The 56,330-nt window shown below is 70.2% G+C and carries 50 protein-coding genes and 1 riboswitch (1 of these 51 running past the window's edge); of the genes, 25 read left to right on the plus strand and 25 right to left on the minus strand.

What is annotated here, in order from left to right; genetic code table 11:
* Positions 1-30: 30 nt before the first annotated feature.
* Both AB0I38_RS16405 and AB0I38_RS16410 read right to left on the minus strand, forming a co-directional pair.
* Positions 31-663, minus strand: coding sequence for a hypothetical protein (locus AB0I38_RS16405; protein WP_358467731.1), 633 nt, complete (start codon positions 661-663; stop codon positions 31-33).
* A 208-nt stretch (positions 664-871) separates the two neighbouring features.
* Positions 872-1,636 carry a PhzF family phenazine biosynthesis protein gene (locus AB0I38_RS16410; RefSeq protein ID WP_358467734.1) on the minus strand — a complete coding sequence of 255 codons (765 nt, stop codon included), beginning with the start codon at positions 1,634-1,636 and terminating at the stop codon, positions 872-874.
* Positions 1,637-1,802: 166 nt separating this feature from the next.
* Between AB0I38_RS16410 and AB0I38_RS16415 the strand changes: the two genes are divergently transcribed.
* The gene (locus AB0I38_RS16415; protein WP_189129115.1) at positions 1,803-2,183 is read left to right on the plus strand and encodes a cell division protein SepF; all 381 of its coding nucleotides are present in this window, start codon (positions 1,803-1,805) and stop codon (positions 2,181-2,183) included.
* Here AB0I38_RS16415 and AB0I38_RS16420 read toward each other — a convergent pair.
* The 4 genes from AB0I38_RS16420 to AB0I38_RS16435 all read right to left on the minus strand — a co-directional run bounded on the left by AB0I38_RS16420 (position 2,180) and on the right by AB0I38_RS16435 (position 7,112).
* The gene (locus tag AB0I38_RS16420) at positions 2,180-3,418 is read right to left on the minus strand and encodes a hypothetical protein (RefSeq protein WP_358467737.1); all 1,239 of its coding nucleotides are present in this window, start codon (positions 3,416-3,418) and stop codon (positions 2,180-2,182) included. The two genes, AB0I38_RS16415 and AB0I38_RS16420, sit on opposite strands and share 4 nt — an antisense overlap.
* 187 nt (positions 3,419-3,605) lie before the next feature.
* Positions 3,606-5,333: an arginine--tRNA ligase gene (gene argS, locus AB0I38_RS16425; RefSeq protein ID WP_358467740.1), complete on the minus strand. Its 1,728-nt coding sequence runs from the start codon at positions 5,331-5,333 to the stop codon at positions 3,606-3,608.
* Between the two features lie 77 nt (positions 5,334-5,410).
* Positions 5,411-6,397, minus strand: a complete 987-nt coding sequence (plsX, locus tag AB0I38_RS16430; RefSeq protein WP_436838753.1) for a phosphate acyltransferase PlsX — start codon at positions 6,395-6,397, stop codon at positions 5,411-5,413.
* A gap of 154 nt (positions 6,398-6,551) precedes the next feature.
* Positions 6,552-7,112, minus strand: coding sequence for a DUF1707 SHOCT-like domain-containing protein (locus tag AB0I38_RS16435; protein WP_358467746.1), 561 nt, complete (start codon positions 7,110-7,112; stop codon positions 6,552-6,554).
* A 174-nt stretch (positions 7,113-7,286) separates the two neighbouring features.
* Here AB0I38_RS16435 and AB0I38_RS16440 point away from each other — a divergent pair, with 174 nt between their 5' ends.
* Positions 7,287-8,609 carry a KamA family radical SAM protein gene (locus AB0I38_RS16440; RefSeq protein ID WP_358467749.1) on the plus strand — a complete coding sequence of 441 codons (1,323 nt, stop codon included), beginning with the start codon at positions 7,287-7,289 and terminating at the stop codon, positions 8,607-8,609.
* 400 nt (positions 8,610-9,009) lie between these two features.
* Positions 9,010-9,720 carry a hypothetical protein gene (locus AB0I38_RS16445; RefSeq protein ID WP_358467752.1) on the plus strand — a complete coding sequence of 237 codons (711 nt, stop codon included), beginning with the start codon at positions 9,010-9,012 and terminating at the stop codon, positions 9,718-9,720.
* Between the two features lie 545 nt (positions 9,721-10,265).
* On the opposite strand, the gene AB0I38_RS16450 is transcribed toward AB0I38_RS16445, so the two are convergent.
* The 3 genes from AB0I38_RS16450 to AB0I38_RS16460 all read right to left on the minus strand — a co-directional run bounded on the left by AB0I38_RS16450 (position 10,266) and on the right by AB0I38_RS16460 (position 12,915).
* The gene (locus AB0I38_RS16450) at positions 10,266-10,421 is read right to left on the minus strand and encodes a hypothetical protein (protein WP_358467755.1); all 156 of its coding nucleotides are present in this window, start codon (positions 10,419-10,421) and stop codon (positions 10,266-10,268) included.
* A gap of 714 nt (positions 10,422-11,135) precedes the next feature.
* Positions 11,136-12,002: an ABC transporter ATP-binding protein gene (locus tag AB0I38_RS16455; protein ID WP_358467758.1), complete on the minus strand. Its 867-nt coding sequence runs from the start codon at positions 12,000-12,002 to the stop codon at positions 11,136-11,138.
* Positions 11,995-12,915: an ABC transporter permease gene (locus AB0I38_RS16460; protein WP_358467760.1), complete on the minus strand. Its 921-nt coding sequence runs from the start codon at positions 12,913-12,915 to the stop codon at positions 11,995-11,997. Before AB0I38_RS16460 ends, AB0I38_RS16455 begins: the two co-directional genes overlap by 8 nt.
* 471 nt (positions 12,916-13,386) lie before the next feature.
* Here AB0I38_RS16460 and AB0I38_RS16465 point away from each other — a divergent pair, with 471 nt between their 5' ends.
* The 5 genes from AB0I38_RS16465 (at position 13,387) to AB0I38_RS16485 (ending at position 19,096) form a co-directional block, all read left to right on the plus strand.
* The gene (locus AB0I38_RS16465) at positions 13,387-15,018 is read left to right on the plus strand and encodes a peptide ABC transporter substrate-binding protein (protein ID WP_358467763.1); all 1,632 of its coding nucleotides are present in this window, start codon (positions 13,387-13,389) and stop codon (positions 15,016-15,018) included.
* 124 nt (positions 15,019-15,142) lie between these two features.
* Positions 15,143-16,087: an ABC transporter permease gene (locus AB0I38_RS16470; protein WP_358467766.1), complete on the plus strand. Its 945-nt coding sequence runs from the start codon at positions 15,143-15,145 to the stop codon at positions 16,085-16,087.
* Positions 16,080-17,045 carry an ABC transporter permease gene (locus tag AB0I38_RS16475; protein WP_358467769.1) on the plus strand — a complete coding sequence of 322 codons (966 nt, stop codon included), beginning with the start codon at positions 16,080-16,082 and terminating at the stop codon, positions 17,043-17,045. The genes AB0I38_RS16470 and AB0I38_RS16475 overlap by 8 nt, the downstream gene beginning before the upstream one ends.
* 13 nt (positions 17,046-17,058) lie before the next feature.
* A complete protein-coding gene (locus AB0I38_RS16480) occupies positions 17,059-18,096 on the plus strand; it encodes an ABC transporter ATP-binding protein (protein ID WP_358467772.1) in 1,038 nt (345 codons plus the stop codon).
* Positions 18,080-19,096, plus strand: coding sequence for an ABC transporter ATP-binding protein (locus AB0I38_RS16485; RefSeq protein WP_358467775.1), 1,017 nt, complete (start codon positions 18,080-18,082; stop codon positions 19,094-19,096). Before AB0I38_RS16480 ends, AB0I38_RS16485 begins: the two co-directional genes overlap by 17 nt.
* A gap of 85 nt (positions 19,097-19,181) precedes the next feature.
* Here the strand turns inward: AB0I38_RS16485 and AB0I38_RS16490 are convergent, their stop codons facing one another.
* The 4 genes from AB0I38_RS16490 to AB0I38_RS16505 form a co-directional block, all read right to left on the minus strand.
* Positions 19,182-20,381: a lipid-transfer protein gene (locus AB0I38_RS16490; protein WP_358467778.1), complete on the minus strand. Its 1,200-nt coding sequence runs from the start codon at positions 20,379-20,381 to the stop codon at positions 19,182-19,184.
* Positions 20,378-20,782 (minus strand): Zn-ribbon domain-containing OB-fold protein, encoded by a 405-nt coding sequence (locus AB0I38_RS16495; RefSeq protein WP_358467781.1) that lies wholly within the window; start codon positions 20,780-20,782, stop codon positions 20,378-20,380. The genes AB0I38_RS16490 and AB0I38_RS16495 overlap by 4 nt, the downstream gene beginning before the upstream one ends.
* A gap of 26 nt (positions 20,783-20,808) precedes the next feature.
* Positions 20,809-21,960, minus strand: coding sequence for a S8 family serine peptidase (locus tag AB0I38_RS16500; protein WP_358467784.1), 1,152 nt, complete (start codon positions 21,958-21,960; stop codon positions 20,809-20,811).
* A 125-nt stretch (positions 21,961-22,085) separates the two neighbouring features.
* Positions 22,086-22,892 carry an SAM hydrolase/SAM-dependent halogenase family protein gene (locus tag AB0I38_RS16505; protein ID WP_358467787.1) on the minus strand — a complete coding sequence of 269 codons (807 nt, stop codon included), beginning with the start codon at positions 22,890-22,892 and terminating at the stop codon, positions 22,086-22,088.
* 117 nt (positions 22,893-23,009) lie between these two features.
* Between AB0I38_RS16505 and AB0I38_RS16510 the strand changes: the two genes are divergently transcribed.
* From AB0I38_RS16510 to AB0I38_RS16520, 3 genes are read left to right on the plus strand one after another with little or no spacing between them, the layout of a single operon-like run.
* Positions 23,010-23,312, plus strand: coding sequence for a DUF3263 domain-containing protein (locus AB0I38_RS16510; RefSeq protein ID WP_358467790.1), 303 nt, complete (start codon positions 23,010-23,012; stop codon positions 23,310-23,312).
* 22 nt (positions 23,313-23,334) lie between these two features.
* Entirely contained in the window at positions 23,335-24,123 is a 789-nt protein-coding gene (otsB, locus tag AB0I38_RS16515) for a trehalose-phosphatase (RefSeq protein ID WP_436838751.1), read from the plus strand.
* 34 nt (positions 24,124-24,157) lie between these two features.
* Entirely contained in the window at positions 24,158-24,760 is a 603-nt protein-coding gene (locus AB0I38_RS16520; protein ID WP_358467793.1) for a hypothetical protein, read from the plus strand.
* Here AB0I38_RS16520 and AB0I38_RS16525 read toward each other — a convergent pair.
* Complete coding sequence (locus AB0I38_RS16525; protein WP_358467796.1) at positions 24,738-25,901, minus strand: MFS transporter; 1,164 nt, start codon at positions 25,899-25,901, stop codon at positions 24,738-24,740. The genes AB0I38_RS16520 and AB0I38_RS16525 overlap by 23 nt on opposite strands.
* Positions 25,902-25,932: 31 nt before the next feature.
* Complete coding sequence (locus tag AB0I38_RS16530; RefSeq protein ID WP_358467798.1) at positions 25,933-27,369, minus strand: alpha,alpha-trehalose-phosphate synthase (UDP-forming); 1,437 nt, start codon at positions 27,367-27,369, stop codon at positions 25,933-25,935.
* Between the two features lie 31 nt (positions 27,370-27,400).
* Between AB0I38_RS16530 and AB0I38_RS16535 the strand changes: the two genes are divergently transcribed.
* The 5 genes from AB0I38_RS16535 to groL all read left to right on the plus strand — a co-directional run bounded on the left by AB0I38_RS16535 (position 27,401) and on the right by groL (position 32,125).
* Positions 27,401-27,955, plus strand: coding sequence for an RNA polymerase sigma factor (locus tag AB0I38_RS16535; RefSeq protein WP_358467801.1), 555 nt, complete (start codon positions 27,401-27,403; stop codon positions 27,953-27,955).
* 79 nt (positions 27,956-28,034) lie between these two features.
* Positions 28,035-28,175, plus strand: a riboswitch (SAM riboswitch).
* Between the two features lie 13 nt (positions 28,176-28,188).
* Positions 28,189-29,421 carry a threonine synthase gene (gene thrC, locus AB0I38_RS16540; protein WP_358467804.1) on the plus strand — a complete coding sequence of 411 codons (1,233 nt, stop codon included), beginning with the start codon at positions 28,189-28,191 and terminating at the stop codon, positions 29,419-29,421.
* 24 nt (positions 29,422-29,445) lie between these two features.
* Positions 29,446-29,721 (plus strand): MoaD/ThiS family protein, encoded by a 276-nt coding sequence (locus tag AB0I38_RS16545; RefSeq protein WP_358467807.1) that lies wholly within the window; start codon positions 29,446-29,448, stop codon positions 29,719-29,721.
* Between the two features lie 240 nt (positions 29,722-29,961).
* Complete coding sequence (locus AB0I38_RS16550) at positions 29,962-30,162, plus strand: cold-shock protein (protein ID WP_173525743.1); 201 nt, start codon at positions 29,962-29,964, stop codon at positions 30,160-30,162.
* 337 nt (positions 30,163-30,499) lie between these two features.
* On the plus strand, positions 30,500-32,125 hold the full coding sequence (gene groL, locus AB0I38_RS16555) for a chaperonin GroEL (RefSeq protein WP_358467810.1): 1,626 nt from the start codon (positions 30,500-30,502) through the stop codon (positions 32,123-32,125).
* Positions 32,126-32,197: 72 nt separating this feature from the next.
* Here groL and AB0I38_RS16560 read toward each other — a convergent pair whose 3' ends face one another.
* Together AB0I38_RS16560 and AB0I38_RS16565 are read right to left on the minus strand one after the other, a co-directional pair.
* Positions 32,198-32,728, minus strand: coding sequence for a YbhB/YbcL family Raf kinase inhibitor-like protein (locus tag AB0I38_RS16560; RefSeq protein ID WP_358467812.1), 531 nt, complete (start codon positions 32,726-32,728; stop codon positions 32,198-32,200).
* A gap of 56 nt (positions 32,729-32,784) precedes the next feature.
* Positions 32,785-34,797: a HelD family protein gene (locus AB0I38_RS16565; RefSeq protein ID WP_358467815.1), complete on the minus strand. Its 2,013-nt coding sequence runs from the start codon at positions 34,795-34,797 to the stop codon at positions 32,785-32,787.
* Between the two features lie 113 nt (positions 34,798-34,910).
* Here AB0I38_RS16565 and AB0I38_RS16570 point away from each other — a divergent pair, with 113 nt between their 5' ends.
* Positions 34,911-35,246 (plus strand): hypothetical protein, encoded by a 336-nt coding sequence (locus AB0I38_RS16570; RefSeq protein WP_358467818.1) that lies wholly within the window; start codon positions 34,911-34,913, stop codon positions 35,244-35,246.
* Positions 35,247-35,454: 208 nt separating this feature from the next.
* Here AB0I38_RS16570 and AB0I38_RS16575 read toward each other — a convergent pair whose 3' ends face one another.
* The 4 genes from AB0I38_RS16575 to AB0I38_RS16590 all read right to left on the minus strand — a co-directional run bounded on the left by AB0I38_RS16575 (position 35,455) and on the right by AB0I38_RS16590 (position 41,522).
* Positions 35,455-37,107, minus strand: a complete 1,653-nt coding sequence (locus AB0I38_RS16575) for a DNA repair helicase XPB (RefSeq protein ID WP_358467821.1) — start codon at positions 37,105-37,107, stop codon at positions 35,455-35,457.
* A 63-nt stretch (positions 37,108-37,170) separates the two neighbouring features.
* Positions 37,171-37,542 (minus strand): hypothetical protein, encoded by a 372-nt coding sequence (locus AB0I38_RS16580; protein WP_358467824.1) that lies wholly within the window; start codon positions 37,540-37,542, stop codon positions 37,171-37,173.
* Between the two features lie 77 nt (positions 37,543-37,619).
* Positions 37,620-39,107 (minus strand): class I adenylate-forming enzyme family protein, encoded by a 1,488-nt coding sequence (locus tag AB0I38_RS16585; RefSeq protein ID WP_358467826.1) that lies wholly within the window; start codon positions 39,105-39,107, stop codon positions 37,620-37,622.
* 81 nt (positions 39,108-39,188) lie between these two features.
* Positions 39,189-41,522, minus strand: a complete 2,334-nt coding sequence (locus AB0I38_RS16590; protein WP_358467829.1) for a helicase-associated domain-containing protein — start codon at positions 41,520-41,522, stop codon at positions 39,189-39,191.
* Positions 41,523-41,566: 44 nt separating this feature from the next.
* Between AB0I38_RS16590 and AB0I38_RS16595 the strand changes: the two genes are divergently transcribed.
* Positions 41,567-42,262: a hypothetical protein gene (locus AB0I38_RS16595; RefSeq protein ID WP_358467832.1), complete on the plus strand. Its 696-nt coding sequence runs from the start codon at positions 41,567-41,569 to the stop codon at positions 42,260-42,262.
* Here AB0I38_RS16595 and AB0I38_RS16600 read toward each other — a convergent pair.
* Positions 42,255-42,866, minus strand: a complete 612-nt coding sequence (locus AB0I38_RS16600; protein ID WP_358467835.1) for a TetR/AcrR family transcriptional regulator — start codon at positions 42,864-42,866, stop codon at positions 42,255-42,257. The genes AB0I38_RS16595 and AB0I38_RS16600 overlap by 8 nt on opposite strands.
* A gap of 269 nt (positions 42,867-43,135) precedes the next feature.
* On the opposite strand from AB0I38_RS16600, the gene AB0I38_RS16605 reads away from it, so the two are divergent.
* Both AB0I38_RS16605 and AB0I38_RS16610 read left to right on the plus strand, forming a co-directional pair.
* Entirely contained in the window at positions 43,136-43,753 is a 618-nt protein-coding gene (locus AB0I38_RS16605) for an HAD family hydrolase (RefSeq protein WP_358468520.1), read from the plus strand.
* A 91-nt stretch (positions 43,754-43,844) separates the two neighbouring features.
* Positions 43,845-44,240: a cold-shock protein gene (locus AB0I38_RS16610; RefSeq protein ID WP_358467838.1), complete on the plus strand. Its 396-nt coding sequence runs from the start codon at positions 43,845-43,847 to the stop codon at positions 44,238-44,240.
* Here the strand turns inward: AB0I38_RS16610 and AB0I38_RS16615 are convergent.
* Entirely contained in the window at positions 44,237-45,754 is a 1,518-nt protein-coding gene (locus tag AB0I38_RS16615) for an MFS transporter (RefSeq protein ID WP_358467841.1), read from the minus strand. The two genes, AB0I38_RS16610 and AB0I38_RS16615, sit on opposite strands and share 4 nt — an antisense overlap.
* A gap of 126 nt (positions 45,755-45,880) precedes the next feature.
* Between AB0I38_RS16615 and AB0I38_RS16620 the strand changes: the two genes are divergently transcribed.
* Both AB0I38_RS16620 and AB0I38_RS16625 read left to right on the plus strand, forming a co-directional pair.
* Positions 45,881-46,681, plus strand: coding sequence for a DUF3027 domain-containing protein (locus tag AB0I38_RS16620; RefSeq protein WP_358467843.1), 801 nt, complete (start codon positions 45,881-45,883; stop codon positions 46,679-46,681).
* 76 nt (positions 46,682-46,757) lie between these two features.
* Positions 46,758-49,814, plus strand: a complete 3,057-nt coding sequence (locus tag AB0I38_RS16625; RefSeq protein ID WP_358467846.1) for a sacsin N-terminal ATP-binding-like domain-containing protein — start codon at positions 46,758-46,760, stop codon at positions 49,812-49,814.
* A gap of 48 nt (positions 49,815-49,862) precedes the next feature.
* On the opposite strand, the gene AB0I38_RS16630 is transcribed toward AB0I38_RS16625, so the two are convergent.
* Together AB0I38_RS16630 and AB0I38_RS16635 are read right to left on the minus strand one after the other, a co-directional pair.
* Positions 49,863-51,341, minus strand: coding sequence for an alpha/beta hydrolase (locus AB0I38_RS16630; RefSeq protein ID WP_358467849.1), 1,479 nt, complete (start codon positions 51,339-51,341; stop codon positions 49,863-49,865).
* 91 nt (positions 51,342-51,432) lie between these two features.
* On the minus strand, positions 51,433-51,648 hold the full coding sequence (locus AB0I38_RS16635; RefSeq protein WP_358467852.1) for a DUF2530 domain-containing protein: 216 nt from the start codon (positions 51,646-51,648) through the stop codon (positions 51,433-51,435).
* Positions 51,649-51,790: 142 nt separating this feature from the next.
* On the opposite strand from AB0I38_RS16635, the gene AB0I38_RS16640 reads away from it, so the two are divergent.
* The 3 genes from AB0I38_RS16640 to AB0I38_RS16650 all read left to right on the plus strand — a co-directional run.
* On the plus strand, positions 51,791-53,173 hold the full coding sequence (locus AB0I38_RS16640) for an NCS2 family permease (RefSeq protein WP_358467855.1): 1,383 nt from the start codon (positions 51,791-51,793) through the stop codon (positions 53,171-53,173).
* A 238-nt stretch (positions 53,174-53,411) separates the two neighbouring features.
* The gene (locus AB0I38_RS16645; RefSeq protein WP_358467858.1) at positions 53,412-55,937 is read left to right on the plus strand and encodes an SCO7613 C-terminal domain-containing membrane protein; all 2,526 of its coding nucleotides are present in this window, start codon (positions 53,412-53,414) and stop codon (positions 55,935-55,937) included.
* Between the two features lie 149 nt (positions 55,938-56,086).
* Positions 56,087-56,330, plus strand: the 5' portion of a protein-coding gene (locus AB0I38_RS16650) for a MarR family winged helix-turn-helix transcriptional regulator (protein ID WP_358467861.1). 209 nt of this gene lie beyond the right edge of the window; 244 of the gene's 453 nt are visible here — the first part of the coding sequence; it begins with the start codon at positions 56,087-56,089; its stop codon lies off the right edge, out of view.

The following is a 56,330-nucleotide window of genomic DNA, read 5'->3' on the forward strand; positions in this document are numbered from 1 at the left end:
ACTGCACTCGGGAGGGTGTGGGAGAGTAGGTCACCGCCGGACAATTGTTTGAGGAGGGCTCCACCGTTTGGTGGGGCCCTTCTCGCGTTTCAGGGCCAGGCCGCGGTGGCCGAAGGTCGTCGTGGTTACCGCGCTACGGCCTTTGAGGACCGAGTAGTCCTCGGACACCTGCATGACGACCAGATACTGACCCTCCGCGCGGATGCGCAACCACTCGGTGAGCCATGGTGTGCCTTCAGGCACCCAGTAGTAGGGCTCGTGGCTGCCGCCGGCGTCGTCGTGGATGTTGGCACCGGGCATGACCGTGAGGTCGGGGTTTTTCTCGGTGTGTGAAGAGGCGAACTCGATGGTGACGTCGGCGCAGTCCAGCGCCGGCAGGTCGCCGACGTCGTAGACATGGGAGGCGTCACGAGGATGTGCCTTGCCGCCGAATTCACGCCAGTGGTCTCGGATCCCGGCCGTGGCCGGACAGGGCTGAAACCGATCGAGGAGGGTGTCGAGGTCGCCGTTCCAGCTGTAGGCCCGGTACAGGGTCAACGTGCATTTGGCGGAGAAGTCCTCGGCGGCCTTGAGATCATCGTCGCCCCGGCGGCAGCGGTCGAGACCGCTGTGGCCCACTTCCTTCGTCAGCTGTCCGGCGCGGGCCGTCCAGTCGAGGCGCATGGTGAGCGCCTTCCTGGCGATGGCCCGTTGCGCCGTGACCTCCGCGGCCGTGGGCGTGATCGTGGGAGAGCGGACGGCGAGTTCCACGGCACAGGAGGACAGCACGAGCGCCACAGCCGAGAGCAGCGTGGTAGCGAGGTGTGTGGGCGGTGTCACACCGTGTGAGATGCGTGGACGGAGAGCAAAGTTCGGGAGCGGCAGGGAGTGGTCAGATGTGCAGCTCGCCGGAGACCACGGTCACGGCGCGTCCGGAGAGATGGACACGGTCGCCGTCGACCTTGACCCGCACGAGCCCGCCCCGAGCGGACAGCTGGGCCCCGACCAACTCGGCCCGGCCGAGTCGCTGCGACCAGTAGGGCGCCAGGGCGCAGTGGGCGGAGCCCGTGACCGGATCCTCGGGCACGCCGACGTTGGGTGCGAAGAACCGCGACACGAAGTCGGTCGACGAGCCGGCCGCTGTGACGATGACGCCCCGGGCGTCGATCGAGGTCAGGGCCTCGATGTCGGGGACGAGCGTGCGTACCGACTCTTCGTCGGGGAGCTCCACCAGCAGGTCGAGTTGGCTCCTTCCGACCTGCACCGGAGCGACTCCGAGCGCTTTTTCCAGACCTGCCGGAAGTGTGGTCGGTGTCACTTCTTTGGCTGGAAAATCCATCGAGATCAGGCCGTCGGGGGTGCGATTCACCGTGAGCCTTCCGCTGGCCGTACTGAATTCGACCGGGCCTGAGGCGGTGTCCGTCGAATAGAGGACGTGTGCCGTGGCCAGCGTCGCGTGGCCGCAGAGGGACACCTCGACCGCGGGGGTGAACCAGCGGAGCGAATCGCCGAGCAGGAAGGCGGTCTCGGACAGCCGCATCTCGGCCGCCACTGCCTGCATCCACGAGTCGGGAGCGGCGGACTCCAGCAGGCAGACCGCGGCGGGATTGCCCTGGAAAGGAGTGTCAGTGAAGGCGTCTACAGTGAACACGCGCATGAGTTGATGCTATCGGGGGAGAGATATCCAGATGAAACCAGACTGCTAGCGGGACAGAATGAAATTGGTTGTGGGCGTGTCGCATGGCGAACACGGAATCGTCGGTTACCGTCCAATGTGTAGGGACGTGCCGATTACGGTGAGTTCCTGAGGAAAGGACAAACCGATGGGGGCAGTGCGCAAGGTGGTGAGCTACCTTGGCCTGGGCGGGATTGATCACTACGACGAGCAGTACGACGATGAGCAGTACGAAGAGGAGTACATGCCGGCGACGGAGCGGGCCGCCAGGAGGTGGCGTGCGTCCGTTGACTCTTCACGGATCGTGATGATCCAGCCACTCAAGTACAACGACGCGCCGATGATCGGGCAGCACTTCCGTGACGGCCAGACGGTCATCATGGACGTGACGGGCATGCCGATGCCCGAGGCGACCAGGATGGTCGACTTCGCGGCGGGCCTGGCCTATGGCTGTGAGGGCCGGATCGAGCGCATCGCCGATCGGGTCTTTCTGCTGGCGCCGGCCCACGTGGAGATCGAGACGACCTAGGCTGCGCGCGGGCCGCGACGGATCAGCCGGGTGAGCTCGGCTGAGTCGTCTGCGGCCTGTTTTGCGCGCGCCTCCGCCTCGCGGGCGTAGGCATGCAAAGCCCAGACGGCCCCGTCGGCCAGCTCCTTGAGCTCGGCGATCCGCGCGGCCACGTACCTGCTGTCTGATTCGATGGCCTTACGGCGCCGCCAGAGCCGCCAGCCCGCGAGCCCGAACAGAGCCGCTGCCACCCCCGCGAGCAGCCAACTGGTCAGGGGCGCCCCGGCCAGGCAGCAGACGCCGGCGACGATCAGCAGGATGGCCGCCCACGGTGGGCGCCGGGGCGGCATTCCCTCGGCCACGATGGCGGCCTCGGCCTCGGCGAGCGACTCGTCATCGGGGCCTTCGGGACGGAGCAGGATGTGGTGACCGAGCAGAGTCACCGTGAGCGTGGCGGGTGGGGTGAGGCGGCAGTCGGCTTCGAGCTCCTCGGCCAGGCCGCGCAGAAGTGGCGCCGCCACATGCAGGGCGATCGCCGCCAGGTGCGGGTCGGCCCCCGGGCGCAGGTCGTCGAGCAGGTGTGAGGTCAGCGAGGCCAGCGGGCCCGGGGGGCCGCCGAGGCCGATGAGCGAGCGGAGCACGGCGAGTGGCTCGTCTTCGGCCCACGCCGTGACCGGGCTGCCGGTGCTGTTGGTGAGCGGTGTGGAGGAGTCGTGCTCCGCCTGTTTGGTCGAGGTGATCTCCGTGCAGCGGGCGCGCAGCCGGGCCAGTCGTGCGGCCGCCTGAGCGGGTCTGGCCAGCTCAGGGATCTCGGCCATCTCGGGGAAGTCGATCAGGGAGACCGGCACCACCACGGTGGGCTCGCCGGGGACGACCGCCTGCACCCACTGCCGCTGGTCGGCGTGGTCGGGGACGCCCAGCGCGTCGAGCTTGCGGAGCACGAAGATCTTCCCGGCCGGACCGTAGGCGCCTCTGGCGGCGGCCAGCCAGAGCGAGCGCTGCCCGTGGGTCACCGGCTGGTCGACCGAGAGCTCACCGAAGGCGGTGCCCAGCCAGGAGGCGTGGATGCGGCTGCCGTGGCCCGCGACGGCCAGGGCCAGGCAGAGGAAGAGGGCGGTGCGCTGCTGGTCGCGCCCGGCGGCCCTGCTCAGTGGCTCGAGTGGATCGTCTCCGGCGAGGAGCGCCACCAGGGCCTGGACGGCCGGCGGCAACCAGTCGCCGGGGATGTCGTCGAAAGCCGGTGCGGTCGGAGGCACGGTGCCATTGGCGGCAAGGTGTGCCAGCAATGCCTCTGCGTAGCGGTGTAGCTCTGTCGTCGCTTGGGGGTTGGCAGTCAGGTCCGTGCTCAAGGCAGAGAACTCCCCCATCTTCGGCCCGGTTCATGACCGCGTAAAGCCTATCGGTGGGCGCGCCAACGAGGTGGAGGCGCGCCCACAGAGGGTGTCACATGCGCTCGGGAACCGGCACGCCCAGCAGATCGAGCCCGGACTCCAGCACCCGGAGGGTCAGCGCGCACAGCGCCAGCCGAGACGCGCGCGTCTCGGCGTCGACGCCCTCCTTGAGCACCGGGCAGCCCTCGAAGAAGGCGGTGAACGCCGCGGCGGTCGCGTAGATGAACGCGCACAGCCGGTGAGGTTCGTTCAGCTCGGCGGTCTTCTCCACCGCGGCGCCGAAATCAAGCAGCTGGAGGGCCAGTGCGCGCTCGGCCGGATGGCCCAGGACGATCGGGCCCGTGGCGGTGGCCGGGTCGACGTCGCCCCTGCGGAAGATCGAGCGGATCCTCGCCTGGGCGTACTGCAGGTAGGGGGCCGTGTTGCCGGTCAGGCTGAGCATGCGGTCGAAGTCGAAGACGTACTCGCTGTCGTGGCTGATCGACAGGTCGGCGTACTTGACCGCGCCCATCCCGACGGCGTGGGCGATCTCGTCGCGGGCCTCGTCGTCGTAGCCGCGATCGGCGATCACCGCGGTGGCCCGGTCGACGGCCTCCTGCAGCAGGTCCATCAGCTTGATGGACTCGCCGGAACGGGTCTTGAACCGGCGCCCGTCCTTGCCGAGCATCATGCCGATCTGGACGTGCTCCGCCGACACGGTGTCGGGCAGCCAGCCCGCGAGCCGGGCGGCGGCGAACACCATACGGAAGTGGAGCGCCTGGTCAGCGCCCACGACGTAGAGGATGCGGTCGGCCTTGAGGTCGTGGACGCGGTAGCGGATCGCCGCCATGTCGGTGGAGGCGTAGCCGTAGCCGCCGTCGCTCTTCCTGACGATGAGCGGGAGCGGCTTGTCGTCGGAGCCGCTGAAGCCGGGCGGGAAGACGCAGAGCGCGCCCTCGCTCATCACGGCCACTCCTGAGCTCTCCAGGTCGTCGCAGGTCTTCTCGAGCATCGGGTTGTACATGCTCTCGCCGGCGATGTCGGCGTCGGTGAGCGTGACGCCGAGCATGGAGTAGAGCTTGTTGAAGTAGCGGACCGTGGCGTCCATGAAGACGTGCCAGAGCCGGATGGTGTCGGGGTCGCCTGACTGCAGCGTGGTCACCCGGACGCGGGAGCGCAGCTTGAACGCCTCGTCGCCGTCGAACTTCTGCCGGGCGGCCTGGTAGAACTCGGTGCCCATGCCGGCTTCGAGCTGCGCGACCGCGGTCTCCTCGCCGATGTCGAGCAGGTGCTCGATCAGCATGCCGAACGGGGTGCCCCAGTCGCCCAGGTGGTTCTGCCTGACGACGGTGTTGCCGAGGTGCTCGTGGATGCGGGCCAGCGAGTCGCCCACGATCGTGGTGCGGAGGTGGCCGACGTGCATCTCCTTGGCCGCGTTGGGCGCGGAGTAGTCGATCACCACCGTCTGCGGCGGCATGGTCGTGCCGACGCCGGTGCGCGGGTCGGCCAGCATGCGCGCGGCGCCGGAGGCGATCCACGAGTCGTCGAGCGTGATGTTGAGGAAGCCGGGTCCACTGACCTCGACGGTGCCGGGAAAGTCGGACAGCTCGGCGGCGAGGGCTTCGGCGACCTCCCGCGGGGACCGTCGCAGTCGCTTGCCCAGGCTCATCGCGACGTTCGCCTGGAAGTCGGCGAACTGGGAGGGCCGGATCAGCGGGTCTGCGTCGGCGTGCTCGGGGCCGAACGCGTTGGCCAGCGCCTGCTGGACGCGCTCGGTGAGCACCATTTGCGGGTCGGTCATGAGCTAAGGGTACCGGCGACCTTGACCTCGACGCGGTGCGCGGACTCGGGTTTCCGCGCGGCGTCTCGACGCCGGGTTCAGCGGCGGCGGTGGTGCTTCTGCGCCGTGGCGACCCGGTCACCGATGGTGGACACGATGCCGTCGGCGGACAGGTCGACGGCGAGCTGGCAGGCGGCGCTGATGCCCGCCGCTCTGGACGAGCCGTGCGCGATGACGACGGTGCCGTTGAGGCCGAGGAGCACCGCGCCGCCGTGGGCCTCGGAGTCGAGGCGGCGGTGGAGCTCGCGGATGCGCGAGCGCTGCATGAGCGCACCCAGCTGGGCCACCCTGCTGTCGCTGATCGTCTCCCTGAGCTCGCGGAACGCGTAGCGGACGGCGCCCTCCATGGTCTTGAGCGCCACGTTGCCGGTGAAGCCGTCGGTGACGATCACGTCCACGCTGCCGGTGAGCAGGTCGAATCCCTCGATGTTGCCGGTGAACCGGATGCCGGGGGCGGCCTGGAGCAGCTCGTGAGCGCGTTTGACCAGCTTGTTGCCCTTTTCGGCTTCGCCGCCGATCGTGAGCAGGCCGACTTTCGGCTGGGCGATGTCGTAGGCCAGCTGGGCGTAGACGGTGCCCAGTTGGGCGAACTGCACGAGCATCTCGGGTTTGGTGTCGGCGTTGGCGCCCGCGTCCAGGAGCAGTGTCGGGTGGGGCCGCGTGGGAAGCGCGACGGCTATGGCCGGCCGGAGCACGCCGTGCTGGGCCTTGAGCCTGAGTCTGCCGGTGGCCACGACTCCGGCGGTCGAGCCGGCGGACACCACCGCGGACGCGTCGCCTCGTCGTACGAGATGGCAGGCGATGGCGATGCTGGAGCGGGGGCGGCGCAGGCTGGCCAGGGCGCCCTCGTCCATCGCCAGGGCCTCCTCGGCCCGGACGATGGGGATCTCCCTGGTGGCGTCGTGGTCGGCGAGGGCCTCGTAGAGCACGCGCGGCGAGCCGACGAGCACGACCGCCAGCCCGCGCTCGCGCACGGCGTGCACCGCTCCCGCGACCATCTCGTGCGGTGCGTGATCGCCGCCCATGGCATCGAGTGCTATCGGCTTGCTGTCGGACACTGGTCACCTCGTACGGGCATGCGAACCCGTCGTCACCGATGGGAAACGCAGGTTCGGGTATGTCCGCATCGTAGGCAGGGCGGATGCCCAGGTTAACGGGCGGGTGGGGGACCGGCGCCGGCTACCTCAGGTTCCAGTCGGAGATGCCGCGCGAGACGATCACCTTGGAGAACATCGATCGGCCCACGATGCGGATGAGCGGCCCGTCGCCCTCGGATCCTCCTGACACGTTGCGCTTGCCGAACATGGAGGCGCCCTCGTCGATCACCCGGGCGTGGTCGGGCACCCGGACGATCATCTTGCTGAACCGGGCGTCGGCCTCGATCGTGATCTCGCGGCCGGGCAGCACGGCGTCGGACAGGTCGACGATGAGCGCTCCGAAGGTCGCGGAGAGCCTGGTGTGCCGGGACGCGACCCAGCGGCCCTTCCTGATCACCTTGCTGAACTTGGAGTCGATCGTCTGCTGCTCGACCACGCTCGGCACGTGTGACGAGGTCACCTGGGGTAGGTCAGTAGTGAGGGGGACGAGTTCGCCCACGGTCTTGGCCGTGTAGGCCGCGTCCAGACGGTCGGCGTGCTCGACGCTGGTGAGTCTTCCGGTGGCGAGTGCCTCGCCGAGCACCGCGGCCACGCGGTCGCGGTCGGCGTCGGAGGCGCGCAGGGCAGGATCGTCGGTCGTCACGGTTAGCCAGTGTGCGTCGCATCGCGATATGTCGCGAGTAGTCATTCTTTGAGAAAGCTTGGAGCCCAGGGGAACCGTAGCCACCACCCCTCGCGTCCCGATATAAGAGCCGTAGACGCGCGACAGGGCCGTGAGGTTTACAGCGGAACGAACAAAAAAGATGGGAAAGGCCTAGTGATCTTGAACCAGGCAGGAACGCGACGCTTCCGGGCATATACGTCCAAGCATCTCGATGACCTCCTGCAGCGGGCAGGGCTCGGCGACGAGGAGCGGCTGAAGGTCCGTGCCGTCGCCACCGTGCTGCCCTTCCGGACCAACGCCTACGTTGTGGACGAACTCATAGACTGGTCGGCAGCGCCCGACGATCCGATCTACCGCCTGGTCTTCCCTCAGGAGGACATGCTTCCCGCCGCCGACGTCGCCAGGCTGGCCGACCTGCTCAAGGCCGAGGCGCCCAACGCGGAGGTACAGGCCGAGGCCAACAGGGTGCGAGCGCAGCTCAACCCGCACCCGGCCGGGCAGATGGAGCTCAACGTGCCCCGCATCGGCGTGGAGCCGGTGCCCGGCATGCAGCACAAATATCCGGAGACCGTGCTGTTCTTCCCCAAGCAGGGGCAGACCTGTCACGCCTACTGCACCTACTGCTTCCGGTGGGCGCAGTTCGTCGGCGACGCCGACCTGAAGTTCGCCTCCGACGACATCGACCAGCTCGTGCGCTACCTTCACGAGCATCCCGAGGTCACCAGCGTCCTGATCACCGGCGGTGACGCCATGATCATGGGTGAGCCGGTGATCAAGCGCTACATCGAGCCGCTGCTCGGGGTCGAACAACTCGAGTCGATCAGGATCGGCACCAAGGCGCTGGCCTACTGGCCGCAGCGCTTCACCACCGACCCCGACGCCGACGCCACGCTCGAACTCTTCGAGCAGGTCACGGAGTCGGGCAAGAATCTCGCCTTCATGGCCCACTTCACGCACCCGCGGGAGCTGGAGTCGCCACTGGTCGAGTCCGCGGTTCAGCGGATCCTCGGCAGTGGCGCGACGATCAGGACCCAGGCGCCGATGATCAGGTCGATCAACGACGACGCGGCCCTGTGGTCGGGCATGTGGCGGCGACAACTCAGGATGGGGATGATTCCTTACTACATGTTCGTCGAGCGCGACACCGGGCCGCAGGACTACTTCGCGGTGCCGCTGGCTCGTGCGTACGAGATCTTCAGAGACGCCTATTCGACGATCTCCGGGCTCTGCCGTACGGTACGCGGGCCCTCCATGTCGGCCACTCCGGGCAAGGTGTGCGTCGACGGGGTCGCCGAGATCGCCGGCGAAAAGGTGTTCGTGCTCCATTTCATCCAGGCTCGCGACCCCGCACTGGTCGGCCGGCCGTTCTTCGCGCGGTACGACCCGTCGGCGGTCTGGCTGACGGATCTGCGACCGGCCTTCGCCGATCGTTTCCCGTTCGAGCCGACCGGCGAAGCCGCGCTGCTGACCGCCTGAGCGGTCAAGCGCATCTCCCGCTACCTCAAAATCTGCGCCCCCGGTCCGTGACACCGGTCTTTACCGGGACCTCGTCGACGGGCCGCCGGGCGCGGATCCGAGTGGCGGGAAACGCCACGGGAAATTCCGAAATAGTCGCTCGGCATTTCATCATTTGTCTCCCCGCTCGTCGCCTCTTCCATGATCTATGACTGGCCGTAAAGCCTTTGTCGCACAGGTTTTCCGGCGCCTTCACGGGTCTGGGCGGAGTGATACAACTGCGTCGGTAGCTCAGCCGGGACGGCGTGCATCGTGTGGTGCCCACAGCGTGTACGCCACGGCATTCGGGGGGTTATCGATTCGCCCATCCATTGCATTCGAGAGCGATCGATCACGAGCCGGGAAGGCAATCATGAATCGAATGATCAAGGCGGCTGCGGCCGTCGCAGCATTCGGGCTGGCGGGGGCCATGGCCGCCACGCCCGCCCACGCCCAGGAGCGACATCTCGCCACGGAGTCCGTCGGCGACGGGTCGGCCGGCGGCCCGGGCCGGCTGCTGGGCGGCCTGCTCGGCGGCCTCTGGGCGGGCAAGGACGCGGCGGTCACCGGGACGAGCGGGACCGCGGCTCCGAGCGACACAGCGAGCACGTCCGGCACGTCCGGCACGTACGCGGCGCGCCGGGCCGGCAGCCCGCTGTCGCCGCTGGAGACCGGCTCGTCGGTCGCCGGCCTGCCCGTCGGCGCCCGGCTGCTGGGCGCGCTGCCCGGCGTCGGCGGTCTCGGCGGTCTGACCGGCATGGTGCCGGGCGGGACGGTCGAGGGCCGAAGCCCGATGTCCGCGGTCAATGCCCCCTTCCAGGGCGGCCGGACGGCCCTGGACAAGGCCGGCGTGCCGTCGGCCGGCAGGCTGCTGGGAGGCACGCTGTACGGTGTCGCCCGGCGGTCAGGGGAGCGGGCGAGGCTCGCGATCGGCAGCGCGCTGTCGAACGAGCCGTCGGCCGAGCTGGGCCCGGTCGTGGGGCGACTGTTGCCGCCGGAGATGGCTCCGGTGGTCGAGACGCTGCCCGGCACGGCTCGGATCGCCACGCTCGACGGCTCGGCCCCTCTCTTCCGGAGCGCCATGGCGCGTTAGCTCACCGGCGCCCAGGACGAGCAGGCCATCTCGTCCGGTTGGGCCGCTGGAGCACGGACCAGCGCGGCCACGGGCTACTCAGGCCGCCACTACATGGTCATGGTGCCCGCCGGATCTCGCCGTGGGGCTGCCGGGAGGTGCGCGAACGTCTCAGGTGCCGACGTTCGGGCGGCCTGCCGTACGGGCCACGAGGCGAGCGGGCGGGCGCCGAGATCGCCTGGGCAGTGTGTTCCCGAGCTCTCGACACTGCCTTCATCACACTCACGTGAAGGGTCGCGCACGCCCCGGGTGCCGGGCGTCAGAGCGACCGGCCACGTAGGTTACGGGACCGTCCGCGCGAGCGAGCGGTCTCATGACGGGCCCAGGTGGACGCGCCTGAGCCCGGTGCGCACGTGCCGCGTCGCCACTGCAGGGCAGCGGCGCGGCGCGGGGCGCACCCGCCGCCGGCTCCGATCTTCGGGGCCGGCGGCATCCTTGTGTCCGGACCCCTTCGCGGCCGTCTGGACGGTGCCCTGCCGTGACCGGAGGGTGGGGCGAATCGTCTGTCAGAGGAGGCGGAGGCCGGTGCGACGGCCGATCTGGGCCTGCAGCCTGGCCATCTGCCAGTGGAGCTCGATGAGTTGCTCGGTCAGCTGGGTCGGGGGTATGTCTGACACGTCCTCGATGGCCAGGTGGTCGATCGCGGCCGAAAGCTCTCCCATCGCGCCCCCACTCCATCTCTACTCGTCTCGAACCAACGTTCGAATCATAGCGGAACGGGGGTCACGGTGTCGGGAATTCGTCACTCGCGTCGCTCACGTGACCACGCCGGAGGCAGGTCACGGGGCAGGTGAGATCGCCGCGGGGCGCGCAGCACATCGCCGGCAGCGTGCCGGCCTGGCGCGATCCCCGCTGTGCCACGACGGCGGGGGATGACGCTGCGGAGCGTCATCCCCCGCCAAGCACCCCGGGCTGTCCTTCGTGTCCCTGTGAGCTGAGCATCCCCGTGCAGGGCTGATCGAGACCGTGGCCGAGCAGGGTGACCGCCGGGCCCGGCTGAGATCAGCTCGTCGCCCGCCAGGGGGCGACGAGAAGGTCGATCGTCTTGGGAGCGTCTTCGAGGAAGGCCTGGTGCACGTACCAACCGTCGGGAGCGGTATCGATGGGCTTCTGGGTGGCGGGCCAGCCAGCGGCGCTGGGCGGCGGTCTCAGGCTCGCTGAGGACTCCTTCGACCGCCGCGTTCGACTCCGAGGGAGGCGTAGAAGGCGCTGTCCGGCTCGCTGAGGCTCTTGGATGGCGCGCTGGCGGCGGCCTCCATGGTGGTCGACGGCGTGCTGTCCGGAGCGGAGTGAGGTCAGGGGGTAGGTGAGATCGCCGCAGGCGCGCAGGCCGGAAGTGGGGCGCGGCGAGAAAGCAGGGCCGGTCTGGTCGAGCGTCAGCCCTTGTTGTAGGCGGCGAGGACCTCTTTGGGGTCGCCGTCCATCTTGATCTTGCCCTTGTGCAGCCAGATGACGCGGTTGCAGGTCTCCTCGATGACCCGGAGGTCGTGGGCGACGAGGAAGACGGTGCCGGCCGACTCGCGGATCTGGCGGATGCGCTGCTCGCTCTTCTTGCGGAACTCGCGGTCGCCGGTGGCCAGGGCCTCGTCGATGAGCAGCACGTCATGGGTCTTGGCCGAGGAGATGGCGAACCGCAGCCGGGCGCCCATGCCGGAGGAGTAGGTGGACATCGGCAGCTGGACGAACTCGTCGATGCCGGAGAAGTCGACGATCTCCTGGTATTTGTCCCTGACCTCGGCAGGGGTCATGCCCATGGCGTAGCAGCCGAGCACGATGTTGCGCTCACCGGTGAGCTCGCGCATGAGGGCGGCGTTGACGCCCAGCAGCGAGGGCTGCCCGTCGGTGTAGACGGCGCCGGCGTGCGGCGGCAGGAGACCGGCGATCGCGCGCAGCAGCGTGGACTTGCCCGAGCCGTTGCGGCCCACGACGCCGATGGCGTCGCCGTGGTAGGCCACGAAGGAGACGCCCTTGACGGCGTGGACCTCCTTCATCTGCGGGCGGCCCTGGCGCTTGAGGATGCGCGTGAGGGCGTTGACGGCGTTGCCCTTCTCGACATCGGTGGCCGCGCCGTAGACCCGGTAGACGATGTGCAGATCGTCGACGATGACCGTGGGGGTCCCCGTGGGAACGTCAAGGGGAGGCTTGCCGGCCGGCGCCGGGTTGGGGTGCACCCTCACGTCCTTTTTCGGGACGGCGGGCTCCTCGCCCTTCACCTGTGATAGCTCCTCGGTCAGCTCAGCCACGCCCGTACCTCTCTTCGGCACGCCAGAAGTACCAGAAGCCGAGGCCGAGTGCGAACACTGCCCAGAATACGCAACTTATCCACACCATCCCCGGCGGGTTGTGCTTCTGGATGAGGATGTCGCGCATGAACTCGATGTAGGAGGCCGCGGGGTTGAGGTAGTACATGGCGTCGGCCACCCATTGCGGCAGGCCGGCGCTGCCGACCACCTTCTCCTGGATCGAGAAGAACACACCCGAGGCGTAGAGCCAGGTGCGGGTGATGAACGGCAGGAGCTGATTGAGGTCGCGCATGGAGGAGCCGAGCCGCGCCATCACCAGCCCTGTGCCGATGTTGAACATGGTCTGCAGCAGCAGCACGACGGGGATCATCAGCCAGAACCACGTCGGGAACTCGCCGGTGAGGATCACGATCAGGAACAGCACGCCCATGGAGATGGCCAGCTGCTGCAGCTCCTGGATCGTGTAGGCCAGAGGGAGCGAGGCGCGGGGGAAGTGCAGCGCCCGGATCAGCGACAGGTTGCCAGAGATCGACTTGGCGCCCGCGGCGACCGACCGCTGGGTGTAGGTGAAGACGAATATCCCGGTCAGCAGGAACGCCGGGTAGTTTTCGATGTTGCCCTTGCCGCCGAGGACGATGCCGAACATCACGTAGTAGATGGCGGCGTTGAGCAGGGGCGTCAGGATCTGCCAGAGCTGGCCGAGCGCCGAGCTGGAGTATTTGGAGACGTTGCGCGAGGTGGCGTACGTGAGGATGAAGTGCCGCCGCTCCCAGAGCTGGCGCACGTATACCGGGAACCTCGGCCGCGCGATGGCACGGCGAAGCCCGTATCTCTGGGCGAGCTTGGCCAGCGGCTCCTGCCCGCTCCGGCCGCCCGCCTGGGCGTCCGCGACAGCGGATTCCGGCTGACTCATGGCTAGGACTCTATTGGATCCGGCTCGGTGGAGTGCCTGCCGCGGGGGTCGCGACAGACAGTTGGACGGGGCCTTGGGGCATGTGGTTCCAAAGCGCCGTCAAGACTTGCACAACGGTAGCCCAGCCACCCACCGGATGAGGGGCAAGGCGCGAGCAGTCTCAGCTAGAAGGTATTTTTGCTCGTGGTTCACGTCCGAGACTGTGCCCTTCTGACGGTTTTGCGAAACTACGGACCGTTTGTGACTAATGACTGTGACGTTAGGTAGGCGCACGTGTGACCGAACTGCAATGCGCCAGAGACTCGCTGGTAGCACGTAGTGAGGGATAGTCGCGATCGACTGGCAGGGCGTCGGCTGGTTTGACCATGTCAGCCAAACTCGGGGGGCTTACAAGGAAATCCCCCGTCAGGCTGCTCACGATCACTGCAGCTCAGCGCTAACGCCCACCTGTAGAGGGAGGATCTTTTTACCATGCGTGTTACTAAGGGCGCACAGATCGTCGCCGGTACCGCGCTGCTCGCCATCGCGGTAGCCGCGTGTGGCGGCGGCGCGTCGACCGGAGACTCCGGGACCAGCGCCGACACGCCGGTCCGGATGGAGCTCGGCGAGCCGCAGAACCTGCTGGTCCCCTCGAACACCACTGAGTCCGAGGGCGCAGAGGTCCTCGCCTCGCTGTTCGAGCCGCTGGTCAACTACGACGAGAACAAGGAAGTCGTCGAGGCCGCTGCCGAGTCCATCACCACCGAGGACAACAAGGTCTGGACGATCAAGCTCAAGCCGGGCTACACCTGGCACAACGGTGAGCCCTTGATCGCGCAGAACTACATCGACGCTTGGAACTTCGCGGCCAACCAGGACAACGCTCAGGGCGCCGGTTACTTCTTCGGCCGAGTCGAGGGCCACGCCGACCTCAACCCTGGTGAGGGCAAGCAGGTCACCACCAAGGAGATGAGCGGTCTCAAGGCGGTCGACGACACGACCCTCCAGGTCACCCTGACCGCTCCGTTCTCCCAGTTCCGCACCATGCTGGGCTACACCGCGTTCTACCCGCTGCCCAAGGCCGCCTTCGGCGCCGACGGCAAGGTGACCAACGAGTACGGCGAGAAGCCGATCGGGCAGGGCCTGTTCAAGCTCGACAAGCCGTACAAGAAGGGCACCGACCAGAGCATCGAGCTGTCGGTGTACGACAAGTACCCGGCCAAGAAGCCGAACGGCTGGACGAAGCTCCAGTTCAAGCTCTACAACAGCGCTGAGACGGCGTACAACGACCTCCAGGGCGACAACGTCGACATCCAGGACCAGCTGCCCGCCTCGGCGATCGCCAGCGCCAAGACCGCGCTCGGTGACCGCTACACGGACCAGCCTGACGCCGGCATCGGCTACATCGGCTTCCCGCTGCAGTACAACGACGAGTACAAGGACGTCAAGGTCCGCGAGGCCATCTCGATGGCCATCGACCGGAAGACGATCGCCGAGACGGTCTTCGCCGGCACCCGCGCGCCTGCCGACGACTTCATCAACCCGGCCATCGCGGGCTACCGCCAGGGCGCCTGCGCCGCCTGCACCTACGACCCGGGCAAGGCCAAGGAGCAGTACGCCGCGGCCAAGGGTCCGGCCAAGCTGGAGCTCGGCTACAACGCCGACGGTGGCCACAAGGAGTGGATCGAGGCCGTCGCCAACAACCTCCGCGCCAACCTTGGCGTCGAGGTGGGGGTCAAGCCGTTCGAGAAGTTCGCCAACATCCTGGACGACCTCGACGCCAAGAAGTACAAGGGCATGTTCCGCATGGGGTGGGCCATCGACTACCCCTCGCCCGAGAACTACCTGACGCCGATCTTCTCCACGGGCGCCATCACCACGGGCTCCAACTACGCCGGCTACTCCAACAAGGAGTTCGACGAGGCGGTCGCCAAGGGTGACCAGGCGCCGACCCCTGAGGAAGGGCTCAAGCTCTACCAGCAGGCGGACGACATCCTGATCAAGGACCTCCCGTACATCCCGGTGTACTTCTACCGGAACAACTCCGGGCACTCCACCAAGGTCAAGAACGTCAAGATCAACCTGCTCAACCAGGTTGAGTGGGCTGACGTCGAGAAGGCCTGACGTATTTTCCGGGGGTGGGCGGCACCGTCGCCCACCCCTTGAGAGCCAGCCGTGAAGGCAGTCGCTTGGGCCGTGCAACCCGAGGCCCCCAGGGGCTGCCTTCTGGCGTGTACGGGAGGCTTGTATGGGCCGTTACATCATCCGGCGCCTGATCCAGGCGATACCAGTCCTGCTGGGCGCCACCCTGTTCATCTTCGCCATCGTGTTCGCGCTACCCGGAGACCCCGTCGCGGCACTGGCCGGCGAGAAGCGGCAGGATCCGGCGATCGTCGCGATCATCCGCGACCAGTATCACCTCAACGATCCGCTGCTCCTGCAGTACTGGCACTACATCAGCGGCCTCCTGTTCGAGGGCGACCTCGGCAAGACGTTCGCCGGTGTCCCCGTCTCCCAGTTGCTGGCGGGCAAGCTCCAGGTCACACTGAACCTGGCCCTTGTCGCGCTGGTCATGGAGGCGGTCATCGGTGTCATGCTGGGTCTGTGGGCGGCGCTGCGCCGCGGCCGGGCCACCGACACCGGGATCCTGGCCTCGACGCTGCTGCTCATCTCGGTCCCGACGCTGGTCACCGGTTTCGTCCTGCAGCTGTGGCTGGGGGTCTGGCTGAAGCAGGTCACGGGCACCGAGATCTTCCCGATCGCGGGAGCCACCCAGGGGCTGAAGTCCTATCTGCTGCCCGGTTTCGTGCTGGCGGGCACGTCGATCGCCTATCTCACCCGGCTCACTCGAACGAGCCTGGTCGAGACGCTGAGATCCGACTACATCCGGACGGCCACGGCCAAGGGCCTGTCCAGACGAAGAGTCATCGGCAGGCACGGGTTGCGCAACGCGTTGATCCCGCTGGTCACCTATCTGGGAGCCGACCTGGGTGCCCTCATGGGAGGCGCGGTGATCACTGAGACGATCTTCAACCTGCCCGGCATCGGCAACCAGCTCTATCAAGGCGTTTACCTGCGTGAGCAACCGATCGTCGTAGGTATCGTGACCATCCTGGTGTTGGTGTACATCCTGGCGAACCTGATCGTCGACATGCTGTACGCCGTGCTCGACCCGAGGATCCGCTATGAGTGACACCCCACAGGTCCAACCTGTGCCCCAGGAGACCAGGACACTGACCACGGATCCGGTCGCGGCGACCCCGCCGCCGGTGAAGCGCCCGAAGGAGGCCAAGCCGGCCAGCCTGTGGGGCGACGCCTGGCACGATCTGCGCCGTAGGCCGATGTTCATCATCTCGCTGGCGCTCATCGGGATCCTGCTGGTCATGTCGTTCTGGCCGTCGCTGTTCTCCTCGATCGACCCGTTCTCGGCGAGGACCTGCGAGCTGTCCACCGCCCGGCAGGGGCCCAGCGCGGGTCACCTGTTCGGCCGGGACAACCAGGGCTGTGACGTCTACGCCAGGACGATCTACGGCGCCCGCAACTCGATCGTGATCGGTGTCACCACGACGGTCATCACCGCCCTGGTGGGCGGCCTGCTGGGTCTCATCGCGGGCACCCGCGGCGGCGTGGTCGACACGGTCACCTCGCGGATCACCGAGATCTTCTTCGCCATCCCCTCCATTCTGGGCGCGCTGCTCATCACGGCCACCTTCCGGGATCAGAACCTCGGCATCTGGATCGTGGTGATCGCGCTGTCGATCCTGGCCTGGCCGATGACGTTCCGCATCATGAGAGCCGCGGTCATCACGGCCAGAAGCCAGGACTTCGTGCTCGCGGCGCGCGCTCTGGGAGCCAGTCAGAGCCGCATCATGTTCCGGCACCTGCTGCCGAACGCGGTCGCTCCGGTGATCGTCGTCGCCACGATCAATCTCGGTGGCTTCATCGCGGCCGAGGCGGCGCTGTCCTTCCTGGGAGTCGGTGTCCAGTCGCCGGACATCTCCTGGGGACTGATGATCGCCGATGCGCGCAACCGGTTCCTCGAGGCGCCGCTGCCGCTGGTGTTCCCCGCGGTGTTCCTGAGCATCACCGTGCTCGCGTTCATCATGATGGGCGACGCCGTCCGTGACGCGCTCGACCCGAAGCTCAGGTAGGAGGGGGGATCAGATGAGAAAGAGGTCACCGGACGTGTTGCCCGCCGAGGGAGGGCTGGGCGACGCACCGCTGCTGGCTCTGGACGACCTGCACGTGGAGTTCGGCACGCGGGCGGGCGTCGTGCGCGCCGTCAACGGGGTGAGCTACACGCTCCGCCCCGGTGAGACCCTCGCGGTGCTGGGCGAGTCGGGATCCGGCAAATCCGTGACCGCTCAGGCGATCATGGGCATTCTGGACATGCCGCCCGCTCGGATCCCCAAGGGGGAGATCCGGTTCCGCGGCACCGACCTGCTCAAGCTGTCCGAGGAGGCGCGCACCCAGGTACGTGGCCAGCGGATCGCGATGGTCTTCCAGGACGCGCTCTCCGCGCTCAACCCGGTGTTCACCGTGGGCTGGCAGATCAGCGAGATGTTCCGGGTGCACCGCGGGATGTCCAAGCGCGACGGCATGAAGAAGGCCGTCGAGCTGATGGACAAGGTCCGCATCCCGGCCGCCAGGCAGCGCCTCAACGACTATCCGCACCAGTTCTCCGGGGGCATGCGCCAGCGCATCATGATCGCCATGGCGATCGCGCTGGACCCCGAGGTGCTGATCGCCGACGAGCCGACCACCGCGCTCGACGTGACGGTGCAGGCCCAGATCATGGAGCTGCTCGCCGAGCTGCAGCGCGAGAGCAACATGGGCATGATCCTGATCACGCACGACCTCGGCGTGGTGGCCGACGTCGCCGACAAGATCGCGGTCATGTACGGCGGGCGCATCGTGGAGAACGCGCTCGTGCACGACATCTACAAGGCGCCTGCCCACCCCTACACCAAGGGCCTGCTGGAGTCGATTCCCCGGGTCGACCTCAAGGGCCAGGACCTGTACGCGATCAAGGGCCTGCCGCCCAACCTGCTCGACATGCCGCCCGGCTGCGCCTTCCACCCGCGGTGCCCCTACCGCCAGGACAACTGCGTGACCGACGTCCCCCCGCTCTACGAGATCAGCGGCACTCGCAACAGCGCCTGCCACTACTGGAGGGAGGTCCTCGATGGCGACAACAGGTGAGCGCATCCTCGAGGTCCGCGATCTGGTCAAGCACTTCCCCCTGACCCAGGGCATCGTGTTGAAGCGCCAGATCGGCGCGATCAAGGCGGTGGACGGCGTCTCGTTCGACCTCGACAGGGGTGAGACGCTGGGCATCGTGGGCGAGTCGGGCTGTGGCAAGTCCACGCTGGCCAAGGTGCTCATGGCGCTGGAACGCCCGACGTCCGGCTCGGTCACGATCAACGGTCGTGACATCGCCAAGGCCAAGGGCGGCGAGCTCAAGCGGATGCGCCGCAACATCCAGATGGTGATGCAGGACCCCTACACCTCGCTGAACCCCCGGATGACCGTCGGCGACATCGTGGGCGAGCCGTACGACATCCACACCGAGGTCGCGCCCAAGGGTGACCGCCGGCGCAAGGTGCAGGAGCTGCTGGAGGTCGTGGGCCTCAACCCCGACCACATCAACCGCTACCCGCACCAGTTCTCCGGTGGTCAGCGCCAGCGCATCGGCATCGCCCGGGGTCTGGCGCTCCAGCCGGAGATCATCGTCTGCGACGAGCCGGTCTCCGCGCTCGACGTGTCGATCCAGGCGCAGGTCATCAACCTGCTGGAGCGGCTGCAGAACGAGTTCAACCTGGCGTACATCTTCATCGCCCACGACCTGTCGGTGGTGCGCCACATCTCCGACCGGGTCGCGGTGATGTACCTGGGCAAGGTGGTGGAGCTCGGCAAGGACACCGAGATCTACGACAAGCCGGCTCACCCCTACACCCAGGCGCTGCTGTCGGCCGTACCGGTCCCCGACCCCGAAGGCCGCGAGCAGCGCGAGCGGATCATCCTGCAGGGCGACCCGCCCTCGCCGGCCAACCCGCCGTCGGGCTGCCGCTTCCGCACCCGCTGCTGGAAGGCGCAGGAGATCTGCGCCACGGAGGAGCCGTTGCTGCAGATCAGGACCGGCACGCAGCACGAGAGCGCGTGCCACTTCGCCGAATCGCACGACGTGGTCCACGTCGGCTAGCGAGTGATCCGCAGGCCCCCCCGTGATCATCGCGGGGGGCCTGCGCGCGTTCAGCGCGATCTGGCGCGTGCCGGTGCTCAGTCCTTCAGGACTGAGCAGCTGACCGGGTGGCGATGACGGCCGAGCCGTGGCCGAACAGGCCCTGGTTGACGGCCAGCCCGGCCCTCGCGCCCGCGACCTGCCGGGCGCCGGCCTGTCCGCGCAGCTGGCGGGTCAGCTCGCACACCTGGGCGATGGCCTGGGCGGGGATGGCCTCGCCGAACGAGGCCAGCCCGCCGGACGGGTTCACTGGCACGCGCCCGCCCAGCGCGGTGTCGCCCGCGCGCAGCAGCTTGTCCGCCTCGCCCGGCGGGCAGAGCCCGATGTCCTCGACCCAGTCCAGTTCGAGCGCGGTGGACAGGTCGTAGACCTCGGCGAACGACAGGTCCCGGGGGCCGAGGCCCGCCTCCTCGTACGCGGCGTGCGCGATGGCGGCCCGGAACGGCCTTTCGGGCGGGGGCACGGCGGCGCAGGAGTCGGTCGCGAACTCGGGCAGCTCCAGCACCGTGTTGGGGAACGTGGGGGTGACGGTCGACACGGCGGCCAGGCGTACCGGATCGGTGACGCCGAGCCGGCGGGCGTAGGCGCCGGAGGCCAGCACCAGAGCGGCGCCTCCGTCGGAGGTGGCGCAGATGTCCATGAGGCGCAGTGGGTCGGCCACCATCGGGGAGGCCAGCACCTCCTCGGCGGAGACGGGCTTGCGGTAGCGGGCCATCGGGTTCAGCGAGCCGGCCAGCGAGTTCTTGACCTTCACGGCGGCGAAGTCGTCGGCGGTCGAGCCGTACAGTGCCATCCGTCTACGCGCATAAAGGCCGAAATATCCAGGATTTGTGGCGCCGAGCAGCCGGAACCGGAGCCAGTCCGGATCGTCCGGCCGGTCACCACCGACCGGTTTGAAGAAGCCCTTGGGCGTGGAGTCCGCGCCCACCACCAGCGCGACGTCGCACAGCCCCGCGAGGATCCGGGTCCGCGCGATGTCGATCGCCTGCGCTCCGGACGCGCAGGCCGCGTAGCACGAGGCGATCCGGGCGCCCGACCAGCCGAGCGCCCGCGCGTAGGTGGCGCCGGCCACGAAGCCCGGGTAGCCGTTCCTGATCGTGTCGGCGCCCACCAGGAACTGGACGTCGCTCCAGGCGACCCCGGCGTCGGCGAGCGCCTCGCGGGCCGCCGCGACACCGTACTCGGCGAACGGCCGGCCCCACTTCCCCCAGGGGTGCATGCCGGTGCCCAGCACGACCACGCTCACGAGACCCGCCCCCACATCCACACCAGCGGGCCGTCGGCCAGCGCCCCGTGGGTCAGCTCGACCTCCATGCCCACCTCAAGGTCGTCGACCGTGAGGTCCTTGACCTGCCCGAGCACCACGATGCCCTCCTCGGCCAGCTCCACGGCGGCCAGCGTGACCGGTCTGTACGGCTGCGCCGCCACGAACGGCGCGGGAGGCGGGTAGCAGGCGTTGGTGTAGGACCAGATCCGCCCTTTCCTGGACAGCCTGGTCTCCGCCATGGACTCGCTCTCGCACCGCGGACTGGGGCAGAACCCGTGGCGGGGCGGGAACGCGACCGTGCCGCAGGCGGCGCACCTGGTGCCGATCAGGCAGGCGCCGTTTTCGTCGATGGTGAACCAGCCGTCGATCGCCAGCGTCATACGCACGAGTATCACACAAGCGCTTGCTAGGTAGAACGTCTACCGCGGCGGCCCTGCCGGACGATCAGCCGCGCGGACATCCCCGCCGACAGCAGCACCAGGCCGAGGACCACCGGAGTCCTGGCCGGCGGCGACCCGGCCGGACGTCCGGCCGGGCGGGTCGCGGGCCGGGCCGGCGCCGTGGACGCGCCCGCCAGCAGTTCCGCCCGGCGCAGCGCGAGCAGCGCGTTGGCCACGCCGTGCCCGTAGGAGGAGTCATGGCCGGTGGCGGGCCGTCTGGTGGTGCCCAGCTCGATCGCCCGGCGCACGAGAAGCGGCGGCAGCTCGGGGTGCGCCGCCCTGATCAGCGCGGCGATGCCGGCCACCATGGCCGCCGCCGAGCTGGTGCCGTCGCCGGCCAGGTAGGAGCCGCGGCCGTCGGCGCTGACGATGCCGGTGCCGGGCGCGACGACGCTGAGGTAGCCCTGGCGGTTGGAGAACCGGGTCACCCTGAGCCGCCTGTCGACCGCGCCCACCGCGATCACGCCGGGGTAGGCGGCGGGGAAGTTCTTCCGGTTGGCCGTGTCGCCGTCGTTGCCCGCGGAGGCGACGAGCACGGCGCCCCGGCTGATCGCGTACCGCACCGCCCGCTGCTCGGCCGCCGAGCCCCGCCAGGAGCCGCCGCCCCCGCCGAGGGACATGCTGATCACGTCGGCGCCGTGGTCGGCCGCGTAGCGGATGCCGCGGGCCAGCGCGTCGCGGCCGGCTGAGCGCCGCCGCTCGCGGAGCGGGTCGCCGGCCTCCAGCGTGACCCGGATCGACAGCACCCGCGCCGCGGGCGCGACGCCGATCACCCCCTGCCCGTCGCCGTGGCCGCGGCCCGCGATCAGGGCGGCCATGGCGGTGCCGTGGTGTCCCCGCCATCTCTGGCGGCGGCTCGCGCCGGTCAGGTCGGGGCCGTGGTCCACGGCGCCGGCGAGGTCGGGGTGGCGGCCGTCGACGCCGGTGTCGAGCACGGCGACCAGCACGCCCTGGCCCTTGCTCAGCAGCCAGGCCTGGCGCAGCCGCAGCACGGACAGCTGCCAGCGGTCGGTGGCGGCGAGATCGTCACCCGCGCTCGGCGCCGCGCCGATCACCAGCAAGGTGGCCAGGCAGGCGGTGACGAGTACGGCGGGCACGGCACGGGACAGTTGGGACACGTGGAACCTCGGGGACAGGAGGGGTACGCCCGATCGGGAGATTGTGGCACGTGCCCGACGCGTCAATCCGAAGCTTCGGTAAACAGACCGATACGCGGTGTAATTACCCTTTGATGTCTTTCGTGTCAGTGTGATGGCGCAAGACGGATATGTGCGCCAGGCGGTAGGCCGAGCCGCTGCGCCGCGTCACCCGAGTTGACCGCGAACGCGATCAGCCCCGCCGAGTCGGCGAACGCCACCAGCTCGCCCGGCGGCACCGCCGCGAACGTCTCGCGATAGGGCATCGACAGCTGCCGCCGCCCCAGCCGCACTCCGAGCAGGTCGCCGACTCGCACGCCCAGCATCTCCAGGTCGCCGGCGGTGATCGACAGCTGCGTGTTGCCGTAGCGGTCGACCGAGACCACCTCGCCCTCGACCGCCCCCTCGCGCAGCACCGAGGTCGGCTCGGGCAGCGAGACCAGCCTGGACGCCGGCAGCTCCGGACCGAGCTCGGCCGGATCGAGCCCGGAGCACAGCCGCCCGGCTACCGGAGAGTAGACGTCGCGCCCGTGGAAGGTCGGCGAGACGGGTCTCAGGAAGTGCTCCTCGTTGCTGATCACGTAAGCCGCCCGCACCCCGCCGCTGGCGTGGACCGCCCACGAGAGCAACCCGTTGTCGGGGCCGATGAACACCCGGCCGCCGGCCTCGACGGCGACCGCTCGCCTGGCCCCGCCCGCCCCCGGATCGACCGCGCCGATGTGCACGCCCTTGGGCAGGTAGGGGATCGTCTGGGCCAGGATCGCGGCGCCTCGGCGTACGTCACCCGAGGGGACGACGTGGCACACGTCGATCACCCGGACGTCGGGAGCGATGCCCGCGATCACGCCATGACATGCGGCGACGTAGCCGTCTTCGATCCCGTAGTCGGTGAGAAGTGTGATGACAGAGGTCACACTTGGTGACTGTACGTCTCGCGATCCGCCGTGAACAGCCGGACTCGGCACATTACGATGGCGACGGGCCGCATGCGCGCGATGTGATCGTCGTGCGCATCCTTCCGAGGAGGAACCATGGACACTGCACCGGCCGGCGGTGACAGTGCTGCCCACGACCCGTCGCATCACCCCCTCACCGACCGCGATCTCGAGCTCCTCGCCTTCGAACGCCAGTGGTGGCGTTACGCGGGCGCGAAGGAGCAGGCCATCAAGGAGGCCTTCGGGTTCTCCGCCACTCGCTACTACCAGTTGCTGGGCGAATTGATCGACAAGCCGGAGGCCCTCGAACGGGATCCGATGCTGGTCAAGCGGCTACGCAGGCTGCGCGCCACCCGTCAGCGCGACCGAGCCGCCCGTCGTCTCGGCATGCGTCCCTGATCGGCTGGGTACCCCCAGCCGCGTGAGGAACATCCCTGGAATCCAAGCGATCCTGACAGACCCGGCCGGCGCCGTGATCGGGCTCGACTTCGACGGCACCTTGTCGCCGATCGTGTCCGATCCCGCGTCCGCCGGCATCCATCCCGAGGCGCCCGGCGTCCTGGCCACGCTGGGCGCGCACGTCGGAGCGGTGGCCATCCTGACCGGGCGGCCCGCGGCCACCGTGCTGGAGCTCGGGCCCGGGCTGATCGACGTGCCGGGGCTGGTCGTGCTGGGCCACTACGGGTTCGAGCGGTGGGAGGGCGGCAGGATCTCCGCGCCGCCGCCACCACCTGGGGTACCCCAGGTCAAGGCGGAGCTGCCGCTGCTGCTCGACTCGCTCGGCGCGTCCGGCGCGCTGATCGAGGACAAGGGCCGGGCCGTGGCCGTGCACACCAGGCGCGCCCCCGACCCCGAGGCCCTGCTGGCCGCGCTGCGCGAGCCGCTGACCAAGCTGGCCGAGAAGCACGGGCTGGTCGTCGAGCCCGGCCGTTTCGTGCTGGAGCTCAGGCCGGCGGGCATGGACAAGGGGCACGCGCTCAGCCTGTTCCTGGCCGAACGGGACGCCCGGTCCGTCATGTTCGTCGGCGACGACCTCGGCGACCTGGCCGCCTTCGACGCGGTGAAGGCGTCGGGGCTGCCGGGCGTGACCGTGTGCAGTGGTTCCGCCGAGGTGACCGCGCTGGCCGACCGCGCCGACATCGTGGTCGACGGTCCCGACGGGGTCGTGGCGCTGCTCGGGGAGCTGGCCGCGGCTGTCAGTCGTTCGTGATCAGGTTGCAAGTGGTCCGCACTACGGTCGCGGCATGAAGAAGACCACCCTCGCCGCCGCGGCTCTGGCCGCGGCGGCCGTTCTCGTGGCGCCCGCCTCCGCCTCCGCCACCACCACCGCCACCGCCACCACCGCCGGCTCCGCCACCCGGCCGCTCGAACTGCGCAACGGCCTCACGCTCAACCTGCCGTCCGGCTGGAAGGTGTCCGGCAAGGGCGACTGGATCCAGGTCGTCACCGGGGCCTGCGCCAATCCCCGAGGCGGATACGGGCATTCCGAATGCGACAGTTTCTCCATCCTCGGTCCCGATGCCATCAAGATCGGCAATGAGGTGTTCAACCCCTACACCGCCAAGCGGCCCTTCTACCCGGCGACCGACGTGCAGCCCTGCCCGCACAACCGCAAGTGGGGACAGGTGCTCGGCGGCGCGGCGGTGAAGGGCCTGCGCCAGGTCGGCCCCGGTCACAAGGCGCACTACCGCGAGTGGAAGGCGAAATGCATCTCCTACTCGGGCGGCACGGTGAAGTCGAGGTACGTCCAGCGCGAGTGGTACCTGCCGCAGAGCAAGATCCTCATCGTCGACCGGTGGAACACTCCGGGCCTGCCCGGCGTGCTCAAACGCGCGGTCTGGCGGTGATCACGCCGCCGATGGCCAGCCCGATGACCACCGGCACCAGCAGGAACGCGTAGCGGGTGCCGAAGCCGTCGGCCAGCGCGCCGAGCGCCAGCGGGCCGACGGCCATCGCGGCCCCGGCGCAGATGGGAGCGACGGCCGAGGCTCGGTCGGGATGGCCGCCGGAGTGGGTGATCAGCTCGGCCAGGGCCAGCGGGAAGTGCAGCGCGACGCCGAGCCCGGTGATCGCCAGCCCGGCGTAGCCGAGCAGCGGCGACGAGCTCAGCCAGAAGATCAGCCAGCCCGCCCCGGCCAGCAGCAGCGCTCCGACGAACAACCGGTCGGGCGGCAGCCGCAGGGCCAGCCGGCCGCCGGTGAAGCGGCCCGCCGCCATGCCCGCGGTGAACGCCGTCAGGCCGGTGGCCGCCGCCGCCACGCTCAGCCCGGTGTTGCCCGCGAACAGGGCGGCGGCCCACAGGTTGAAGCAGAACTCCAGCGCCACGCAGCAGAACAGCACGCCGCCCGCCAGGTAGAAGCGCCACCCGGGGCGCGGGAGGCCGGAGGCGGCGGCCGTGGCGGTCCCGGCCCGGCGCTCTCCGGGGATCCAGATCCGGCCCATGACCAACGCCAGCGCCACGGTCAGCAGCGGGGTGAGCAGCAGCGTGGCCCGCCAGCCGAGCACCGTCCCCGCCACCACGCTGAGCAGGAACGACATCGCGATGCCGAACACCACGGCGACCCCGTTGGCCTCGCTGATCGCGGCCGGTCCGGCGGGACCGTGGTGGTCGCTCAGCGCCGCCATCGAGGAGTAGAGCGCGGCCGAGCCGAACGCCCCGGCCAGGCCGTAGCCGAGCAGGGTGGCGGGCAGGACGGGGACGAGCATGACGAGGACGACGCCCGCGTTCATGCCGGCCAGGCCGCCCCAGGTGACGGCTCGCCTGCCGTACCTGCGAGAGAGGGCGGGCAGCGAGAGCCCGGCCAGGATGGTGCCCGCGGCCATGGCGGTGCCGTGCAGGCCGGCGACGGCGTTGGACAACTGCTGGTCCTGGCGCAGCAGCGGGAGGGCGGCGCTGAGGCCGTACAGGAAGGTCGCGAACGTGCCGAGCTGGAGGTAGATCAGCCAGGTGGGGGCATCGCGGGTGAGCCGGACTTCGGAGGTCGACATCCGTCCGGCTCCTATCGGAAAAAAGGGTAATTTATCCCAAATCGTAGTTCAGGGCGTCGAGTTGGGCCGCCAGCCACTTCTGCGGGGGCAGCGCGGTGGCGGCGGCCGCCAGCCTGTCACGGCGCCGCCGGCGCTCCTCCACCGGCATGACCAGCGCCTCGTGCAGGGCCGCGGCCGTGCCGCTGACGTCGTAGGGATTGACCAGCAGCGCGTCGTCGCCCAGCTCGGCCGCCGCCCCCGCCTCGCGGGACAGCACCAGCGCGGCGGTGGGGGACAGGATCGGGCCCTCCTTGGCCACCAGGTTCATGCCGTCGCGGATCGGGTTGACCAGCAGCACGTCGGCCATCCGGTAGGCGGCCAGCGAGCGCGGGTAGTCGTCGTTGACGTTGAGGATGAGCGGGTCCCAGTCCTCGGTGGCGTACTCGTCCTCGATCTCCTGGGCGCAGCGCTGCACCGACGCGGTGTATTCGCGGTATTCGGGCAGATCGTGCCTGCTCGGGTAGGCGAACGCCAGATGCACCACCCGGCCGTGCCACTCAGGGTGGGCGGCGAGGAACTCGCGGTAGGCGAGCAGGCCGCGCACGATGTTCTTGGACAGCTCGGTGCGGTCGATGCGGACGATCAGCCTGCGGTCGCCGACCTGCTCGCGCAGCGCCGTCATGTGCGACTCGACGTCGGGCTCGCCGGCCCGATCGCGCAGCGCGGCGCCGTCGACGCCCAGGGGGTGGACGCCGATGCGGGTGGTGCGGCCCTCGTGGGTGATCGTCCGGCCGGCCCGGTCGATCTCCGCGCCCAGCAGGAACTGGCAGCAGTCCATGAACGCGCCCGCCCAGCGCTCGGTCAGGAACCCCGCGTGGTCGGCGCCCAGGATGCCCTCCAGGACCTCGCGGGCGACCTCGTCGGGTAGCAGCGAGAAGTATTCGGGCGGCGCCCAGGGGGTGTGGCTGAAGTGGGCGATGCGCAGGTCGGGGCGCTCGGCGCGGAGTATCGCCGGGGTCAGGGTCAGGTGGTAGTCCTGCACCATCACGCGGGCCTCGTGCCCGGCCTCCTCGGCCAGGGCCAGTGCGAACGCGCCGTTGTAGTCGCGGTAGGACTCCCACTCGCGGTGGAACTTGGTGCCGAACCGGGGGGAGTTGGGGATGTCGTAGAGCAGATGGTTGACGAACCAGAGGGTGGAGTTGGCCACGGCGTTGTAGGCGCGGTGGAACGTGGCGGGCGGGATGTCGAGCATCCGCAGCGCGCCCGTTTCGTAGCCGGCCTGGTCGAGCCGCCCGCCCGGGGCCTGCCGGACGGCGCTGCGGTCGCCGTCGGACAGGGCGGCGCACACCCACAGAACACCGACGTCCTTCGTCACCCCGGACAGCCCGGACACCAGGCCACCACCGCCGCGTTTCATGGTCAGAACGCCGTCCTCGGAGACGGTGAACGAGACGGGACCTCTGTTCGAGGCAACCAGGACACTGTTCATATACGCCTCCTCCGACCATAGGATCCCAGCTATGGCGCTTGATGAGCTAACCGAGGACCTGGCCCGCTCCGCCGCTGCCGGAGATCATCGCGCACTCGGCGAGCTCCTGCGCCGGATCGAGCCCGATGTGATGCGCCACTGCTCCCGGATCCTGCCCTACCGTCAGGACGCCGAGGAGGCGTCGCAGGACACCCTGCTCGCCGTGGCGCGCAACATCGGGCGCTTCGAGGGGCGCGCGAGGTTCAGCACGTGGCTGCACATCGTGACCGCCAACTGCGCGCGCACCACCTACCGGTCGCTCAAGCGCAGGGCGGCCGAGCAGAGCTCCGACGAGCTGCCCGTGCAGAAGCCCGACGTACGCCGGGTCAGCGTCATCGCCGGGTCGCGGCTCGACCTGCTCGACGCGATGGAGGCGCTGGAGGCCGACAAGCCCGACCTGGCCCAGGCGCTGGTGCTGCGCGACATCGTGCAGCTCGACTACAGCGAGGTGGCCGAGCATCTCGGCATCCCGCTCGGCACCGCCAAGTCCCGCATCCACCAGGCCCGCAAGTATGTCCAGGCGGCGCTGGGTGACGACTACAGGTGAGACCGCCCGTCTCACCTTTTGAGACATGGGGTCGGCCTGGCCGCCTGGCCAGGTAGAGTCCCTTACAACAACTGCATATTGCTCATCCAGAGGGGTGGAGGGACCGGCCCTGCGAAGCCCCGGCAACCCTCCCGGCTTCGACTCGCGACCTGGCGAGGCCGACCGGGACAGGGTGCCAATTCCGGTCCGCGGTCAGGGTGGCCGCGGGCGAAGATGAGGGAAGGCCTCGCTTCATGTCGCTCGACTTTGGTCCCGCCACTGGTCTGTCCTGCCGCGAGTGCGGTGCCCGCTACCCCCTCGGCCCGAGCTTCGCCTGTCTGGAGTGTTTCGGGCCGCTCGAAGCGGCCTACTCCTTCGGCGCCGTCTCCCGGGCCGACATCGAGGCGGGGCCCGCCAGCATCTGGCGCTACCGCTCGCTGCTCCCCGTCCCCGACGACGTCGCTTCCAAGCCCAACATGAACCCCGGCTGGACCCCGCTGGTCAAGGCCGGCAATCTCGGGCGCGCGCTCGGCATCAAGTCCCTGTACGTCAAGGACGACTCGGCCAACCCCACCCACTCCTTCAAGGACCGGGTGGTCGCCATCGCCGTCGAGGCGGCGCGCAACTTCGGCTTCCACACTCTGTCCTGCTCCTCCACGGGCAACCTGGCGGGCGCGGTCACGGCGGCCGCGGCCAGGGCCGGGCTCGACGCCTGCGTGTTCATCCCCGCGGGCCTGGAGCAGGCCAAGATCGCCATGGCCCGGGTGTTCGGCGGCAAGCTGATCGGCATCGAGGGCAGCTACGACGAGGTCAACCGGTTCTGCTCGGAGCTGATCGGCGACCCGATGGGCGACAAGTGGGGCTTCGTCAACGTCAACCTGCGGCCCTACTACGCCGAAGGCTCCAAGACGCTCGCGTACGAGATCGCCGAGCAGCTCGGCTGGCGGCTGCCCGAGCAGATCGTCATCCCGGTGGCCTCCGGCTCCCAGCTCACGAAGATCGACAAGGGCTTCAAGGAGCTCGTCGCGCTCGGGCTGGTCGAGGACACGCCGTACAAGATCTACGGCGCCCAGGCGCTCGGCTGCTCGCCCGTGTCCGGCGCCTACAAGGCCGGTCATGACGTGGTGCAGCCGGTCAAGCCCGACACCATCGCCAAGTCGCTGGCCATCGGCAACCCCGCCGACGGCCCCTACGTGCTCGACATCGCCCGCCGCACGGGTGGCGCCGTTGAGGACGTCACCGACGCCGAGATCGTCGCGGCGATCAGACTGCTGGCCTCGACCGAGGGCGTCTTCGCCGAGACGGCCGGGGGAGTCACCGTGGGCGTGCTGAAGAAGCTCGTCGAGACCGGGCAGCTCGACCCGGACGCCGAGACCGTGGTGCTCAACACCGGCGACGGGCTGAAGACGCTCGACGCGATCGCCGACGGCGCCGCGCCCACGGCCGTGATCCGGCCCTCTCTCGACGCGTTCCGCGCGACTGTCTGACAATCAGGAAAGGCCAGGTAAACCATGAGTGTTTCTGTGCGAATTCCCACCATTCTGCGCACCTATACCGGAGGCAACGCGGAAGTGAGTGGCGAAGGGGCGACTCTTCGTGACGTCCTTGCGAAGCTTGACTCCGACTATCCGGGGATCGGTGCCCGCATTCTCGATGAATCGGGCAAGATTCGTCGTTTCGTCAACGTTTACGTTGGGGAAGAGGATGTCCGTTTTGCCGAGGGGCTCGACACCGTGGCGCCCGAAGGTGTGCAGATCTCCATCATCCCGGCGGTCGCAGGCGGTTGATCGCCCGTCACGTTCGGAAGGCGCCCCGTTGTGGGCGCCTTCTTTTTTCTAGGCAATTCAATGTTGAACCACTTTGACTCGTACTGAAATGCGTAGTTTAGTGCTTTGACTCTGTTGCCAAACGCTCTCCCACAGGTATGGTCGAGGGCGATCGTCTGGCTGTTTTCCCCATAGTCATGGCGATTGCGGGTCTCGCGGACGAATGGGCGGGATCCGCGAGCCCAGTAAGAGGAGTCGGAAGTGGCGCAGGGCACCGTCAAATGGTTCAACGCGGACAAGGGCTACGGCTTCATCGCGGTAGACGGTGGTAAGGATGTATTCGTCCATTACTCAGCCATCATGATGGACGGCTATCGCTCTCTCGAACAGGGCCAGCGGGTCGAGTTCGAGATCACTCAGGGCCAGAAGGGACCGCAGGCGGAGGCTGTCCGCGCGGTCTGACCGGCTGGCCGGTGCACGGCGGTTCGTGCGGCAGCGCAGTCCGCGCGAACCCGCCACCCGCATGTCGCCGACACCGGTACGGCGGGTCCAGGGGGCCCGCCGTACTGACTGACCTGGGCGGGAATGGCTTCAGCTTGCACTCGGCGGGGTAGAGTGCTAAAAAATCGTTGGCACTCTCAGTTCGTGAGTGCCAACAACTGGATCGGGACGACGGGGTCTGCCGAACGGAGATGTGGGCCCTGGTGCGCAGCCCGCTGATGTGGGCCTGCGCACGTTGCCGTCGCGGGCGTCGGCTCGGTCCACTGCAAGCCACCCTGTATCTGGGAGGTCTAGCCTTATGGCAGCCAAGATGATCGCGTTTGACGAGGACGCCCGGCGCGGTCTCGAGCGCGGTATGAACCAGCTCGCCGACGCCGTCAAGGTGACCCTGGGGCCCAAGGGCCGCAACGTCGTGCTGGAGAAGAAGTGGGGCGCTCCCACGATCACCAACGATGGTGTCTCCATCGCCAAGGAGATCGAGCTCGAGGACCCGTGGGAGAAGATCGGCGCCGAGCTGGTCAAGGAAGTCGCCAAGAAGACCGACGACGTCGCGGGCGACGGCACCACGACCGCCACCGTGCTGGCCCAGGCGCTGGTTCGTGAGGGCCTGCGCAACGTGGCCGCCGGCGCCAACCCGATGTCGCTGAAGAAGGGCATCGAGTCCGCGGTCGAGCGGGTCAGCGAGGAGCTGTCCAAGCTGGCCAAGGACGTGGAGACCAAGGAGCAGATCGCTTCCACCGCCTCCATCTCCGCCGCCGACCCCGAGATCGGGGCGCTCATCGCCGAGGCGATGGACAAGGTCGGCAAGGAAGGCGTCATCACCGTCGAGGAGAGCAACACCTTCGGCCTCGAGCTCGAGCTCACCGAGGGCATGCGCTTCGACAAGGGCATGACGTCGATGTACTTCGTGACCGACTCCGACCGCATGGAGGCGGTGCTCGAGGACCCCTACATCCTCGTCGTCAACTCCAAGATCTCGGCCAACAAGGACCTGCTGCCGCTGCTCGACAAGGTCGTGCAGGCGGGCAAGCCGCTGCTGATCATCGCCGAGGACGTCGACGGTGAGGCCCTGGCGACCCTGGTGGTCAACAAGATCCGCGGCCTGTTCCGCTCCGTGGCCGTCAAGGCTCCGGGCTTCGGTGACCGTCGCAAGGCCATGCTGGGTGACATCGCGATCCTGACCGGTGGTCAGGTCATCGCCGAGGAGATCGGCCTCAAGCTGGAGAGCGCCACGCTCGACCAGCTCGGCCGCGCCCGCAAGGTCGTCGTCACCAAGGACGAGACCACGATCGTCGACGGCGCCGGTGACCCCGACGCCATCGCGGGCCGGGTCAACGAGATCCGCGCCGAGATCGAGCGCACCGACTCCGACTACGACCGCGAGAAGCTCCAGGAGCGGCTGGCCAAGCTGGCCGGCGGCGTGGCCGTCATCAAGGCCGGCGCGGCGACCGAGGTCGAGCTCAAGGAGCGCAAGCACCGCATCGAGGACGCCGTTCGCAACGCGAAGGCGGCCGTCGAGGAGGGCATCGTCCCCGGCGGCGGCGTGGCGCTGCTGCAGGCCGGCGCCAAGGCGTTCGACAAGCTGGAGCTGTCGGGCGACGAGGCCACCGGTGCCGCGATCGTGCGCAAGGCTCTTGAGGAGCCGCTGAAGCAGATCGCCATCAACGCCGGCCTTGAGGGCGGCGTCGTGGTGGAGAAGGTTCGCCACCTCACGCCGGGCGAGGGCCTCAACGCGGCCACCGGCGAATACGTCAACATGTTCGAGGCGGGCATCATCGACCCGGCCAAGGTGACGCGCTCCGCGCTGCAGAACGCCGCTTCCATCGCGGCGCTCTTCCTCACCACCGAGGCCGTCATCGCCGAGAAGCCCGAGAAGAACCCTGCTGCCCCCGCCATGCCCGGCGGCGGCGACATGGACTTCTGAGCCAGCTCGTCCATCACCAGGGCGGCCCGACCACATGGTCCGGTCGCCCTGGTGATTTTCAGGGGATCATCCTCAAACCCCGAAGTGGGGGACGATGAGGCCGCGGGCGAGGGTGTTGGCGGTGATGTTGAAGCCGACGACCGCCGGGCTCGTGTCGCTGTCGACGCCCAGCTTGTCGACGCCCAGGGCGTGGACGGCGAAGACGTAGCGGTGGGGCGTGCCGGGCGGGGGCGCGGCGCCGCCGTACTCCTTGCGGTTGTAGTCGCTGCGGGCGTGCTGCGCGCCCTCGGGCAGGCCCTTGAACTCGGGTCCGGTGCCCGCGCCGGTGGGCAGCTCGGTCACCGAGGCCGGCACGTCGAACAACACCCAGTGCCAGAACCCACTGCCGGTGGGCGCGTCGGGGTCGAAACACGTCACGGCGTAGCCCAGGGTGCCCTCGGGGGCGCCCGACCAGCGGAGGGCGGGCGACAGGTTCTGGCCGGTCATGCCCCAGTCGTTGAAGACGTGGAGATCCCCCAGCCTCTCGCCATCGGTGATGTCGTCGCTCTCGACCACGAGGGCGGGAACCGACGGCAGGTATTCGTACGGAAGCGGTGCGGGCACGGCATCCTCCTTGGGTGAGATCCTCTTCGTCATCCTAAGACCGGCTCCCGGTCCGGCTAGGAGGCCAGGTGGGCCGGCAGCGGCCGGTCGTGCAGGACGGTGAGCGAGGTGACCGCCCGGGTGAGCACCACGTAGAGCCGGGCCAGGCCGCGCGGCTCCGCCTCGACGATGTCGGCCGGCTCCACCACGATCACGTGGTCGTACTCCAGGCCCTTGGCCAGCGTCGCGGGGATGACGAGCAGCCGGTGCTCCTCGGTCGAGTCGGGCCCGAGGACGGCGTGGGGGAGGCCGGTGAGCGCCTCGGACACCCGGCCGGTCATGGCGTCGGGCACGATGACGCCGATCGAGCCCTCGCGGTCGAGCGCCTCGCGGGCCGCCGTGACCACGTCACCGGCCGGCCGTACGGTGAGGGAGCCCGCGCCGGGGCGCAGCGACCGCGGCGGGGCCAGGCCCGGAGCGATCGCGGGGAGCAGGCGGGCGGCGAAGTCGAGCACCTCGCGCGGCACGCGGAAGCCGAGCGTCAGCTCGGTGACCTCGCCCTCGTGCTGGCCGAGGTGCTTGAGCACGGTCTCCCAGGAGCTGGTCGACCAGGGCGTGGTGCCCTGCGCGAGGTCGCCGAGGACGGTCGCCGAGCCGTTGCGGCAGCGGCGGCCGAGCGCGCGCAGCTGCATCTCCGACAGGTCTTGGGCCTCGTCCACGATCAGGTGACCGAGCGAGGGGGTGCGCTCGATCAGGTCGCCGAGCTCGTCGAGCAGCGCGGCGTCGGCCGCCGACCACTTCGCGGACTTCCAGCCCCGGGGCGGCTTCGGCCAGAGCAGCGACCGCTGCTCGTCGGGCGTCAGGTCGTTTCGCGCGGCCTTGGCCAGGAACTCGGGGTCGGACAGCAGGCGGTGGAGCACCTGCTCGGGCGCCAGCTTGGGCCAGACCGCGTCGACGAGCTGCTTGACCGGCTTGGACCTGGCCACGGCGTCCTGCACTCGGTCGTCTGGCGACTCGCCGCGCTGCTCCATGCGGACCAGCACCTGGTGGGCCAGCCGCTGGGCCAGGGCCGCCCGGCCGGGGCCGTAGCGGGTGGTGCCGCGCAGCGAGGCGACGATCTCCCGCACCTCGTGGTCGGCGACGCGGTGGCGGTACGCACCCTTGCTGAACACCAGGCCTTCTTCGGGCTTGACGATGTGCAGCCAGAGCGCGCGGTCGAGGACCGCCGCCATCCGGGCGTCGCCCTTGATCGCCGACACCGTGGGGTCCTCCGGCGCGGCGTGCTCGCCGAGCAGGCCCGGGACCGTCGTCTGGTCGACCTTGACCTCGCCCAGCGCGGGGAGCACGGAGGAGATGTACGACAGGAAGGCGCGGTTGGGGCCGACGATCATCACGCCCGACCTGGCCAGCCGCTCGCGGTGGGTGAAGAGGAGGTAGGCGGCCCGGTGCAGCCCGACGGCGGTCTTGCCGGTGCCGGGTGCGCCCTGCACGCACACGGTCTGGGCCAGGCCGGCGCGGACGATCTCGTCCTGGTCGGGCTGGATGGTGGCCACGATGTCGCGCATCGGGCCGGTGCGCGGGCGTTCGATCTCCTCGGTGAGAATCCGGGACGGGCCGATCTCGCCGCCCTCGGCCAGCGGCTCGTCCTCGAACGCGGTCAGCCGGCCGCCGTGGTAGCCGAACCGGCGCCGTCGTACGACGTCCATCGGCTGGGCGGGGCTGGCCTGGTAGAAGGCCCGGGACACCGGGGCGCGCCAGTCGATGACCAGCGGGCGGCTGGTGCCGTCGTGCACGTGGCGGCGGCCGACGTAGATGGTGCCCGGCAGGTCGTCGTCGGCGGAGCGGTCGAGGCGGCCGAAGAACAGCGGCGTGTCGGGGTGGTCGGCCAGGGCGGCCACCCTCTGGTCCAGCAGCGACTGGAGGATCTGCTGCGAGACCCAGTCGCCGGCCGCGTCGGCCGACAGCGACTGGGCGTGCGCGCGCATCGCCCGCAGCGCGGCTCTGGACTCGGCCAGGTGCGCCTGCTCGGCGGCGAGCACCACGGAGGGTAGGTCGGAGGGTATGTCAGGTGCCAACTGGTGTGCGGGCATGCGGAAAGGCCTCCCAGGTGAGAGTGGACGGTGGTGGTCAAGGTGGCGAGCGGGTCATTTTAGTCGTCGGCCCGGCGGGCTTCCACAGCATTTAGCCGGGGTACAGGCAGGGCGTGGGACGTGTCCAGCTGGGTTTCTCGCCGATCATTCCCGCCATCGCGAGTCTCCTGCTCGCGTCACTCTGGGGGCTGTCGGTGTTCGCGGGTTGGGGGCTGGAGGCGTTCTGCGCGGGAGGCGAGTCGGCGGCGAGTTGCGCGCGGCGGCTCGGCTCGGTCTCGGCGGTGTCGGGGCTGTTCGCCGTGCTGGCCGCCTGTTGTACGGCCGGCGCCTGGCTGGTCCCGCAGGCCAGGCAGGATTCACGCGTGTTCACCTGGTTCATGGGTGCCGGCGTGGCCGCCTGGATCGCGGCCGGAGGAGTGCTCTTCGTCGGCGGTCTGCTCGCGGTCTGAGCCAGCCTGAGGGCTGCCTGATAAAACCGAAACATTCGGGCATATCAGGTGGATTTGTCGGATCATGGGGGTATGTCGCTGGGCGGTTGATTGCGGCGGCAACAGTACGCAGGTGAGGGGGGTGGTTCGATTGTCGACGGCCCGCGGAGTCTCGTGGACGTGACACGAATGCCGGTGCCTGGCCGCTCCGAGGATGAGCGGCCGGGCCTCACACCCCGCCGAGCACGTCGTCGGCGTCGATGATCTGATAGGCGTAACCCTGCTCCGCCAGAAACCTCTGCCGGTGCGCCGCGAACTCCTGGTCGACCGTGTCCCTGCTGACCACCGTGTAGAAGCGCGCCCCGCCGCCGTCGGCCTTGGGCCGCAGCACCCGCCCGAGCCGCTGCGCCTCCTCCTGGCGTGACCCGAACGTTCCCGACACCTGGATGGCCACGGCGGCCTCCGGCAGGTCGATGGAGAAGTTGGCCACCTTGGAGACGACCAGCACCTGGATCTCCTTGTCGCGGAAGGCCTGGTAGAGGCGTTCCCGCTCCTTGACCCTGGTCTCGCCCTTGATGACCGGCGCGTTGAGGTGCTCGCCCAGCTCGTCGAGCTGGTCGATGTACTGGCCGATGACCAGCACCTGCTCGCCCAGGTGACGGCGCACCAGCGCCTCGGTGACCCAGGTCTTGGACGGCGTGGTGGCGCAGAACCGGTAGCGCTCCTCGGACTCGGCCATCGCGTAGGCCAGCCGTTCCTCGTCGCTGAGGGTGACGCGGACCTCCACGCAGTCGGCGGGCGCGATCCAGCCCTGGTGCTCCATCTCCTTCCAGGGCGCGTCGTAGCGCTTGGGACCGATCAGCGAGAACACGTCGCCCTCGCGGCCGTCCTCGCGCACCAGCGTCGCGGTCAGGCCCACCCGGCGGCGGGCCTGCAGGTCGGCGGTCATCCGGAAGATCGGCGCGGGCAGCAGGTGCACCTCGTCGTAGACGATCAGGCCCCAGTCACGCGCGTCGAACAGCTCCAGGTGGCTGTAGACGCCCTTACGCCTGGTCGTCATCACCTGGTAGGTGGCGATGGTGACCGGGCGGATCTCCTTCTTCGTGCCCGAGTATTCGCCGATCTCGTCCTCGGTGAGCGAGGTGCGCTTGATCAGCTCCTGCTTCCACTGGTGGGCGCTCACCGTGTTGGTCACCAGGATCAGCGTGGTGGCCCTGGCATGGGCCATGGCCGCCGCTCCGACGATCGTCTTGCCGGCGCCGCAGGGGAGCACGACCACGCCGGAGCCGCCGTGCCAGAACGCGTCGGCCGCCTCCTGCTGGTAGGGCCTCAGGTTCCAGCCGTTCTGGGCCAGCTCGATCGGGTGGTGCTCGCCGTCGACGTAGCCGGCCAGGTCCTCGGCCGGCCAGCCCAGCTTGAGCAGCGCCTGCTTGACGTTGCCCCGGTCGCTCGGGTGCACGACGACCGAGTCGGCGGTCAGGCGCTCGCCCAGCATCGGCTGGATCTTCTTGGACCGCAGCACCTCTTCGAGCACGGCCCGGTCGGTGGAGGTCAGGACCAGCCCGTCGACGGGGTCCTTCTCCAGCTTGAGCCGGCCGTACCTGGCCATGGTCTCGGCCACGTCCACGAGCAGCGCGTGGGGCACCGGGTAGCGGCTGAAGCTGATCAGCGCGTCGACGACCTGCTCGGCGTCGTGGCCGGCGGCTCGCGCGTTCCACAGCGCGAGCGGAGTGACACGGTAGGTGTGGACATGCTCGGGCGCGCGCTCCAACTCGGCGAACGGGGCGATCGCCTTGCGGCACTCGTCGGCCTTCTCGTGGTCGACTTCGAGGAGCAGCGTCTTGTCCGACTGGACGATGAGCGGGCCGTCGTTCACGGACATCCCTTCATACGGTTGACGCCTATCCAACACATCCGAGGGCAAGAACAGTCCCCGAACAGGCAATCAGCTGGGCTCTTCGTCGAAATAGCCGTTGAAACCGAGGAAGAGGAACGTGGCGATCGTCAGCACGAAACCCGTGGCGAACAGGACCCAGCTCCACACGAGCATCCCACGGGCGGCCTCGGGCTCGGTGGTGGCGCGGCCCAATGACATCCCCGCGAGCACGGCGCCGGGAATGGCGAGGATGTTGCAGCAGGAGACGATGGCGAGCAGGTTGAGCACGAGCGCGACGATCGACTGGGCCTTCGGCCCCTCGGAGTGGGGTGGCGGCGGCTGCCCATAGCCGTAGTCCTGACCGTAGTAGGGAGGTGGCTGCTGTCCGTACGGCGCCCCGTAGGGCTGGTACGGATACTCACCGGGCGGATCCTGGCTCACGTGTTCACCTCCTGACGGTCAACATTTATCACGGAATAGGCACACGTTCGGTGCAGATCGCTTCTTGGCCGGAGCGATCAGCCCAGCCGGGACCGCAGGGCCTTGCGGTCGAGCTTCAGCACGCTGGTGACGGGGATCGAGTCGACGAACGTGAGCTCGCGGGGATACTTCACCCGGCCCACCCGGTCGCGGGCCCACCCGATCAGCTCCTCGGCCGCGACCGTGGCCTCCGTCCTGAGCTGGACGAACGCCACGACCTCCTCGCCGACGCGCGGGTCGGGACGGCCGACGACGCCCGACATCACCACGTCGGGGTGGCTGTTGAGCGCGTCCTCGACGTCACGCGGGAACACGTTGAACCCACCCCGGATGATCAGGTCCTTCTTTCTGTCGACGACGTAGAGGTAGCCGTCGTCGTCCAGGCAGCCGATGTCGCCGGTGCGCAGCTCGCCGCCGGTCATCGTGGTGCCCTCGGGGTCGGGGGCGTGCTCGCCCCAGTAGCCGAGCATCAGCGAGTCGCCCGCGACGCAGATCTCGCCCGGGTCGCCGGGCTCGGCCTCGTCGCCGGAGGAGTCACGGATCGTCACCTTGTAGCCGGCCAGCGGCAGCCCGACGCTGCCCACCCGGCGCCGGCCCGGTGGGTTGAAGGTGGTGACGGCGCTGGTCTCGGTCATGCCGTAGCCCTCGAGGATCTGCACGCCGGGCATCCGGCGCTCGAACTCCTCCAGCGCCTCGCGGCCGAGCGGCGCCGCCCCGCAGGTCAGGAAGGCCAGGTCGGGCAGCGGATGCCGCTCCAGGGGCTCGGCCAGCAGCATCTGCAGCATGGCGGGCACCACCGTGCCGTAGCGCACGCGCTGCTCGGCGGCCAGCGTGAGGAACACCTGGGGATCGAACCAGCGCATCAGCACGGCCTGCTGCGGCACGGTGGCGTGCATCGCGGCGATCGTGACGATCAGCCCGTACGCGTGCGAGAGCGGCACCGGCACGATCGCGCGGTCCATGCCCTCCTGGTGGGACATCGCGTAGGAGTCCTTGGCCACCTGCCACAACCCGCGATGGCTGAGCATGACGCCCTTGGCCTTGCCGGTGGTGCCTCCGGTGTACATCAGCGCGGCCAGGTCGGCAGGGTCGCGCGGCACGGGCCCGTGCTCGGCGGCCCGCTCCAGCTCGCCCGTGTCGACGAAGACCGGGATGCCGGGCCCGCCGGTCAGGGCGGCCTCGACCGTGGGCACCAGCTCCGGCGAGGTCACGATCGCGGCGGCGCCGCTGTCGGCCAGGATGTGGCGCAGCTCCTCGGCCCCCACGAGGAACACCACCGGCGTGACCACCGCGCCCGCGGCCCAGAGCGCCTGGTAGATCAACGGCACCTCGGGCGAGTTGGCCATCATGACCACGACCCGGTCGCCCGGCCGGACGCCCGCCTCCACCAACCCACCGCACACCCGGCGGGCCCGCTCGGCCAAGGCGTGGCTGCGATGCCAGACCCCGTCGTAGAACACCGAGTCGAAGTCGTCGACCCTGCTCCAGGACTCCTCGGCCAACCGGCCCAGCGTCAGCTCGCTCACGACGTCTCCTCCGCCGGCCCGACCCGGGCGGCCTCTTCGCGCCCGTACCCGATCCAAACCTCGCCTGATCAACGCGGGACGTCAAGACAGGCCGGCGACCCCGGTGATGCGATGCAGGGCGAAGCGGTGCACGGCGGCCCTCGTCTCGTCGTAGGCCGTCAGGTAGCCGCCCTCCATCCTGGCGGGCTCCAGGATGCGGGAGGTGGCGTTGCCCTGGGAGTCGAGGTAGCCGATCCACACGCGCACGCCCTGCCTGATCGCGTCCTGCAGGGCCGAGATCGTGGCCGTCGCCGGGCCGCGCGGGACGCTGCCGGCGGGGGCCTCGACCGGCTCGCGCCGGGCGAGGTGGGCGGCGTCACCGGCGCGCAGCGCCCGTACGGCCGCGGTCGCCACCTCGGGGTCGAGGCCGTTGGGGGAGGAGACCACACGGGCGGCCGGCAGCGCGTCGACGCGCCTGCTGTCGAGCTGGGAGATGATCACGTCGCCGTCGATCGACTCGGCCACGGGCGCGTAGCCCATCGCGCGCAGCGAGTCGACCAGCGTGGCCCTGGGGGTGCGGGAGGCGATGACGGTCGGGGCCAGCCGGCGCAGCCGCAGCGCGGCCGAGCGGCGGTCGGCGGTGATCTGGTCGAGCAGGGCCGGGTCGTCGCAGCGTACGTAGGCGCTGGCGGTGCCGACCCGGATCCGGCCGTGCCGCCGGGCCACGTCGGAGACCAGGTAGGACAGCGCCTGCGGCACCGGAGTCGCGGAGTGGCGCTCCAGCATGGCGAGCAGCTCGTCGCCGCCCTGCCCCGCGTCGAGGGCGCGGCGGATGGAGCCGTCGCTGAACCGGTAGACGGTCGCGGTGCCCTTGGACTCGACGTCGGCGGCCAGCGTCATCCAGCGGTTGAGCCCGCTGGTCAGCGGGCCCGGCGCGACGGCGGTGAGGTCGGCCTGGAGCAGCACGTGGTCGACGGGCTCGGGCAGCAGCGGCGCGAGCGCGGAGGCGGCGTCGTCGCCGGCGAGCAGCGCCCGCGCGTGGCCGGACAGCACGCCGAGCCCGGTGAAGCCGATCTGCTCGGCCTCGCGCAGCGCGAACTCGGTCAGCTGCTCGCGCAGCGGGCCCCGGCGGCGTGGCTGCTCCCAGGCCAGCCGGTCGAGCACGGAGTCGCGGGTCGGCGCGAGGCCGGGGGCCGAGGCGAGCACGCCCAGCGTCGCCGCGCGCACCGCGGGCATCGAGGACCTGCGCAGATCGGTGTGCAGGGCGTTGAACGGGCGGTCGCGCTCGTCACGCTCGCCGACCAGCCCGGGGACGCGGTCCATGTGCAGCCAGGCGCGCGCCAGCGCCACCCACCGGTCGGCCGTCGACCTGACCCGCCACAGGTCGTAGCCGTTGGTCGGCAGCCATTCGCCGTCGACGCCGCCGCCCGCGGCGACCAGCCCGGCCGCGTGGGCCACCTCCACGACCAGCGCCGTCGCCCAGTCGGGCAGGTCGAGCTCGGTCGCGGTGCGCTTCATGTCGCGCACGCCCAGCCCGCCGGTGCGCAGCACGCCCGGCGGCTCGACGCTCCACCGCTCGCACAGCTCCTCGACCGCCCGGACGAACGCGAACGCCTGCCCGGCCGCCGTCGGGTCGGCCAGCTTGGGATCGCGCGCGGCGCCCTCCAGCGCGGGAGGCACGGGCAGCAGGTCACGGTGCACGCGGCCCTGACGCAGGTGCAGGCCGACCTCGCGGGGCAGCGCCACACTTTCCTCGCCCGTGGCCGCCAGCAGCCCTCGGGCCAGCAACTGCTCGATCGGCGAACGCGCGGAGCCGAGGCGCACCTCGCGCCGGGCATTGGGCACCCGGCCCGTCGGCGGACCCCAGGTGAGCTGGTCGAGCGCCGCCCTGGCCTCGTCGGACACCTCGGCGATCAGCCGGCCCGGCTCGGCCAGGGCGGCGGCCAGGCGTTCCTTGCCGGTGCCCGGGGTGCCGGGCGTGATCTCGTCGGCCATCTCGGCGAGTTGCTCGGGCGGGTGGTGCCGGAACACCTCGGCGGCGGGCGGCCCGAGCCCGGCCGGGTCGTCGAGCGCCTTGCGGACACCGGGAGCCAGGTCGAGTCCGTCGTCGGGGCCGTACACGAGCGCCAGGTCACGTAGCCGGTCGAGGGCGACCGACAGAGCGGGCTCCGGCTCTCCGCCGGCGAGCGCGCGGCCGAGCAGGCCGGCCAGCTCGGACCTCGTCATGGGCCCGGCCGGCACGGCCAGCGTCTCGACGACGGCCAGCGTGAAGCGGTCGAGCCGGTCGAGCACCCTGGCGATCGCCGAAGGACTGCCCGCACGTGAGGCGAGGCCCTCAAGATGGGCGGGCACCGGAGTGATCAGCTCAGGACGCGCGGAGACGAGCGCCCGCAGCTGCTCGTCGGTGCGCCCCCTGATCCACTCCGTGAACTCCATCGTTGCCATGGTATGTCCCTCCCGATTGAGGCAGCCTGGCTCAGGTGATTGAGCGAGCGGACCAGCTCGTCCTGAACTACGTCAGCGCGGCCGCTGACGCGGCTCACGGTGTGTTACGGCCCGACCAGCGGATCGACTTCGTCAGGCGGCTCAGGGCCAGGATCGAGGACGAGCGTCACGGCAGCGCCAACACCCGCCAGGTGGCCAGGGTGCTCGCCAGGTTCGGTGACCCGGTCGTGCTCGTCCAGCGTGAGGTGCACCGGCTCGCCGAGAGCGCGCAGGCTCCCGAGGGGGCGATGACCGCCGCCGAGCGCGCCGCCGGGCCGGGAGGCGTGGCGGCCGGTCCGATGGTGACCGAGGGCCGCGACGCCCGCACCATCGTCATGGAGCATCCGCGCGAGACCCTGGCCATGGCGGTCCTCGCGGTGGCCGCCTTGCTGGTGCCGTTCGACCTGCCGGCCGTGGCGATCTTCCGGATGCCGGTGCTGGTCTGGGCGCTCGGCGCGGTGCTCGTCCTGTTCAGCGGGAGCTGGGCGGTGCGTGACCGGCTGATCGGGATCGGCGCGCCGCTGCTCGGCTACCTGGTGGGCGGCGTGCTCGTCGGCGGGCTGCGGGTCGAGGGCGAGCCGGGGCTGCGGGCGTTCGTGGTCCAGTTCTACGACGTCAGCGGCGTGATGTTCATGATCGGCGCCGGGCTCGGCGTGGTCTGGCTGGCCTACCGCCTGCTCGGCGTCAGCTGACCGGGGCCGGGCTGGGCAGCAGGCCGACCGCCAGGCGCACCCACGCGTCGACGAACCGGTCCTTCTCGGTGCGGCCGGGAGACTCACCGACGGTCTCCTGGAAGAGCCGGTAGTGCACGACGGATCCGCCCAGCACCGTGGAGATGCCGTTCCAGTCGACCTCGGCGTCGCGATATTCGGGCTGGGCGCGGAACCAGCTGGTGATGGCGTCGAACATGGGCTGCAGCAGCCCTTCGCGCACGATCGCGACCAGCTCGGGGAACTGGCTCAGGTCGCGGAAGAACACCCTGGTCAGCTCCGACTCCTCGCGCACCTTGGCCAGCCCGGCGCGGCACACGCGTGACAGCCGCGCCTCCAGGTCCGTGGAGGTCTCCATGTAGCCCAGCTCGGCCAGGCTCTCGGCCACCTGGACGCGGGTGCGCGCGGCGTGCTCGTTGATCACCGCGGCGAGCACCTCGTACTTCGACTTGAAGTGCCGGTAGAGCCCGCCCGCGCCGGGGGAGAGCCCGGCAGCGGCCTCGATCTCGGCCACGGAGGTCGCGGAGTAGCCTCGCTCGGCGAACAGCCGCAGCGCCTCCTCGATGATGCGCTCACGGGTGGTCATGGTCGTGCCGGTCCTGGTCGGCACGTTGCGAGCCCTCTCGGACCGAGCTCCTGCGCCTGACGATCTGGTCATGTCTTGCGTGACACCTCCGTTAGGAGCGTAGTCGTCACGGCACGGTGCGCCGGTTCGGCCCTGCCGCGACCGTGCTCCGACGGGGCGACGAGACCAGCGCGGCTCCCGATAAGTAATTCCTTTCTGCCCATTCCAAACGGTCCCACAACAAGCGCCGCTACGTAGCACTCCCGGATGTTTGGCATCCTCGACCTGTGATGACTTCGGTGGGTTTCGATCTGGACATGACATTGGCGGACACTCGATCGGGTATCGCCGCGGTCTACGACGAGGTTTCTGTCCGGCTGGGCGTGCCCATCGACAGCAAGGCGATCATCGCCCGGCTCGGGCCGCCCCTGGAACGCGAGCTGGCCAACTGGCTGCCGGCCGAGGCGATCCCGGCCGCGGCCACGCTGTTCAGGGAGATCTATCCGGAGGTGGCCGTGCCGGCGCACACCGCCATGGCGGGGGCGCGCGAAGCCATCGAGCTCGTACGCGCAAGGGGTGGCAAGGTCATCGTCGTGACCGGCAAGAACGTACGAGACGCGACGAGCACGGTCATGACGCTCGATTTCGAGGTCGACGAGGTCGTCGGTTCGGTCTTCGGAGCCGCGAAAGGTTCGGCACTCGCGCGCTTCGGCGCGGCGGCCTATGTTGGTGACCATGTCGCGGACATCGAGGCGGCGCGGGCAGGAGGCGCGGCCAGCGTCACGGTCGCGACCGGCCCCTACACGGTGGAGGAACTACGTGCTCACGGAACAGATGTGGCACTGACCGACCTGACCGAATTCGCCGGCTGGTTCGCGGGCTGGCGTTCTCCGCACGAAGTCGGGTAATTGTCCGTCAATTACCCGGTCGCCCTGGGGCGCTGTGGGGCATAACCTACATCCATTCATCCTTTTCGACTGTTCGAACGAGGTCCCTCCTGTGCCGAGTGGCAAGGTCAAGTGGTACGACGCCGACAAGGGGTTCGGCTTCCTCACCCGTGACGACGGCGGTGAGGTTTTCGTGCATTCCTCAGCGCTGCCTGCCGATGCCGGGCCACTCAAGCCTGGCCAGAAGGTCGAGTTCGGTGTGGCGGAGGGCCGGCGCGGTCAGCAGGCCCTCTCGGTCAGGATCCTCGAGCAGCCGCCGACGCTGGCCAAGGCGAAGCCCAAGGGCAAGCGCAAGAAGCCGGACGAGATGGTCGTCATCGTCGAGGACCTGATCAAACTCCTCGACGGGGTCTCGACGTCCTATCAGCGGGGCAAGCAGCCGGACGCCGTACACGCCAAGAAGATCGCTCAGGTGCTGCGGGCCGTCGCCGACGACCTCGACGCCTAGGCGTTGGGGTTGGTCAGCGGTTTGGTGGGGTCCATGGCGTCACCGCGGGTGTCCGGCGGGCCGGCGGGCCTGCCGGTCAGGTCGGCGTGGTGGCGCCGGTTGGCCGCGCGGATGCGCTGACGCCGGCGGACGATCAGCCAGGCGAGCGCCGCGGTCAGCGCCACGGCCAGCGTGATCAGCCCGGCCACGCTGTTCTGGGCGAGCGACAGCACCAGCCCGACCAGCCCGCCGAACACCCAGGCCAGCTGCAGCAGCGCCTCGACCACGCCGAAGGTGGACGAGCGCACCTCCTCGCCGATCTCGCGCTGGACGATCGCGTCGAGGGCCAGCTTGCCCAGCTCCTGGGCGAACGCGGTGACGACCGAGAGCACCACGGCCGTCCACAGGCCGAAGAAGACGGCGGCCGCGATAGTCGTGAGGCCGGTGAAGGTCAGCGTGAGAAGCACGATCAGCTGCGGCGAGTGGTTGCGCGTCCAGTTGGCGACCACCGCGCCGACCAGGCCGCCCAGCCCGGCCGCCGCCGCGAGCAGCGCGATCGTCTTCGGCACATCGAAGAACGGGTCGGGCGGGGACAGCCACGGCACACCTTTGTCCTGCACCAGGAACAACAGAAAGAACAGCAGAAAACCGGAGAACAGCCGGATGGCCACGTTGGCCCAGACCGCCTCGGCGACCGTGGGGCCCACGTTGAGCAGGGTGCGCCAGCGCGGCGGCCGGCCCTCCTCGGCCTCCTCCTCCAGGTCGGGGGAGTCGACGTGCCGCGGCAGGCGTACGGCGAAGACGCCGACCAGGAGGAACACGACCATCGCGATGCGCAGCAGCGCGGCGCTGCCCAGCCACGCGGCCAGGCCCGCGCCCACGGGCACCAGCACCCCGGCCGAGACCAGCGAGAACAGCGCGACGCGTGCGTTGGCGGAGACCAGCGTGATGTCGGCGGGCAGCACGCTCGGCATGATCGCCGCGCGCGACACGTTGTACGCCTTGGACAGCACCAGCACGCCCAGCGCCCCGGCGAACAGCGTCACCAGGTCGCCCGGCCCCACGGCGGCGGCCATCGCGAAGCAGAGCAGGCCGCGTCCGAACAGCGTGCCGGCCATCACGTAGCGGCGGCCCGACCGGAACCGGTCGAGGATCGGCCCCACGAACGGCGCCAGCAGCGCGAACGGCAGCATCGTGATGACCAGGTAGAGCGCGACGGGGCCGCGAGCCTCGCCCACGGGCACCCCGAAGAAGACGGTGCTCGCGAGCGCGACCGTGACCAGCGCGTCGCCCGCGCTGTGGCCGGCGGTGAGCTCGATCAGCCGGCCGAGCCCGGTGCGGCCGGCGCCGTTGGCGTGGGTCAGCCGGCGGGCGGCCCTGCCGACATTACGGGCGCCCCTGGCGGTGGCCTGACCGGCGCGCACGCCCCCGCCGGCGGTGGCCCGGCCGGCGCGGACGGTCGCGCGACCGGCATCGGCGACGCCTCGGCCGAGGCGTCGCGAGATGTCGCGCGTCCTGTCCCACCCACCCTCCACGCATACAAGTCTTACCCGATTCGTGATCGGACTCGGCGCCGGATGGGCACTGTGGGTGTCGGCGGGTCCGGGCATGGGTGAGAATGAAAGTGTGAGCGAACAGCACCTTTCGGCGGAGGCGGCCCGATGAGCCGGACCAGGACACGTGTCTCCGTCCCCGACCAGGCCTGTGTCGCCGCGGTCGACCTGGCGCGTGCCGCGGCCGAGGAGCTGGCGCGGCCGGGCGAGCCGGGCGAGCATCTCGGCTACGAGGCCGAGGGCGACCGCATCGTCACCCACTACTTCGCCTGCCTCGACCGCGCCTACCGGGGCTGGCGCTGGGCGGTGACCGTGACCCGAGCCTCGCGCGCGAAGAAGGTCACGGTCAGCGAGGGCGTGTTGCTGCCCGGCTCCGGGGCGCTCCTGGCGCCCGAGTGGCTGCCGTGGAGCGAGCGGCTGCGTCCCGGCGACCTCGGCGTGGGCGACCTGCTGCCGACCTCCGAGGACGACGACCGTCTCGTGCCCGGCTTCACCGAGACCGACGACGACGTAGAGCATCAGATGGTTTTCGAGTACGGCCTGGGCCGGGCACGTGTGCTCTCGGCCATCGGCAGGGAGCGGGCTGCCAGGCGCTGGCACTCCGGCGAGCACGGGCCGCACACTCCGATCGCACACGCCGCTCCCGCGCAGTGCTCCACCTGCGGCTTCTACTGGCTGCTGGCCGGCGAGTTGCGGTTGTCGTTCGGGGTCTGCACCAATGAGTACGCCCCCGACGACGGCAAGGTGGTGGCCGCCGACCACGGCTGTGGCGCCCACTCCGAGGCCGCGGTCATGCCGCCGGCCGTGGAGCAGGCCACGCCGATCCTCGACGACCTGGGCTTCGACCTCATGGAGGAGGAGGCCGGCTCGGTCGACGAGACGGCCACCGAGGAGCTCGGCCACTCCTGATCCCGTTACGGCAGGGAATGTCGGTGCGGGCCGCTAGCCTACGGTGGCCCCCTACCCTTTATCAGGATCGTGATCGATGACCGACACCTTTGGCACCGACCGGATGCGGGCCGCCGTGCTCGCCGCCTGGACGGCCTCGCCCGCCCGTTTCCGCGAGGACGCCAACGCCGAGGAGGACTTCGCGCTCGGCGGCTACCGCGACCGGCTGATCGTGGAGCTCGCGCAGAACGCCGCCGACGCGGCGCTGCAGGCGGGCAGCCCCGGGGTGCTCCGGCTGACGTTGCGTGACGGCCTGCTGACGGCCGCCAACACCGGCGCGCCGCTCGACGCGACCGGGGTGGAGGGCCTGTCGACGCTCCGCGTCTCCGGCAAGCGTGACGACGCGGGGACCGCCGGCCGGTTCGGTGTCGGCTTCGCCGCGGTCGTGTCGGTCTGTGATGAGCCGTCCATCTGCTCGCGTGACTCGGGGGCGGTCCGCTGGTCCCGCGACGAGACGGCCGCGCTGGTGTCCTCGGTGCCGTCGCTGGCCGCCGAGCTGACCTCCCGCTCGGGCCACGTGCCCCTGCTCCGCCTCCCCTTCGCGGCCGACCCGCTGGAGGTGCCCGAGGGTTTCGACACGCTCGTCCGCCTCCCGCTGCGTGACGAGGCGGCGGTCGCGGCGGTCCGGCGGCTGCTGGAGGAGGCGAGCCCGGCCCTGCTGCTGGGTCTGCCGGCGCTGACGACCATCGAGATCGACCTCGACGGCTCGATCCGCACGGTGGTCGCCGACGGCTGGCACGTGGTGTCGGAGTCGGGCGCCTTCACGTCCGACCAGGTGGCCGCCCTGTTCGCCGACCGGCCCACCGAGGAGCGGGCCCGCCCGTTCTGGTCGCTGCGCTGGGCGGTGCCGCTCGCCGGCGCCTCGGGGGAGCCGGCGGAGCTCCGGCCGCTGCCCGCGACCGTGCCGCCCGTGGTGCACGCGCCGACGCCCAGCGACGAGCCGCTCGATCTGCCGGCGCTGCTCATCGCGTCGTTCCCGCTGGCCACCGACCGGCGTCACGTGGCCAAGGGGCCGCTGACCGACTTCCTGGTCGAGCGGGCCGCCGACGCCTACGTCAGGCTGCTCCAGGAGCTGCCGCGCACGCCCAGGCTGCTCGACCTGGTGCCCTCCCTCATGGGCAAGGGCGAGCTCGACGCCCGCATCCGCCGGGCCATCCTGCGGCGGCTGCCCGAGGTTCCGCTGCTGCCCGCCCTGTCGGCCCCCGCGCCGGCCGTGCAGACGCCGTCGTTCGCCGACGCCGAGGTCTACGAGCCCGACGCCGAGTGGCGGGTCGAGCACCCGGCCAGGGAGCCGCACGAGGACGGCTGGGTCGTGGCCGGCCGGGAGGCCGCGGTGGTCGCCGGGCCGGGCGAGCTGTTGGCCGTCATCGCCGCGTTCGTCCCGGGGCTGCTGCCCGCGGGCTGGCCCGCCCGGCACCCCGCGATGGGGTCGCTCGGCGTGCGCCGGGTCGAGCTGGCCGAGGTGGTCGACCTGCTGTCCGGTGAGGCGGTCGAGGGCAGGGAGCCGGGCTGGTGGCGCTCCCTCTACGACGTGCTGCCGGCCGACGACCCCGAGTCCCTCGGCGCCCTGCCGGTGCCGCTGGCCGACGGCCGTGTGGTGCGCGGCCCGCGCGGCACGCTGATCCTCGACCTCGGCGGCACGGGCTCATCGGGGGCCGGGCTCGACCTGACGCCGCTGGGGCTGCGCATCGTGCATCCCGAGGCGGCCCATCCGGTGCTGCTCAGGCTCGGGGCCGCCGAGGCCACGCCGCGCACCGTCCTCGAAGACCCGATCACCAAGGCGGCCGTGTCGCAGTCGCTCGACAGCTCCGACCCCGAGCCCGTGGCGCGGGCCGTGCTCTCGCTGGTCGAGGCCGCGGGGCTCGCGCCCGGCCAGGCGCCCTGGCTGGGGGAGCTGGCGCTGCGCGGGGCCGACGGCGAGCTCTATCCAGCGGGTGAGCTCATGCTGGCCGAGGGCGCGCTGGCCGGGCTGCTGGAGCCTGACACGCACCTCGGCGTGGCCGCGCCCGAGCTGGTGGAGGCCTACGGATCCAGGGTGCTGGCCGCCGCCGGTGTGCTCGACGGGTTCGCCGTGGTGCACGACTCCGACGTGCTGCTCGACCACGACGACTGCGACCATGACCTCGACGGCGAGGACGAGTGGCTCGACCACGTGCTCGACCTGCTGCCCGAGCTGGACGTGCCGCCGGTGGTGCCGGAGTTCGCGGCGGTGCGCGACCTGGAGCTGGTCGCCGACTGGCAGGCCGCGCTGACGCTGCTGACCAGGCCGCCGCTGCGGGCCGCGCTCCATCCGCTGCGGGTCGAGGGCGTCGAGGTGCCGTCCTACACGGCGTGGTGGCTGGCCGGTCATCCCGTGCTGGGCGGGCGCCGGCCGCGCGAGCTGCGGCTGCCCGGCGCCGACCCGCTGCTGCAGGGTCTCTACGGCGACGCCCCCGCCGGGCTCGACGAGGGCGCGCTGGCGATGCTGGGTGTCCGCACCACGCTCGCCGAGCTGCTCGACTCGCACGGCGGCCCCGAGGAGCTGCTCGACCTGATGGCCGACGAGTCGATCGAGGTGGACCGGGCCCAGCTGCGCGCGCTCTGGATCGCCCTGGCGGCCGTCGATCCCTCGCGGGTGGCGCCGCCGTCGCGGGTGCGGTCGGTGCTGCGGGGCGAGATCGTGGTGGCCGCCGCCGACGACGCCGTGGTGGTCGAGGCCCCCGACCTGCTCCAACTGGTCGCCGACCACGCGCTGGTGCTGGCCCCCTACGACCTGGCCGAGTCGCTGTCGGAGCTGCTCGACCTGCCGCTGGCCGGCGAGCTCGCCCCCGGCGAGGTCACCTCCGAGGGCGAGGTCCGGCAGGTGCCGCCCGAGGTGCGCTCCCTGCTCCCGACGGCTCCCGAGACCTATGTCGAGCACCACAAGCTGCTGGTCGACGGCGTCGCCTGCACGTGGCGGTTCTTCGACGGGTCGGTGCACTGCACCGACGTCGAGGGACTGGCCCGCGGTCTGGCATGGGCCACCGGCCAGTGGAACGACCGGCTGGCGGTCGCCGCGCTGCTGCGCGACCCCACCGCCGTGCCGCTCCTGCTGGCCGAGGCCGACCTGTCCTGACCGGCCCACCGCCGAGCCACCTGCGCGGCGGGCTGGCCGGCCCACCGCTCAGCCCGCCGGGCAGGTGGCTCCCTGGTCGGGCACCTTCCCGGTGAGCAGGTAGGCGTCGACCAGGCGGGTGACGCAGGTGCTGCCGCTCAGATAGGCGCCATGGCCCTCGCCCTCGTAGGTGACCAGGACGCCCGTCTTGAGCTGCGCGTTGAGTGTGGTGGCCCAGCGGTAGGGGGTGGCCGGGTCGCCCTTGCCGCCGATCACCACGATCGGCGCGGAGCCGGTGGCGTCGATCTTCTTGGCCTCGTCGTCCCCGGGCGCCGGCCAGTCCTCGCAGGGCGCGGCGGTCCCTTCGACGGCCAGGATCGGGAAGATCTTCTCGATCTGGTCGTTGATCCTGGCCGTCTCGGCGGCGGTCGGGCGCTCGGTGGTGTCCGCGCAGTTGATCGCCTGCAGGCTGCTCATCGCGGTCGAGTACGTGCCGTCGGGCCTGCGGCCGGTGTAGGAGTCGGCCAGCGCCAGCAGTGTGGCGCCGTCGCCCTTGAGGGCCGCCGCGGCGGCCTGCTCCAGCATCGGCCAGGTGGCCTTGGCGTACAACGGGGTGATGACGGCGAGCTGGGCCAGGCCGTAGGTGAGGCTGCGGTCGCCGACCTGGAGCGGCTTCGTCTTCAGTCCGTCGAGCAGCCCCTCCACGGTTCGCTCGACGGCCGCCGGGCTCGTGCCGAGGTCGCAGCCCTGGGCCACGCAGTCCTTGGCGAACGCCTCGAAGGCCTGGTCGAACCCGCCGGCCTGGATCACGGCCCGTTCTTCGAGGGTCACCGCCGGGTCGTAGGCACTGTCGAGGACGAAGCGGCCGACGTTCTTCGGGAACTTCGTGGCGTAGACGGCGCCGAGGTGCGTGCCGTACGAGAGGCCGAAGTAGTTGAGCTTCTCCTCGCCGAGGGCGGTGCGGATCAGGTCGAGGTCGCGGGCGGCGTTGACGGTGCCGACGTGTGGCAGCACCTTGCCCGAGTCCTTCTGGCAGGCGGCGGGGAGCTCCTTGGCCAGCCTGTCGCCCTCGGCGGCGCTGGGCGCGGCGAGCAGCTTGGCCATCTGGCCGCCGCAGGCGACCCCGGCGCTGCGGTCGACGCCGCGCGGGTCGAAGCTGACCAGGTCGTAGCGGGTGCCGAGGCTGCCGAAGGCCTGGGCGGCCTGGGCCAGGATGTCGACGCCGGAGCCGCCGGGGCCGCCGAAGTTGAACACGAGGGAGCCGGACCGGTCGCCACTGGCCTTGACGCGGATCAGCGCCAGGTCGATCTGGTCGCCGCCGGGCTTGGCGTGGTCGAGCGGCACCTTGATCGCACCGCATTGAACGGACTCGTCGGGCCGGGCCGGCTTGCCGTCGGGGCCGGTCAGGCCGGTGCACGTGCTCCAGGCGACCGTGCCGGTGTCCTGGACGGCGTCCTTCGCGGCGTCCTTCGCGGCGGGCGGCTCGGTGAGGCCGCAGCCGGCGAGCGCCGTCAAACACACGAGAGATGTGACTAATGTCTTCTTCATGCCACAAGCATGGTCTGGTGGTTTCCGCCCAGGTAGTGGCCTGTAACAGCTCTTGACGGTGACTTCGGGGATCGGCCGGAGATGACGTATGTCAGCCGCGAGAGGCCCGCCTGCGGACGTACAGGAGGCCGAGCAGGCCGAGGCCGACTCCCGCGACGCAGGTCCAGATCCACCATGAGTCCTGCGCGGCCGGGCGGAGGACCAGCAGCACCGCCAGCGCGACCACCCACAGCCCGATGCCCACGATGACGGCCTTGCTGTCGTTGGTCTCGATGGGCTCGGGATCGGGATGCCACTCGCGCTTCACGGATCCAGCCTAGCTTCCAATCCGGTCTCGATCCGATCACCAGCTCTTTGCCCAGGTGGGCCACTCCTGTCACTCTTCGCGCGTGAGTGACATTAAGTCTAAAATCGATCAATTCTTCGCAATCTCCGCACGGGGTTCGACGATGTCCCGTGAGGTACGTGGCGGACTGGCCACGTTCTTCACCATGGCGTACATCGTCGTGCTGAACCCGATCATCATCGCCAAGGGCGTGGACATCGAGGGCCAGGTCATCGGCGACGGCACGCAGCCCAACTTCCCTCTGGTGGCGGCGGGCACGGCGTTCGTGGCGGGCATCCTGACCATCCTCATGGGCGTGGTGGGCCGGGTGCCGTTCGCTCTGGCGGCCGGGCTGGGGCTGAACGCCTTCGTCACCTTCAACGTCGCCACCGTGATGAGCTGGGAGGAGGCCATGGGACTGGTCTTCCTCGAAGGCATCATCATCGGCCTCCTGGTGCTGACCGGCTTCCGGGTGGCCGTGTTCAACGCCATCCCGACCCAGTTGAAGACCGCCATCAGCGTCGGCATCGGCCTGTTCATCGCGCTGATCGGCTTCGTGGACGCCGGGTTCGTCCGCCGGGTGCCGGCCGGGCCGCCGCTCGAAATGGGCATCGGGGGCAACCTGACCTCCTGGCCGATCTTCGTCTTCGTCGTCGGGCTGCTCGTCACCGCGGCGCTGGTGGCCCGCAAGGTCAAGGGCGCGATCCTGCTCGGCATCGTCGGCACGACCGTGCTGGCCGTGATCGTGGAACTGATCGCCAAGCCGGGCCAGGCCACCGCCGAGAACCCGGGCGGCTGGCAGCTGAGCGTGCCCACGATGCCGGAGCAGATCCTCGGGTTCCACAACCCGCTCACCCTCTTCACGGAGTTCGACCCGTTCGGCGCGTTCAGCCGGGTGACGGTGCTGCTGGCCGTGCTGCTCGTGTTCACGCTGCTCATCACCGACTTCTTCGACACCATGGGCACCATGGTCGGCGTCGGCAAGCAGGCCGGCCTGGTCGGTGAGGACGGGATGCTGCCGCGCACCAAGCAGATCCTGCTCGTCGACTCGATCGGCGCCGCGGCGGGCGGCGCGGGCTCGGTGTCGTCGAACACGACCTACATCGAGTCGGCCGCCGGCGTGGGCGAGGGCGCGCGGACCGGCCTGGCCAGCGTGGTCACCGGGCTGCTCTTCCTGGTGGCGATCTTCTTCGCGCCGCTGGTGGCGATCGTGCCGTACGAGGCCGCCGCGCCCGCGCTGGTCGTGGTCGGCTTCCTGATGATGACCGCGATCCGCGACATCGACTTCACCGACTACGAGCTGGCCATCCCGGCCTTCTTCACGATCGTCGTCATGCCGTTCACCTACTCGATCTCCAACGGTGTCGGCGCCGGCTTCGTCAGCTTCGTGCTGATCAAGCTCGTGCGGGGCAAGGTGCGGGAGATCCACCCGTTGATGTGGGTGGTCTTCATCCTCTTCGTGCTGTACTTCGCGCTCGGCCCGATCAAGGCGCTGCTCGGACTCTGACCTGCCTGTGGCCGCCCCTCTCGGCAGGGGGGCGGCACCGGCGCGAGGAGTCAGCGCGTGCTCGACTCCGGTCAGGCCGTGACCGCTGTGCCCGCAACCGGACGAGCTGTCAGGACCGGCTTGATGATCTGCCCCGCGTGATTCCCCGAGTAGGGGCAACACGTACGCGGGCTGGGGTGAAAGGCAGCATTGTTCTCCTATGCGTGGAGATGTGAAGTGTCCGGACTGCGGTGCCGCGTTGGCCGGAGACCGGTCCCCGGCGCCGGAGTCGACGCCCAGGTGCCCTGAGTGCGCGCTGCCGCTGTGGGGACCCATCGCGCACGAGCTGTGGCGGGTGGACGAGGCGCTCGCCGGGATCCGGATCCAGGAGACGCGGCTGCTGACCCGCAGGGAGGAACTGCTGGGCAGCCTGCGCGACGGACGCGTGGGGGAGATGGGCCCGTACCCGGGCGCCCCGGCAGCGGCCGGACAGGTCGGCCACGGCGGTGCGGTCACGGGTGTCCGGCCGCGGGAGGTCCCGGCGCCGGGCACGGGAGCCAGGGAGGTCTTCACGCCGGGCACGGGAGCCCAGGGGGTCTCAGCACCGGGTACGGGAGCCAGGGAGGTCTCGGCGGGAGCCGTACAGAATCTGCTGCTCATTCTCGGCGGCCTGCTGCTGACGGTGGCGGCGGTGGTGTTCACCGTGGTGAGCTGGGGGCTGCTGGGCATCGGCGGGCGCGCGGCCGTGCTGGCGGGGTTCACCGCGCTGGCCCTGGCGGCGCCGGCGGTGCTGGTCCGGCGCGGACTCACCGCGACGGCCGAGACCGTGGCCGGGATCGCCATCGCGCTGCTGCTGCTGGACGGTTACGCGGCCCGGCGGGTGGGACTCCTCGGGGCCGACGCCGTCGAACTGCTGGATTACGCGGCGGGGGTGTGCGGGCTCATCGCGCTGGTCCTGATGGCCTATGCCCGGGTCGTGCCGCTTCGCGGCCCCGCCCCGGTCGCCGTGGTGCTGGCGCAGCCGGTTCTGCCGCTGTTGATCGGAGACGCCTCGGCGACCTGGCTGGTGGCCATGCTGGTGGCCACGGCGGCGCTGGACGTCGCCTTGGTGCGGCAGGGCCGGGCGGGGGTGCGCACGACGGCCGCTCTCTGCGGGAGCGCGGTCGCGACCCTCGCCCTCCTGGGAGGCGTGCCGTACGCGCTCAGTGCCGATTCCGCCGGGCAGGCGCTGGGCAGGTCGGCGCCGCTGATCGCGCTGGCCCTGCTCGGAGCGTTCGTGGCGCGGAGCCTGGCCAGGCCAGGAAAGGTGGAAGGGGAGGTCTGGGCCTCGCTGGTCACCGTCGGGACCACGCTCGCGCTGATCGCCGCCCTGGCCGCGCCGGCGCAGTCGGTGTTGAGCACGGACTGGCGTCCGCTGGCCTACCTGGTCCCGGCGCTCGTGGTGGCGCTCGCCGCCACCTGGTTGCCCTGGCGCAGGGTGCGACTGACTGCCATGGCCACCGGCGGGTCGGTGGCGCTGCTGACCGCGCTGACGCTGCTGCCCCGGCTCGTGGCCACCCTGGTGACGCCGCTGGCCTGGCTGGACACCCTCTGGAGGGGCACGTGGGACGGCGGGCCGTGGCCGGCGGAGGGCATGCGGGACGGCGGGCCGTGGCTGGGAGAGGTCACGTCGCCGGTGGACGTGGTGGTGCTCGGCGCGCTGGCGGCCGGCCTCCTGGTGGCGGCCGTGCGCCTGTCCTCGCGCGGCGTCGCCGCGCGGGCCGCACTACCGGGCAGCGCGAGCGGTGGACGGCCGGTGCGGACGGCGGTGATCGGCGCGCTCGTGTCCGGGACGCTCGCGGTCACGGTCGCCCCCGCGGCCTTCGCGATGGCCCACCCGGCCGCGGTGGCGGTGCAGGTGGTGCTGGCCGCCGCCCTGGCTGTGGCCGCCCTGCTGGCCCGGACGCCCTGGTGGGCGGTGGCCTGCGCGGTCGTCGCCGGTGCGGCCTCGGTGGAGGCGGTGGCGTACGCGTTCGGCAGCAAACCGGCGACGCTGATCGCGCTGCCGATCCTGGCGGTGCCGGCCGCCGCCGTGGCGCTGGCGGGCAGGGTGACGGCCCTGCGGGTGTGGGGGCTGGGCGCCGCCGTACTGTTGCTCGGCCTGGACGCGATGGCGGTGGGGCTGGCCGTGGGCGCACCGGTCAGGGTGGCGGCGAGCGTGGGCTGCGCGGTGGCCGGGGTGCTCCTGCTGGGCAGGTCGCTGTGGGCGGGCCGGGCGGGCCGGGACGGCGTGAACCTGGAATGGCTCAGGTATACGGGCACCGCCCTGTTGCTGCTGGCCTCGTGGTTACGGCTGTGGGCCGGCGAGGTCACCGTCGTCGAGGCGTACACCGTGCCGTGTTCGCTGGTCCTGCTGGGATTCGGCTGGTGGCGGCGGCGGAGCGCGCCCGTTTCGTCATGGGCCGCTTATGGGGCGGGGCTCTCCTTCACGATGCTGCCGAGCATGGTGGCGGTCTACGCGGACACGGAGTGGCGGCGGTCGCTCGCGCTCGGGGTGCTGGCGCTGGCGGTCCTGCTCGCCGGTGCCCGATCCCGGCTCCAGGCGCCCACGGTGATCGGTGGTGTCACGCTCGCCGGGGTCGTGGTGCGGGAACTCGCTCCGTACGTGTCGGAGATGTTGCTCACGGTGCCGCGCTGGGTGCCGATCGCGGTGGGCGGGCTCCTCCTTGTACTGGTCGGGGCGACGTACGAAGCGCGAAAGCGAGACCTGAAGCGGTTGCGGGACAGCCTGGCGAGGATGGACTGACGTCCTCGGCCAAGGCGCTTCCCCCGGCTCTGACCTGCGGTGCCGGGCGGGAGTCGCGCCCGCCCGGCCATGGTGCGGGAACCCGGGAGGGCGATAATGAGTTGGGGAAATATCCCGGCCTCCCGTATAGTTAGCAAAGGTAATGACTCATGCTAACCAAGAACCAGTCCCAAACGGATCTCCGCAGCGACGCGGGTCTGGCATCAGCTCTACGCGTCTCGATGGCGCGGCTCAACCGGCGGCTCAGGCGGCAGGCGGCGGCGCACTCGCTGACGCCCACGCAGTTCGCGACGCTGGCCGCCGTCGAACGGCATTCCGGGATAACCCCCGGCGAATTGGCCGAGCTCGAAAAGGTGCAGCCACCCTCGATGACGCGGGTGGTCGCCGGGCTCG

Origin of the sequence: Nonomuraea cavernae, from assembly GCF_040655715.1 — a bacterium.
Lineage (GTDB): Bacteria > Actinomycetota > Actinomycetes > Streptosporangiales > Streptosporangiaceae > Nonomuraea > Nonomuraea cavernae_A.

What these genes read in the sequence shown, in the direction of transcription:
- AB0I38_RS16405 (WP_358467731.1), bottom strand. Translation starts at nt 663, where the DNA reads ATGCGCCTCGACTGGACGGCCCGCGCCGGACAGCTGACGAAGGAAGTG.
- AB0I38_RS16410 (WP_358467734.1), bottom strand. Translation starts at nt 1,636, where the DNA reads ATGCGCGTGTTCACTGTAGACGCCTTCACTGACACTCCTTTCCAGGGC.
- AB0I38_RS16415 (WP_189129115.1), top strand. Translation starts at nt 1,803, where the DNA reads ATGGGGGCAGTGCGCAAGGTGGTGAGCTACCTTGGCCTGGGCGGGATT.
- argS (WP_358467740.1), bottom strand. Translation starts at nt 5,333, where the DNA reads ATGACCGACCCGCAAATGGTGCTCACCGAGCGCGTCCAGCAGGCGCTG.
- plsX (WP_436838753.1), bottom strand. Translation starts at nt 6,397, where the DNA reads ATGGGCGGCGATCACGCACCGCACGAGATGGTCGCGGGAGCGGTGCAC.
- AB0I38_RS16445 (WP_358467752.1), top strand. Translation starts at nt 9,010, where the DNA reads ATGATCAAGGCGGCTGCGGCCGTCGCAGCATTCGGGCTGGCGGGGGCC.
- AB0I38_RS16450 (WP_358467755.1), bottom strand. Translation starts at nt 10,421, where the DNA reads ATGGGAGAGCTTTCGGCCGCGATCGACCACCTGGCCATCGAGGACGTG.
- AB0I38_RS16460 (WP_358467760.1), bottom strand. Translation starts at nt 12,915, where the DNA reads ATGAGTCAGCCGGAATCCGCTGTCGCGGACGCCCAGGCGGGCGGCCGG.
- AB0I38_RS16465 (WP_358467763.1), top strand. Translation starts at nt 13,387, where the DNA reads ATGCGTGTTACTAAGGGCGCACAGATCGTCGCCGGTACCGCGCTGCTC.
- AB0I38_RS16470 (WP_358467766.1), top strand. Translation starts at nt 15,143, where the DNA reads ATGGGCCGTTACATCATCCGGCGCCTGATCCAGGCGATACCAGTCCTG.
- AB0I38_RS16475 (WP_358467769.1), top strand. Translation starts at nt 16,080, where the DNA reads ATGAGTGACACCCCACAGGTCCAACCTGTGCCCCAGGAGACCAGGACA.
- AB0I38_RS16480 (WP_358467772.1), top strand. Translation starts at nt 17,059, where the DNA reads ATGAGAAAGAGGTCACCGGACGTGTTGCCCGCCGAGGGAGGGCTGGGC.
- AB0I38_RS16485 (WP_358467775.1), top strand. Translation starts at nt 18,080, where the DNA reads ATGGCGACAACAGGTGAGCGCATCCTCGAGGTCCGCGATCTGGTCAAG.
- AB0I38_RS16495 (WP_358467781.1), bottom strand. Translation starts at nt 20,782, where the DNA reads ATGACGCTGGCGATCGACGGCTGGTTCACCATCGACGAAAACGGCGCC.
- AB0I38_RS16510 (WP_358467790.1), top strand. Translation starts at nt 23,010, where the DNA reads ATGGACACTGCACCGGCCGGCGGTGACAGTGCTGCCCACGACCCGTCG.
- AB0I38_RS16520 (WP_358467793.1), top strand. Translation starts at nt 24,158, where the DNA reads ATGAAGAAGACCACCCTCGCCGCCGCGGCTCTGGCCGCGGCGGCCGTT.
- AB0I38_RS16525 (WP_358467796.1), bottom strand. Translation starts at nt 25,901, where the DNA reads ATGTCGACCTCCGAAGTCCGGCTCACCCGCGATGCCCCCACCTGGCTG.
- AB0I38_RS16530 (WP_358467798.1), bottom strand. Translation starts at nt 27,369, where the DNA reads ATGAACAGTGTCCTGGTTGCCTCGAACAGAGGTCCCGTCTCGTTCACC.
- AB0I38_RS16535 (WP_358467801.1), top strand. Translation starts at nt 27,401, where the DNA reads ATGGCGCTTGATGAGCTAACCGAGGACCTGGCCCGCTCCGCCGCTGCC.
- thrC (WP_358467804.1), top strand. Translation starts at nt 28,189, where the DNA reads ATGTCGCTCGACTTTGGTCCCGCCACTGGTCTGTCCTGCCGCGAGTGC.
- AB0I38_RS16545 (WP_358467807.1), top strand. Translation starts at nt 29,446, where the DNA reads ATGAGTGTTTCTGTGCGAATTCCCACCATTCTGCGCACCTATACCGGA.
- groL (WP_358467810.1), top strand. Translation starts at nt 30,500, where the DNA reads ATGGCAGCCAAGATGATCGCGTTTGACGAGGACGCCCGGCGCGGTCTC.
- AB0I38_RS16565 (WP_358467815.1), bottom strand. Translation starts at nt 34,797, where the DNA reads ATGCCCGCACACCAGTTGGCACCTGACATACCCTCCGACCTACCCTCC.
- AB0I38_RS16575 (WP_358467821.1), bottom strand. Translation starts at nt 37,107, where the DNA reads ATGTCCGTGAACGACGGCCCGCTCATCGTCCAGTCGGACAAGACGCTG.
- AB0I38_RS16590 (WP_358467829.1), bottom strand. Translation starts at nt 41,522, where the DNA reads ATGGAGTTCACGGAGTGGATCAGGGGGCGCACCGACGAGCAGCTGCGG.
- AB0I38_RS16600 (WP_358467835.1), bottom strand. Translation starts at nt 42,866, where the DNA reads ATGACCACCCGTGAGCGCATCATCGAGGAGGCGCTGCGGCTGTTCGCC.
- AB0I38_RS16605 (WP_358468520.1), top strand. Translation starts at nt 43,136, where the DNA reads ATGACTTCGGTGGGTTTCGATCTGGACATGACATTGGCGGACACTCGA.
- AB0I38_RS16620 (WP_358467843.1), top strand. Translation starts at nt 45,881, where the DNA reads ATGAGCCGGACCAGGACACGTGTCTCCGTCCCCGACCAGGCCTGTGTC.
- AB0I38_RS16625 (WP_358467846.1), top strand. Translation starts at nt 46,758, where the DNA reads ATGACCGACACCTTTGGCACCGACCGGATGCGGGCCGCCGTGCTCGCC.
- AB0I38_RS16630 (WP_358467849.1), bottom strand. Translation starts at nt 51,341, where the DNA reads ATGAAGAAGACATTAGTCACATCTCTCGTGTGTTTGACGGCGCTCGCC.
- AB0I38_RS16640 (WP_358467855.1), top strand. Translation starts at nt 51,791, where the DNA reads ATGTCCCGTGAGGTACGTGGCGGACTGGCCACGTTCTTCACCATGGCG.